Raw genomic sequence first — 52,365 nt, 5'->3', positions numbered from 1 at the left:
TCCAACTCTTTGATTATCAAGGAGTTTTCCGTTTCGTCTGCGCCGGAAGTGGGGCGAATTATAGACAGATCCAGAGGAGCGTCAACCCCTAATTTAATGAAACTGTCATATCGGTCAAAAATAGCTGACGGGGTGGGCAACTTTGGGGACTTGCCCGCCCTGAGCTTTAAAGACTTGGGAACGCGAACTGCGAAGCTTCATGGCTGGCACGTTGCGGCCACCGCTGTGTAATGGCTTTGCGACGGGTATAGAAGCGAACACCATCCGGGCCGTAAGCGTGCAGGTCGCCAAACAGCGATCGCTTCCAGCCGCCAAAGCTGTGATAAGCCACAGGTACAGGCAGTGGAACGTTTACCCCAACCATACCCACCTCGATTTCGTCGCAGAACAGCCGGGCTGCCTCGCCATCGCGGGTGAAGATGCAGGTGCCATTGCCGTATTCATGATCGTTGATCAACTGCATGGCGTGCTCGAGGCTATCCACACGAACGATGCACAGCACCGGACCGAATATCTCTTCTTTATAGATACGCATCTCGGCCGTGACGTGGTCGAACAGGCATCCACCCAGGAAGAACCCCTCTTCGTGTCCGGGAACCGTGAGTCCACGACCGTCCACCACCAGCTTCGCCCCCGCACCTACACCGCCTTCTATATAGCTGCTGACTTTGTCACGATGCTGCCCGGTGACCAGAGGTCCCATATCGAGACCGTTGGAAGTCCCGGCGCCGATCTTCAATCCGTTGATTTGCGGCACCAGCCTGGCCACCAGCGCATCGGCGACCTGGTCGCCCACGCACACCGCAACCGAAATCGCCATGCAGCGCTCGCCGCACGAACCATAGGCCGCCCCCATCAGTGCGCTTACGGCGTTATCCAGGTCCGCGTCGGGCATGAGCACTGCGTGATTCTTCGCGCCACCCAATGCCTGTACCCGCTTACCCCGGGCGGTGGCTTCCTTATAGATGTACTCAGCGATCGGGGTTGAGCCGACGAAACTCAACGCTTTGACTTCAGGGGCTTCGATCAGCGCATCAACCGCTACCTTGTCGCCGTGCACGACATTAAGTACACCCTTCGGCAATCCGGCTTCATGGAGCAACTCTGCTATCAACAGCGTTGAGCTTGGATCGCGCTCGGAAGGTTTGAGTATGAAACAGTTGCCACAGGCGATCGCCAACGGATACATCCACAGCGGAACCATGGCGGGGAAGTTGAACGGGGTGATGCCCGCCACTACGCCGAGCGGCTGAAAGTCAGACCACGCATCGATGTTCGGTCCGACGTTGCGGCTGTACTCGCCCTTGAGAATTTCCGGCGCCGCACAGGCATATTCGACGTTTTCGATACCGCGCTTGAGTTCTCCCGCCGCATCTTCAAGGGTTTTGCCGTGCTCTTCGCTGATCAGCCGGGCAATACGTCCTTCGTTCTGTTCCAGCAACTGCTTGAAGCGGAACATGACCTGCGCGCGTTTGGCAGGCGGTGTACTGCGCCATGCGGGGAAAGCGGTCTTGGCAGAGTCAATCGCTTGTTGAACAGTTTCGCGACTGGCGAGGGGTACTTTACGAATCACTTGGCCGGTTGACGGATTGAACACATCGGCAGTGCGGCCATTTTCACTGACCAGCTCGCCATGAATCAGGTGCTGAATGTTGCTCATGCATAACTCCGGAAAACGCTAGCTCACAGGCGCAGCCGGACTGCGCCTGTGAGCAAATAAAAGATGATCAGTCGATTTGATTGAGGGCCTGACCCACTGCATCAAACATGCGACCAAGGTCCTCGGCCTTGCTATTGAAGGTCGGTCCGAATTGCAGAGTGTCGCCGCCGAAGCGTACGTAGAAACCGGCCTTCCACAGCTTCATGGCCGTTTCAAAGGGACGCACGATGGCGTCGCCGTCGCGCGGCGCAATCTGAATGGCGCCGGCAAGACCGTAATTGCGAATATCGACGACATTCTTGCTGCCCTTCAACGCGTGCAAATAGCCTTCGAAATGCGGCGCGGTTTCGGCGACCTGCTGCACCAGGTTCTCGCGCTGAATGATTTCCAGCGCGGCAAGGCCGGCGGCGCAGGCAACGGGATGTGCTGAATAGGTGTAGCCATGGGGAAACTCCACAGCGTACTCGGGCGTCGGCTGATTCATGAACGTCTGGTAAATCTCGGTGCTGGCTATCACGGCCCCCATCGGGATCGCGCCGTTGGTGATTTGCTTGGCGATGCACATCAGGTCCGGCGTCACGCCGAAGCTGTCGGCGCCGAACATTGAGCCGGTACGGCCGAAGCCGGTGATGACCTCATCGAAGATCAGCAGAATATTGTGCTGATCACAGATTTCGCGAAGACGCTTGAGATACCCCTGCGGCGGAACAATCACGCCAGCAGAGCCTGCCATGGGCTCGACGATGACTGCTGCAATGTTCGAAGCGTCGTGCAATTCGATCAGCTTGAGCATCTCGTCGGCCAGCGTAATGCCGCCCTGCTCCGGCATGCCCCGTGAATAGGCGTTGCTGGCAAGCAAGGTATGAGGGAGATGATCGACGTCCATCAGTTGCCCGAACATCTTGCGGTTGCCGTTGACGCCACCCAGGCTGGTGCCCGCGATGTTGACGCCGTGATAACCACGGGCGCGGCCGATCATCTTGGTTTTGGTGGCCTGACCTTTCAAACGCCAGTAAGCCCGCACCATCTTGACCGCAGTGTCAGCACACTCCGATCCAGAGTCGGTATAGAAGACGTGATTCAGCTTGCCTGGGGTCAGATCGGTGATCTTTTCAGCCAGCTGAAAGGAAAGCGGGTGTCCGAACTGGAACCCGGGCGAGTAGTCCAGCGTACCCAACTGCCGGGAAACCGCTTCCTGGATCTCCTTGCGCGTATGCCCCGCGCCACAGGTCCAAAGCCCCGACAGACCGTCATATATCTTGCGGCCCTTGTCGTCCGTGAGATAGCTGCCTTCCGCAGCGACGATCAGCCGTGGATCACGATGGAAGTTTCGGTTCGCCGTGTAAGGCATCCAGTGGGCGTCTAGTTTGAGCTGGCTCGCCAGAGACATGTCGGACGATTCGGGCATATTCATCGGAATTAACCTCACTGGGCTTGGGTGGCCTGATTTCCTGGCGAATGTACGAGCAGGAGCAGGGCCGGTTGCAGCTAAAGTGCCACGGGCATAAAGTCCGAAAAACCCTGCTTTTACGATCTTCAGTTGATTGGTTACTAAACTATGAGCACCCGCCGTAATGATCCTCTGGCGCAAGTCAGCGATTTTGATATCCGTCTGTTGCGCATTTTTCGCAGCGTCGTCGAGTCCGGGGGCTTTTCGGCAGCAGAAAGCGCGCTGGGTATTGGTCGCTCCGCCATCAGCCAGCAGATGAGCGATCTGGAGCAGCGCCTTGGACTGCGTCTTTGCCAACGGGGTCGTGCGGGGTTTTCGCTTACAGAGGAAGGTCGCGAGGTCTACCAGTCCTCGCTACAGTTATTGAGCGCCCTCGAGAGTTTTCGTACGGAAGTAAATGGTCTTCACCGCCACCTGCGCGGCGAGCTGAACATAGGACTGACGGACAATCTGGTCACCCTCCCCCACATGCGGATCACCCACGCGCTTTCCCAACTGAAAGAACGCGGCCCGGACGTGCACATCAATATCCGCATGATTGCGCCAAACGAAGTCGAGCAGGGCGTGCTCGACGGCAGCTTGCACGTCGGCGTCGTACCCCAGGCCAGCGCCTTGTCGGGACTGGAATATCAGCCGCTGTATAGCGAACGTTCCCTGCTGTACTGCGCCGTCGGCCATCCGTTGTTTTACGTCGAAGATGCGCAGCTGGATGACGATCGACTGTCCGCGCAGGAGACCATCGCACCGACGTTTCGTCTGCCGAGTGAAATCCAGGCCCACTATCAGGCGCTGAAATGCACCGCGAGCGCCTCGGACCGGGAGGGTATGGCGTTTCTGATTCTGACGGGGCGTTACATCGGCTATCTGCCCGACCATTACGCCAGCCTCTGGGTGCAACAGGGTCGGCTGCGCGCGCTGAAACCCAAGACGCGGTTTTACGACGTGAGCCTTGTAACCGTCACGCGCAAAGGGCGCCGCCCCCATTTGGTGCTGGAAAGTTTTCTGGAGAGTCTGGCTGCCACACGATGAGGCCGGCCGAGTACGTCGGCACCTCACTAGCACGCAGTCAAACGTCCGCCATATTCGTCCAGCCCCTTGATAAACGGGCATGTACAGCGAATCGGTAAACAGGTATCTGATCAGTTGGACAGGTTTTTGCAGTAAGGCTGGATGTCGAAGCCCACACAAAAATCGAGAGCCAGCATGCAGCCTGAAGCGCCAGACAATAACGACCTCATCTACGGCCTCAATGACCGGCCGCGCCCCGGACCGGCGGTCCTGGCTGCAATCCAGCATGTCCTCGCCGCATTCGTCGGCATTATCACGCCGCCACTGATTATCGGATCGGCGCTCGGGCTCGGCGCGTACATGCCTTATCTGATCAGCATGGCGTTGATGGTGTCGGGGGTGGGTACGTTCATTCAGGCGCGACGACCGTTCGGTATCGGTGCCGGCATGATTTGCCTGCAAGGCACAAGTTTCGCGTTTCTCGGGGCAGTGCTGTCGGCAGGCTTCATGGTCAAGCAGCGCGGTGGCAGCCCGGAGGACATCATGGCCATGGTGTTCGGTGTGTGTTTCTTCGGCGCCGTCGTGCAGATTGTGCTCAGCCGTTTCATCGGCCAGTTGCGTCGAGTGATCACGCCACTGGTAACCGGCATCGTCATCACGCTGATCGGCGTCAGCTTAATCAAGGTCGGGGTGACCGATCTAGGTGGCGGCTTTAACGCTCCGGACTTCGGCGAGCCGGTCAATCTGGCCCTCGGCGTATTCGTGTTGGCAGTGATCATTGTGCTCAACCGTTCGAGCGCGCCCTGGTTGCGCCTCTCGGCCATCATCATCGGGCTCGCGGTCGGCAGCATCGCAGCGTGGTTCAGTGGAAAACTCGTACCTCACTCCATTGCCGACGTTGCGCTGGTCAGCATCCCTGTGCCCTTCCGGTTCGGATTCAGTTTCGACTGGGCCGCTTTCCTACCAGTCGCGCTGATTTATCTGATCAGCAGCATCGAAACCGTCGGCGACCTTACCGCCAACTGCATGCTCTCCCGCGAACCCATCAAAGGCCCAAGCTATATTGCCCGGCTGAAGGGCGGTGTGTTGGGCGACGGCGTCAGTTGCATGATCGCGGCGACGTTCAGCGCATTCCCGAACACCACATTCGCGCAGAATAACGGTGTGATTCAGCTCACTGGCGTGGCCAGCCGTTATGTCGGTCTCTACATCGGAGCAATCCTGTTTCTGCTCGGACTGTTCCCGGTGATCGGTGCGATTCTTCAGCAGATTCCGAAACCTGTGCTTGGCGGTGCGACATTGGTGATGTTCGGCAGCGTGGCGGCGGCGGGGGTGCGGATTCTTGCCCAAGCGCCGCTGGACCGCCGCAGCATGTTGATCATCGCTACCTCTTTCGGAGTAGGGCTGGGTATCGCGGCGCAACCGACGCTGCTGCATCATTTGCCTCAATTGGTACAGAGCCTGTTTGACTCGGCAATCACCAGCGGCGGACTGACGGCCATCGTAATGTGCCTGCTACTCCCGGAAGGCAAGCAAACAAGCGAGACGAACGAAGCCAAAGAACAGACAACGGAATCATTTGAGCACTGATTTACGAGGGCAACGCTTGTCGGATCCTCGCGGGTGCGCTATCTGTTCACCGCGTCGCACCCAATGATCCGTCTGGAACCGCACATGACCCTCGAAGTCCCCGCTCACAGCCCCAGCGCCACCAAACCGGCCAGCCGTATTCGTCAGAAAAACGAAGAAGCGATCTTGAAGGCGGCCGAAGACGAGTTCGCTCGCCATGGCTTCAAAGGCACCAGCATGAACACGATCGCGCAAAATGCCGGGCTGCCTAAAGCCAACTTGCACTATTACTTCACCAACAAGCTGGGTCTGTACATCGCGGTGCTGAGCAACATTATAGAGTTGTGGGACAGCACGTTTAACAACCTGAGCGCAGAGGACGACCCGGCACAGGCGCTGACGCACTACATCCGCGCGAAGATGGAATTCTCGCGGCGCCAGCCACAAGCCTCGCGCATCTTTGCCATGGAGATCATCAGTGGCGGCGAATGCCTGAACCAGTATTTCAGTCAGGACTATCGCGAATGGTTTCAGGGGCGTGCCGCGGTCTTCCAGGCCTGGATCGATGCAGGAAAGATGGACCCGGTCGATCCGGTGCATCTTATCTTTCTGCTGTGGGGCAGCACTCAGCATTACGCTGACTTCGCCACGCAGATCTGCCAGGTGACCGGCCGTTCGCGGCTGACCAAGCAAGACATGGAAGTCGCCGGGGATAACCTGGTCCGGATCATTCTCAAAGGGTGCGGACTCACCCCCACGTTATAACTCCCTGAAAGCCAAACGCAGTCTGGAACTTCAATGCCTTCTACGCTCACCGGCCCCTGCGAGTTTCGAGAAGAGATTCGCAAGAGCCGCTTTATAACTCTCGCAGCGCCCATCGACACGCCTGCCGATGCTCAAGCGTTTATCGAGCAACACAGTGATCTCGACGCCACGCACAATTGCTGGGCCTGGAAGCTGGGCGCGCAGTACCGCAGCAACGACGACGGCGAACCAGGCGGCACCGCGGGACGACCGATACTCGCAGCCATTGATGCCCAGGATTTTGATCGGGTCGTCGTGCTCGTCATTCGCTGGTATGGCGGGATTCAACTGGGCACCGGCGGGCTGGCGAGGGCCTATGGCGGAGGCGCCAACAAATGCCTGCAGCAGGCCGATCGAGTGCCGCTGATCAATCGCGTGTCGCTGCAATTCGACTGCAGCTTCAGCGAGCTGGTGCTGATAAAGCTGCGAGTGGCCGAGCTAAACGGTCTTGTGGAGGAAGAGCGCTTCAACGCCAACGGTGTCACGCTCTCGATTGCCCTGGCTCCCGAGCAGATTGAAACCCTTCAGCGCCAGCTTTCCGACATCAGTCGCGGACGAATCGTGTTGCAGCCGCCGCAGTAATCAACCCACGGACAGATCGACGCCTTCCCCGCTAAAGCCGGTCCTGCGAGCGAACGCGACGGCTGTAACCGGCTGTGGCGTTTGCCCACATCTACTGTGCATCCGCCTGTGGACAAGCTGAGCATACCCCGTCGCAGGCCTTGATCCATATGGCTTTGCGAAGGTTGATCACTTTTTAGCCAAAACACTGTGCTGTGGGTAAATCCAGCGATAAAACAGGACGTTAGCGCCATTTATGCCAACGTGGCACTCCTTTCGAGCGGCTTCCATTACCAATCCACAACTACCCACATTAGCTGTGGAGCATTCTGTGGATAACCCGTGCAAGCCTTCGCGGGCTGCTGAATCCACGGAGTGTTGGGTGAGCTGGATGTTTTTTATACAGACACACATCGTGGCAGGATTGAGCGTGCGCCATCCTATTTGCCTGACATTCATATCGGAAACGTCCCCTCACATATGTCGTCAGCCTCTGTCATCCTCTGCCGCTAACTTATGCGCCTCACGGCAAAACAGCGCTTCAGGAAACAAAATTCTCGACACGTGGCGATGTCCACCCATTGAGTGAAATTTTTCGTTTGTCTGTACAGGAGTCATTTCAATGTCCACCCCTAAAACAGCCCTGATCATCGGCGCTTCGCGCGGCCTTGGCCTTGGACTGGTGAAACGTCTCGCGGAACTCGGCTGGGAAGTCACCGCCACTGTCCGCGATGCCCAGAAGGCCGACGAGCTGAAAGCACTGCCGAATGTCCAGTTGCAGACACTGGACATCGATGAGCAATCGTCCCTCGAAGTGCTCACCCACAACCTCAAGGGCCAGACGTATGACCTGCTGTTCGTCAACGCCGGCGTGATGGGCCCGATGCATCCGAACCCCACCGACGCCACCGCTGGCGAACTGGGTCAGCTGTTTCTCACCAACTCCGTCGCGCCGATCCGCCTGGCCAAACGCTTCGTCGACCAGATCCGTTCCGAGACTGGCGTGATCGCGTTCATGAGCTCGGTGCTCGGCAGCGTCACCATGCCGGACGCGCCGGAGATGGCGTTGTACAAAGCCAGCAAAGCCGCGCTGAACTCAATGACCAATACTTTCGTGACGCAGCTGGGCGAGAACAAACCCACCGTGCTGTCGATGCATCCGGGTTGGGTCCGTACGGCGATGGGCGGTGAAGGCGCTGACATTGACGTCGAAACCAGCGTGCGCGGGATTGTCGAGCAGCTTGAGCGATTTGCAGGGAAAGGTGGTCACCACTTTGTAAACTACAAGGGTGAGACGATTCCCTGGTGATCGCGATGCAAGTCGCGGCAGTATGAGCTGTCGTGACTTGCCCACACCCGCCGCAACACTCTAGAATCCGCCCTCGCCTCGCAGCGCGTTCGATGCTGCGGCGACCCTGGATCAGCAGACAGGGCAACACTGAGCTGGCGACCTGAACCCACTTTCAGAGGAGCCGGCCAATGCCCGCGATCCGTACCTGGTTGAAAAATCCCCTTGCCGTTTTCACGGCCAATGATCTCGATGCTCGCGGCGGCCTGGTGGTCGAAGGCGGGGTTATCGTTGAGATGCTCCCGCTGGGACAACAGCCTACACAGCCTTGCGATCACGTATTCGATGCACGCGGGCATGTCCTGCTCCCTGGCCTGATCAACACGCACCACCACTTCTATCAAACCCTGACCCGCGCCTGGGGCCCGGTGGTCAATCAGCCGTTGTTCCCCTGGCTGAAAACCCTGTACCCGGTGTGGGCGCGGCTAACGCCGGAAAAACTCGCACTGGCCAGTAAGGTCGCCCTGACCGAGTTGCTGCTGTCGGGCTGCACCACCGCCGCCGACCACCATTATTTGTTCCCGCAGGGTCTAGAAGACGCCATCGATGTGCAGGTGGAAAGTGTTCGCGAGCTGGGCATGCGCGCAATGCTGACGCGGGGTTCGATGACCCTGGGCGAGGCAGACGGCGGCCTGCCACCCCAGCAAACCGTCCAGCAGGGCCAGGTGATTCTCGATGACAGCGTGCGGCTGATCGAGACCTATCATGAGCGGGGTGACGGCGCCCAGATTCAGATCGCGCTGGCGCCGTGCTCGCCGTTTTCGGTGACGACCGAGATCATGGCCGAAAGCGCGGCCCTTGCCGAAAAACACGACGTGCGTCTGCACACGCATCTGGCTGAGACTCTCGACGAAGAGGACTTCTGCCTGCAGCGCTTCGGCCTGCGCACGGTGGATTATCTGGACAGCGTCGGCTGGCTCGGCCCTCGCACCTGGCTGGCCCACGGCATTCATTTCAACAGCGAAGAGATCACGCGCCTCGGCCGGGCGGGCGCCGGGGTCTGTCATTGTCCGAGTTCGAACATGCGCCTCGCGTCAGGCATCTGCCCCACGCTGGACCTGCTTGCCGCAGGCGCGCCGATCGGTCTGGGGGTCGACGGTTCTGCGTCAAATGACGCCTCGAACATGATGCTTGAAGCCAAGCAGGCGTTGTACCTGCAGCGGTTGCGCTACGGGGCGGAAAAAATCACGCCGGAGCTGGCGTTAGGCTGGGCGACCAAGGGCTCGGCGCAATTGCTGGGCCGGCATGACATCGGCGAGTTGGCCGTGGGTAAACAGGCTGATCTGGCGCTGTTCAAGCTGGACGAGTTGCGCTTCTCCGGCAGTCACGATCCGATTTCAGCGTTGCTGCTGTGCGGCGCTGATCGCGCAGATCAGGTGATGATCGGCGGCAAATGGCGGGTGATTGACGGTCAGGTCGAAGGGCTCGATCTGAAGGGGCTGATTGCAGATCATCGCCAAGCGGCTGCGGAATTGATCAGGGGCTGATGGGCCATTACAGCAGTGGGGAAGTAAAACTGCCGACTCCCCCGCTGCCGGGTTAAAGCGAACCCAGGTTATAGCCCCATCAACGACAGCATGATGAAGGTGGCAAACAGCACGAAATGCGTCATGCCTTCGATGGCGTTGGTCTCGCCGTCGTTGAGGTTGATGGCGCAGACCAGCAGGGTGACGAAAATCATCACGGTCTGCACCGGCGTCATCGCCATCTGGAACGCCTGGCCGCTGTATAGCGCCATGCCTTCCATGACAGGTACGGTCAGGATCACCGTCGACAACGAGGCACCGAGGGCGATGTTGACCACCGACTGCATGCGGTTGGCCAGCGCGGCTCGCAGTGCGGTCAGGATCTCCGGCGCTGCCGAAATGGCCGCCACCAGAATCGCCGTCATGACAGGCGGCGCGCCGCTGCCTTCAAGACCCAGATCAACGGTTTTCGACATGACCTCGGCCAACGCGCCAATAACCACCACACCGAAGACCAGCGTCGCGATCGAGCGCGTCAGGTTGACTGGCTCGTGCGCTTCCTCGGCCTCACCCTTGCGGCGCTTCTTGTCCGGGTAGCTGTAGCTGAAGAAGTAGCTGTGCGGCCCGACCTGCATTCGCAGGAACAGTGCATAAAGCAGAATCATCGCGCCGATGGTGAAAGCCGAATACAGCTTCCACTTCCCTTCCGGAATGAATTCAGGCACCACCATCGACACCGCCATGGCAGTCAGAATCATCACGCTGTAAGACCGCGCGGAGTCATCGTTGTAGGACTGTTCACCGTGCTTGAGGCCGCCCATCAATGCGGCGAGACCCAGAATCCCGTTGATGTCGAGCATCACAGCCGAGTAGATGGTGTCCCGTACCAGCGTAGGTGAAGGTTCGTTGCTCATCATGATCGCCAGAATCACGACCTCGACCAGCACCGCTGACAGCGTCAGAATCATCGTGCCGTAGGGATCACCGACCTTCTCCGCCAACAGTTCGGCGTGGTGAGCCACCCGCAGCGAGGCGCAGATGATGAAGCCCACCAGGGCGATACCCGCTATCAGCGCGACGGTGTTTCCGTTGCTGAGCAATTGGTGCTCGTAGAAGTACGCGAAAAAGGTCGCAATGACCGCCAGTAGTAGAAACTTTTCCTGCTTGAGAATCGTGCCCATCGCTGCCTTTTAGCCCCTTGCGACCCTGGCCGCACATCCATGAAGTGAAATTTACTGAAGCGCTTGAGAGTATCGATGTAAACAAAGGTTTCAAGACAGGGTAGCAGCGGGTCGCGACACATCGTCGCGCCACCGCAACAAATTGCCATTTACCGGTCTGTGTTCCGGATATTCAGACACCGAAAACGCCTGCGACTGCTGGGCCTCGCTGCCAGGACCGGTGGCAATGCAAGCCAAAGCAGCGTGTGAACCGTCCGGTCAGGTTTTATTCAGCCCGCGCGTCTGACTCTGTAGAATGCCCGCCATTGCACCTTACGAGACAAAGCCCATGTACGACTGGTTGAACGCCCTGCCCAAGGCAGAACTGCACCTGCATCTGGAGGGCTCGCTAGAGCCGGAACTGTTGTTCGCTCTGGCTGAGCGCAACAAGATCGCCCTGCCCTGGGCGGACGTCGAAACCCTGCGCAAGGCCTACGCGTTCAATAATCTGCAGGAGTTTCTCGACCTGTATTACCGCGGCGCCGACGTGCTGCGTACCGAGCAGGACTTTTACGACCTGACCTGGGCTTACCTGGAGCGCTGCAAGGCGCAGAACGTCATTCACACCGAACCGTTCTTCGACCCTCAGACCCACACCGACCGCGGTATTCCTTTTGAAGTCGTGCTTAACGGCATCGCCGGCGCCTTGAAAGACGGCAAGGAAAAACTCGGCATCGGCAGTGGCCTGATCCTGAGCTTCCTGCGCCATTTGAGCGAAGACGAAGCGCAGAAGACCCTCGACATGGCCCTGCCCTACCGCGACACCTTCGTCGCCGTCGGCCTGGACAGCTCGGAAATGGGCCATCCGCCGAGCAAGTTCAAGCGCGTCTTCGACCGTGCTCGCGGTGAGGGCTTCCTGACCGTTGCCCACGCAGGTGAAGAAGGTCCGCCGGAGTACATCTGGGAAGCACTGGATTTGCTGAAGATCCAGCGTATCGATCACGGCGTGCGCGCCATCGAGGACGAGCGCCTGATGCAGCGCATCATCGATGAGCAAATCCCCCTGACGGTCTGCCCGCTTTCCAACACCAAGCTCTGCGTTTTCGAGCACATGGGTCAGCACAACATTCTCGACATGCTTGAGCGCGGCGTGAAAGTGACCGTCAACTCCGATGACCCGGCGTACTTCGGTGGCTACGTGACCGAGAACTTCCACGCGCTGCACACCCATCTGGGCATGACCCAGGATCAGGCCAGACGTCTGGCGCAAAACAGCCTCGATGCCCGTCTGATCAAGCCCTGATCAAACACGCCCCTTGACCAGCAACCGCGTGTGGATGCTCTGCTCCACACGCCCAGCTCCCTCTGGGAGCATCACGCCGCCGAGGCGATTTTGCTGATTTCTCGCTGACCATTGGATGAGACCTGCAACGTGGACGCCTCCTCGGTCGTCCTCAGCCAACCCAGCTGCATAAACAACTGCAAAAGCCCGGCCCCCAATGCGCCGCCGAGGTGTGGGCTGCTTTCATGACAGTCAACACAGGCGCACACGGCTTCGCGTCGTCTGTGGGCCAGCGCGGGAATGAAAATCCCCCGTTCGGCAAAGCGCGAGATGCCGACGCTGGTGACTTCCAGCCGGTGTTCGGATTGTTCGATCCAGCCCGCGCCCAGCATCCTCAAATACAGCTCCGCACCCATTTCGCCGCCAAGATGATCCGCGCAGACACTGGCGCGGCACAACGGAAGGGGCGGCAACGGTTGCGCCATGCTGCGGCTGATCAGATCCGCGCTGACCATGGACGCACTGACCAGCGCCTGGACCGCAGTCCGGACTTCCGGAGCGGCCAGCCTGAAATACCGTTTGCGGGCGCGGACTTCATGGCGCAGCAATCCGCCAGCGGCAAGGCGCGCCAAGTGTGCACCGGCAGAAGAAGTGGAAAGACCCACTAGCGAGGCTACCTCATTGGCCGCCCGCGATGTTCCGTCCATCAGCGCCCACACGATCGCGCTGCGTTTAGGGTCGGCGAGCAATGCAGCGATCTGGCTGATGCAAGGTACATATTCCATGTCTTCACTCCCTGTTGAACATTATCTAAGCGGCCCGGCACCGGTGCGCAGGTCGAAGCGTTGGCTTGGCCTGGTGTGGCTTGGCGCGTAATCACGGGCGTAATCAATTGAAAGCGCCGGGCCATTGCTGTGGTGAACCATCATCGGTGTTTACGGCGAAAGCAGACATTGATTTAAATCACGTCATACAAACTCTGATTACTGGAACTTGCAGGTCATACAGATAGTTTCGCCCGAGCAATACAGATAGATGACAAGAATTAAATCGGATCCATGACGGCGCTTAGTATAAGACCTGCGGCCGATCGGCGGATCAACTTGTCCATTGCTTAGCCCTTTGTTTGTGGGCCGTATTGGCAAATGTTCAGCACAATCCGGCAGACCCCATGCTACGCAGACTCAGCCGGATAGCCGTAGCCCCTTGAAGGACGGGCATTTGCGCGGACAGTAGCCGTTCGTGAATTCGGCGCCAGGGCGATTGCCTACACTGAAAACTCCTGAGGACTTCAAGAAAATAAGCTGCTCAAGGGACGTGCCAGAAGTGAAGTTCTCTCGATCCAGCACGAGACCAAGTTAAGAGTTTTTAACCGCTGTAAGAAGTTTCCAATTCCGAAGTAGTAAACGGCTGTATATAACACGCTCTTTTCAACAGGCTGAACATGCTTGTACAGGTACGCCTTAAACCCGGTGAATATCGGCAACGCGTTAACGTTGCCGACGTCGATTAGATCCGCACATCCGCGTGGGGAGTCGGCGCATCTCGCTTCTGCTGCGCCCGGCGTGTAACAACCGAAAGCGTCACAGCCAGAACGCCGCACAGCGTAATAACGGTCGCCATTGGCACGGCCGTTCCGTCATGCAGTACGCCCACCAGCGCTGCCGCGCCCGCAGCGACACTGAACTGCAAGCACCCCAACAAGGCCGACGCGCTGCCCGCACGTTTGCCCTGCCCACTCATCGCGCACGCCGAAGCGTTGGGAATGATGCAGCCGAGGCTGGCGATATAGATGAACAGCGGAATCAGCAGCGGCCACAGCTTTTCGGTGTGCAGGGAGGCGATGGTCAGCAGCACAAGGGCGGCAGCGAGATAGATCCAGACAGTCCGCGACAGCAACCATGCCGGACCATAGCGCCCGACGAGTCGAGCGTTCACCTGGGCGATGAGGATGAACCCGGCAGCGTTGATGCCGAACAACCAGCCGTAGTGTTCCGCCGGGACGCCGTAGAGCTTGATGAAAACGAAGGGAGAACCTGCGATGTAGGAAAACATCCCGGCCATCGCGATGCCGCCAGTGAGCGCGTGGCCCAGAAAGATCCGGTCGCCCAGCAGGTTCCAGTACGACCCGAGCGCGCCCGAGAGGGGCAGTCGCGGATGGCCGGCCGGCATGCTTTCCGGCAAGCCCCTGAAAACCGCCACTGCAGTGAGTGCGCTGAACACCGTCAAGGTCAGGAAGATGGCCTGCCAACCCACGACGTTGACCAACAGCCCGCCGAGCATCGGGGCCAGAATCGGCGCCAGGCCCATGACCAGCATCAATTGCGAGAACACCTTGGCCGAGTCAACCGGTGAGCATTTGTCGCTGACGATCGCCCGCGACAGCACCATACCGGCACATCCCCCCAACGCCTGTACAAAGCGGGCAGCAATCAGCCATTCAAGAGAAGGCGCCAGGGCGCACGCCAGCGATGCGAGGGTGAACAAGCCGACGCCAAACAACAGCGGGATCCGACGGCCGAAGCGATCGGCAATCGGGCCGTAGGCGAGTTGGCCGATGCTCAGGCCGAGGAAATAAGAGGCCAGGGTCAGCTGAACGTGTTTCTCGTCCGTGCCGAATGCCAAAGCGATAGCCGGGAAACCTGGCAGGTAAAAGTCGATGGCCAACGGGCCAAAGGCGCTGAGTGCGCCGAGGATCAGAATCGTTCTGAGGTTCATCAATCTTCCTAAACGGTTTTGCGCAGCGCGACAGTTTAACAACCTTGAATCAGCGCGGCCCGCTCACAGAAAAATTACCGGACGTTTTTTCAATACGTCGTCGCGGGGTGAAAAAGGGGGAACTTATTGCACGTCACCGAGCATCGGTTAATGGATTTCCTACAGCGTTTTTACCAATAACTCACAGAAGCGCTTCTAAACTTTTCTCAAGCAGTGAGGAAATCAAAATGAATGCGCGATGGGTTGTGCTGTGGTGCGTTGTCGTTGTCGCCGGATGTCAGTCTACCCACGACCAGCTATTGGCCGAAGGTTACCCACCGGCATTCGCTGACGGTTTTCAGGATGGGTGCGGAAGCGGGCGGCAGTCCATCGACGTGATCAAAGGGCAATTCAAAAAGGACGTGCCTCGCTATCTGCGTGACACCTTGTACGCACAAGGCTGGTCAGACGGATTTCGTCAGTGCCAGGCCCAACTTGCCAACAGCAATGTTCAGGATCAGGGCCGCGACAGCATCTGGAATGACCGCGACCGCGACTGGGACCATCAAAGGACCCAGGACGCCGCCAAAGCCTACCGCTCTCATTGAACGCCAGTTGCGTCTGCATAACGGGTGAAACTATCGGGCACCCACCATGGCCCAATGTGACTAAGCCATGAACAGGAGCCCCGCCATGAGTCGCGCCTTCGTCAACAAAGACAACGCCGCCGCGCAAATCGACCCGCCGGTTGAACGGCAGATCAGCGTCCAGACCAATTACGTCACCCAGCGCGGCCTCGATCAATTGCATGATCAGGTTGAGCAACTGCAAGCGCAATACAGCGAACAGAACGCCCGGGGTGATGAGGCAGACAAGCAGCGCATGGCCGAAATCGAGCGCGACTTGCGTTATTTCAACCAGCGCCTGCAGAGCGCCCAAGTGGTCAGCAGCGCGTCAGATGACAAGGTTCAGATTGGCAGTTGGGTAACTTTTGCCGACGAGGACAATGTCGAACAACGCGTGCAGTTGGTCGGCGAGGATCAGGCCGATGCGGGCAGTCAACTGATCAACTGGGCGTCGCCGCTAGGCAAGGCATTGCTGGGCGCCAAGGTCGGAGACGAAGTCACCTGGCAGCGGCCGGTCGGCGATGCAGTCATTGAGGTCATACGCATTGAGGCTGGCGACTGACTCACTCGACTGACAATCAGTCAGACACAAAAAACGGAGCCCGAAGGCTCCGTTTTTTTATGCCACCAACCCGAATCAGGCCAGTTTCTTGTGACGCACGCGGTGCGGCTGCGCGGCTGCATCGCCGAGGCGTTTCTTGCGATCGGCTTCGTATTCGGTGTAGTTGCCTTCGAAGAACACGGCTTGGGAATCGTCTTCGTACGCGAGGATGTGAGTCGCCACGCGGTCAAGGAACCACCGATCGTGAGAGATCACAATGGCGGCGCCCGGGAAGTCCAACAGGGCTTCTTCGAGGGAACGCAGGGTTTCAACGTCGAGGTCGTTTGACGGTTCGTCGAGCAGCAGGACGTTGCCACCCTCCTTCAACGTCAGCGCCAGGTGCAGACGACCGCGCTCACCGCCAGACAGGTCCTTCACGAACTTCTGCTGATCGCCGCCCTTGAAGTTGAAACGGCCGACATAGGTGCGCGAAGGGATTTCGTAGTTGCCGATCTTGATCTGATCGGAGCCGTCGGCAATCTGCGCGAACACGGTCTTGCTGCCGTCCAGATCGTCGCGGCTCTGATCGACGCACGCCAGTTGCACGGTCTCGCCGACTTCGATGGAGCCAGAGTCGGGTTGCTCCTTACCCATCAGCATGCGGAACAATGTCGACTTACCGGCGCCGTTACCGCCGATCACACCCACGATGGCGCCTTTAGGCATGGAGAACGACAGGTTGTCGATCAGCACGCGATCGCCGTAGCCCTTGGTGACGTTTTTGAATTCGATGACCTTGTCGCCCAGACGCGGACCGGCCGGGATGTAGATCTCGTTGGTTTCGCTGCGCTTCTGGAATTCCTGAGACTGAAGCTCTTCGAAGCGTTGCAGACGGGCCTTGGATTTCGACTGGCGCGCCTTGGCACCTTTACGGACCCACTCGAGCTCTTCTTTCATGGCCTTTTCATGGGCCGACTGCTGCTTGGATTCGGCCGCCAGACGGTCGGACTTGGCTTCAAGCCAGCCGGAATAGTTGCCTTCGTACGGAATGCCGGCGCCGCGGTCGAGTTCCAGAATCCAGCCGGCGACGTTGTCGAGGAAGTACCGGTCGTGCGTGATCGCAACCACGGTGCCCGGGAAATCGTGCAGGAAATGCTCGAGCCAGGCGACGGAATCGGCGTCCAGGTGGTTGGTCGGTTCGTCGAGCAGCAGCATGTCGGGGGCGGACAGCAACAGGCGGCACAGAGCCACGCGGCGTTTCTCACCACCGGACAGGTGTTCGACCTTGGCATCCCAGGCTGGCAGACGCAGCGCATCGGCGGCGACTTCCAGCTGGCGCTCAAGATTGTGGCCATCGCTGGCCTGCAGGATCGACTCGAGCTTTGCCTGTTCGGCCGCCAGCTTGTCGAAATCAGCGTCCGGCTCGGCGTAAGCGGCATAGACTTCGTCCAGACGCGTTTGAGCGTCCTTAATGACGCTGACCGCTTCTTCGACCACTTCACGTACGGTCTTGGTTGGGTCGAGCTGCGGCTCCTGCGGCAAGTAGCCGATGTTTAGCTCAGGCATCGGGCGCGCTTCGCCGTCAAACTCGGTGTCGACGCCGGCCATGATTTTCAGCAGTGTGGATTTACCCGAACCGTTGAGGCCGAGGACGCCGATCTTGGCGCCGGGGAAAAACGAGAGGGAGATGTTTTTCAGGATTTCCCGCTTCGGCGGAACAACTTTGCTCAGCCGATGCATGGTAAAAACGTATTGAGCCATGGAATGAAAACCTGGAGTGAGACTGTGAATAAAGGCGCGAGCTTGGTGCTGCGTCGCAAAAAATGCGTTTATCTTCGCGCCGCAACTTGCCGTAGCGCGATTCCGGGCCTTGAATTGATCAGAGCCAGACCGGCGCGGCAGGGACAAACTTCCGAGGGCCGGCACTAAAGCTGGAGCAATGCTTGCAGGCCTTTTGAATCATGCAAGCATGCCGTGCAGAAACCGGCGCGTCGCGCGTGGCGCAAAGCTACCCGAATGCACGCAACAGGGCAAACCGTCCGGCCCATTAGCGCTGGCACTTAGCCACAGCTCGGTGGCATGCTAGCCGCCTTTTGCGCACCGGGCTTATAGTGCGTTTCGCACATGCTGATTCAGTCCAGTAGTCAGGATCACAGTTTGCTCAAACCGACCCCCATCTCACCCCTGCGCCCATCCGATAGCGCAACGACCGTGCCTTTGCGAGGCGTGCTCAGAGGTGCGCTCGCGGTCCTGGTCCTGATGATGTTGATGCTGTTGTTATGGCAGATGATCGAACAGTTCCAGCAGTCTCAGGAACGTCAGCACAAGCGCAGCATCGACTACAGCGTGCAGCTCGCCGACCGGTTGAGCCTGAACATGGCCCTCAACGCGCAGGTCGCGCTGAATGTGCTGGACGGAGCACGCGACCCTTCGCAATCCGCAGACGAATCAGCGGCAGTGCTGGCGAGTCTGCGTCAGTCCATGCCAGCAGTGAAAAGCCTGGTCTGGCTCGACAGCGATGGGAATGTCACCGCCGACAGCGATGGCGAGACCCGTGACGTAGGCTTTTTGACCCAGATGCATTCGGTCATTCAGGGTCACCCACACTTTTATGCCAACGACCCGGGGGCAGCGACGTTCTATCTGTTCATCCGTCAGCCCGGCGCCGGCAATGAACGCTACTGGGCGCTGCGGCTTAGACCTGAACTACTGAAATCCCTGACCCGCCAGAGCGATCTGGATTACCAGCCCGTCTGGCTGTTGGAAGACATCAGCAATCGCCGCCCCCTCTACAAAAACCTGCTTGATGCCGATCAGTCCACCGAGCGTCAATTGCAGACAGTGCTGCTGCAACCCCTGGCCCACAGCGACTGGCAACTGCGCGGCTTGTTCGACCCGCAGAAAGCCCGCCAGACGCTGCTCTTCCCGCTGATCGGGAAATGCCTGCTCGCCCTGTTCTGTTCCATCATTCCGTTGTTTGCGCTGCGCAGCCTGCGCCGCCGGCAACTTCAGTTGCATCAAAGCCGTCGCCGCTACAAAGACATATTTGAAGGCACCGGCGTTGCGCTATGCGTACTGGACCTCTCCGGTCTGCCGGCTCATCTCAGGCACCTGCAAGTGAACAGCGGCGAAGAACTGAACGCGCGCCTGATCAGCCAGCCCGAGCAAATCAGCGGCCTGCTTCAGCAGTTGCGCATCACCGAGGTCAATCAGGTCGCCGCTCAACTGTTGCGCGCAGAATCGGCACAGCATGTCTGGCAGCAACTGATCGAAGGCTGCCCTCGCGCCCGAAACGGCATCGGTCTGCAGATACTCCAGGCCGTCCTCGACGGGCAACGTCAGCTGGAGCTCGAAATTCTGCTCCCTGGTGCGCAGGGCGGTGACCAACACGTGTGGCTGGTCATGCGCCTGCCCGAGCAGCTCGAAGACTTGAATGCCGTCATTCTCAGCATCAGCGATTTCACCAACCGCAAGCAGGCCGAGCTGTCGCTGCAGGAGCGGGAGCAGTTCTGGTCGGATGTCGTGCGTACCGTCCCGGATTATCTTTGCGTTCTGGATGCGGTGACGCGGCGGATCATTTACAGCAACCATAACCTGGGCCTCGCCCTGGGCTATGAGGCGGCCGAGCTGGATGAGATGGGCGAGCTTTTCTGGGAAACGCTGCTGCACCCGGACGATATCGGTGCGTATGAGCAGTTGCGCCTTGTACGCACCGAGCATGGCCGCAGCGACCTGATCCAGTGCCAGCTGCGGTTCCGCACCCGACGCGGCGACTGGCGTCGTTTCGAGATCCGTGAACAGGCGCTGGCGGCGGACAGTGACGGTCAGATCCGACGCATTGTCGGCGTCGCCAAGGACATCACCGATCAAGTGGACGCCAGCCAGTCCCTGCGCGAAAGCGAGCAGCGTTACCGGATGCTGGCAGAGAGCATCAGCGACGTCATTTTCTCGACCGATCGCCTTTTGCTAGCCAACTACATCAGCCCCTCGGTCAATACGGTGCTGGGTTACAGCGCCGAGTGGATTCTGCAGAATGGCTGGAAGGCGATCATCGCCAACCCGCAGCAGCTCAGCGGCTTTTATGCGCTGCTGCAGCGGATCAGTAAAGCGCTGAAAAAGCCCGAAGCGCTGGCGGACCTGCGCAGCGAGATCCCTACGCAATTGTTCCTGTTCGATTGCCTGCGCGCGGATGGCCGCAAGATTCCTGTGGAGCTGCGTCTGGTTCTGGTGTGGGATGAATCCGGAACTTTTGAAGGCGTTCTGGGCGTAGCACGTGATGTCAGTCAGCAGCGGCGCGCCGAAAAAGACCTGCGCATGGCGGCCACGGTATTCGAACACTCGACGTCGGCCATTCTGATCACTGACCCTGCGGGTTATATCGTGCAGGCCAACGACGCCTTTACGCGGGTCAGTGGCTACGCCATGTCGCAGGTGCTGGATCAACTGCCGATGATGCTGACCGTCGAAAATCAGCAGGCAGCGCACCTGGGTTACATCCTCAAACAGCTGAGCCAGCGCGGCAGTTGGGAGGGTGAATTGTGGCTCAAGCGTCGCGACGGCGAGCACTACCCGGCATGGGTCGGGATTACCGCCGTGCTCGACGATGAAGGCGACTTGGCCAGCTACGTGTGCTTCTTCAGCGACATCAGCGAACGCAAGGCGAGCGAGCAGCGCATCCATCGGCTGGCTTATTACGACGCACTGACGCATCTACCCAACCGCACGCTGTTTCAGGACCGTTTGCACAGCGCGTTGCAACATGCCGAGCGTCAACACACGTGGGTGGTGTTGATGTTCCTCGACCTCGATCGCTTCAAGCCGATCAACGACTCGTTGGGCCACGCCGCCGGCGACCGCATGCTCAAGGAAATGGCCTTGCGCCTGCTTGGATGCGTCGACGAAGACGACACTGTTGCGCGCATGGGCGGCGACGAATTCACCCTGCTGCTGCAACCTCGCCCCACCCAACAGGCCGCGCTGAACCGGGCGATTCATGTGGCCGAACAGATTCTTGCCAGCCTGGTGAAACCCTTCGTGCTGGAGGGCCGCGAGTTCTTCGTCACGGCCAGTATCGGCATCGCGCTGAGCCCGCAGGATGGTAACGAACTCAGCCAGTTGATGAAGAACGCCGACACGGCGATGTACCACGCCAAGGAACGCGGCAAGAACAACTTCCAGTTTTATCAGGCCGACATGAACGCCACCGCCCTTGAGCGTCTGGAGCTGGAAAGTGACCTGCGCCATGCCCTGGAGCAGGGCGAGTTCACGCTGTATTACCAACCGCAGTTCAGTGGCGACGGCAAACGTCTGACCGGCGCCGAGGCCTTGCTGCGATGGCGTCACCCGCGTCGCGGCCTGGTGCCGCCGGTGGAATTCATCCCGGTGCTCGAGGAGCTCGGGCTGGTGGTCGAGGTCGGCGAGTGGGTGCTCAAGGAGGCGTGCCGCCAGTTGCGCGAGTGGCATCTGGCGCGTGTCCGCGTGCCGAAGGTGTCGGTCAACATTTCTGCACGGCAGTTTTCGGACGGCCAGTTGGGCACGCGCATCGCCGGTATTCTGCAGGAAATCGGCCTGCCGCCCGCCTGCCTCGAGCTGGAATTGACCGAGAGCATCCTGATGCGTGAGGTGAGCGAAGCCATGCAGATTCTGGCCGGGCTCAAGCGGCTGGGCCTGAGCATCGCAGTCGATGACTTCGGCACCGGCTACTCGTCGCTGAATTACCTGAAGCAGTTCCCCATCGACGTGTTGAAGATTGATCGCACGTTCGTCGATGGCCTGCCGTCCGGCGAACAGGACGCGCAAATCGCCCGGGCAATCATCGCCATGGCCCATAGCCTCAATCTGTCGGTGATTGCCGAGGGCGTGGAAACCCACGAGCAGCTGGAGTTTCTGCGTGAACACGACTGCGATGAAGTGCAGGGCTACCTGTTCGGCCGCCCCATGCCGGCGACGCGGTTCGAAGCGCAGTTCAGCAACGATGCGCTGTTTATGCTTGATTAGCAGCGGCAAGCTTCAAGCAGCAAGCTACAAGCAAAGCCCCGGCGCATTCAGCTTGCGGCTTGAGGCTAGCCTTGCACAGCGCTCATCACGCACATGACCCGCTTTCATATGCCAGATAAAACCTGATGGGTTAGAATGCCCCCCTTTTCTACTGCCCGATCCCCGAGGACCGCCATGTTCAGCCGCAATTTGACCATCGCCAAGTACGACGCCGACCTGTACGCCGCCATGGAACAGGAAGCCAAGCGTCAGGAAGATCACATCGAGCTGATCGCCTCGGAGAACTACACCAGCCCGGCAGTCATGGAAGCCCAGGGCTCGGTTCTCACCAACAAATACGCTGAAGGCTACCCAGGCAAGCGTTACTACGGTGGCTGCGAATACGTCGACATCGTCGAGCAACTGGCCATTGATCGCGCCAAGCAACTGTTCGGCGCCGATTACGCCAACGTCCAGCCACACGCAGGCTCCCAAGCCAACAGCGCGGTATATCTGGCGCTGCTCAATGCTGGCGACACCATCCTGGGCATGAGCCTGGCCCACGGCGGTCACCTGACCCACGGCGCCAGCGTTTCTTCGTCGGGCAAGCTGTATAACGCCGTTCAGTACGGCATCGACGGCAACGGCCTGATCGATTACGACGAAGTCGAGCGTCTGGCCGTCGAGCACAAACCGAAGATGATTGTCGCCGGTTTCTCTGCCTACTCGCAGATCCTCGACTTCCCGCGTTTTCGCGCAATCGCTGACAAAGTCGGCGCCTACCTGTTCGTCGACATGGCGCACGTAGCCGGTCTGGTCGCTGCAGGCGTTTACCCGAACCCGGTCCCCTTCGCTGACGTCGTTACCACCACCACCCACAAAACCCTGCGCGGCCCGCGCGGTGGCCTGATCCTGGCGCGCGCCAACGCCGACATCGAGAAGAAGCTGAACTCCGCTGTCTTCCCGGGTGGCCAGGGCGGTCCTCTGGAGCACGTCATCGCGGCCAAGGCAATCTGCTTCAAGGAAGCACTGCAGCCTGAGTTCAAGACCTACCAGGAACAAGTGGTGAAAAATGCCAAGGCCATGGCCGGCGTGTTCATCGAGCGCGGTTTCGACGTGGTCTCCGGCGGTACTGAAAACCACCTGTTCCTGCTGTCGCTGATCAAGCAGGACATCTCCGGCAAAGACGCCGATGCCGCACTGGGTAAAGCGTTTATCACCGTGAACAAGAACTCGGTGCCCAACGATCCACGCTCCCCGTTCGTCACCTCCGGCCTGCGCTTCGGCACCCCGGCCGTGACCACTCGCGGCTTCAAGGAAGCAGAGTGCAAGGAATTGGCCGGCTGGATCTGCGACATCCTGGCAGACCTGAACAACGAAGCGGTGATCAACGCCTTACGTGAGAAGGTCCAGGCCATCTGCGCCAAGCTGCCGGTTTACGGCGCTTGATAGCGGTTGGTTGATGTGAAAAGCCCGGCTTGTTAGCCGGGCTTTTTGTTGGGGCTGTCTCCTCGTATCTGCTTCTTGTCTACGTCGAAGAGGCGCAAGTCATCAGGAGTTAGGGCTGAGATTTCGATGGTCTTTCAATCAAGAACTGGCTACACGCTTCCCTGCTTTAGACGCAGGTAGAGCACGGTCATTGCAGAAAGAAGAACTATCGCGGAATAAAAGAAAAATTTGATCCAGAACCGAAAGTGGCCAGGAAGCTTCTGAAGCTTGTACGGTGGAATGACTTCCTGCTTTTTAAATGCACCCGGCATGATCAAGATCATCGTAATGAACGACTCGCGCATTCTTCGGCCCAGCCAAGTATCACCGTAATAGTCTGCATGTAAGCCGATCATCTCGATGTCGGAAAGATAATCTTCAATGCGCTCCATGTATTTCAAGAAAAAGATATGAGACGAGACCAAGTGGATGAAGATCAAAACGAATTCTATCAGCGTCAACCAAATAGCCGCGTCGTATGAAATCAGGGTGTCCATTCGTAGAGCTTCTCCCCAAGAAGTTCGCCACCTGCTTCGCCCATTGTGCCGCTTGCATAGGCTAAAGCCCCGCCGGCAATAATTCCGCAACCTAAAGCAGCTAGCCCCAAGGTAGGCGCACCAAACACAGCCAGACACACCACCGGCCCGGCTACTGCCCCCACTTCCCCCCCGGCAAGTCCGAGTAGCACGCCCCCCACTAACTTTGAGCCTTCAACATAATGAGCCCGTCGACATACTTCCTCCCGCCCGGTCGAGCAAGCTTCCTTAATCTCAAGCGCGGTTGATGCGATATTCAACCCAATCCCAACCGCCGTCCCATGCTTCAGCAACTTCGCCACCTTGGCGATCTTCGCAATTCGCGCGGCGTAGCCCTGTATCTCCCCGGTGCGCAGATAACTTTTGGTCGATAGCCCCAGCATCTTTTTCAGTGGGCCTATTTTAGTCAACCCGGTCCCCCAGCGGGCGATACCTTCCAGCTGAACATCCAGCCTGGCAAATAGCACTCGCCGTTGATTGATGAATTCCTGCCGGGCAATGGGCGTCCCGCGGGACAGCGACAGCTTGTACAGCCGCTCGATTTCTTCGAGGGTTTTCTGCACGCCGTTAAGGTGTTTACTCCAACTGCCTGTGGCGGCGCCGACGCCCAGCGATCCGTAATTGAGCATGTTCTGCATCAGGTCGTAGTTCTTGATCAGTTCGCTGCCCGAGCCTTTAACCTGTCGATGGACGTTCCGCGCCAGGTTCATCAGCTCGGTTTCTTCTGCCGTGAGGCTGCCCATCGAACCGTCGCTGACAATCACCAGCTGGCCCGGCATAACCACCACATTGCGAATATGCACATTCAGCACATCAAACTTTGCGCTACCGCCGACCCGAGCCTTGAGCGTGAAATAGGTTTGTATGCGGTCATTGATGAACACGTAGGGCTTGGACATGAGGCTGCCCGTCCTTGCTTGACTTCAGATCCAGCAAGGATAGGGACGGGATGTAGGGTTTAGAAGCGTAGGGAGGGGGGCTGAAAGTACGATTCGGAACGGTCCTACGCAGGCGGCATAGCTCGTCTTACGGACCATTCCCGCACGCGATATCTAATCTGCAGCAACGCTTGCAAACCCCGCCCGGATCTTCTCTCCCGGCAGTTCATCGGCAATGAACACGATCACGCTTTCGCGCTTTTCGCCATCCGCCCACTCCACATCGAAATCAAACCCGTACAGCTTCAACACCCCCTGAAAGACCAATTTGCGGTCTTCGCCGGCGATATTCAGCACGCCTTTGTAGCGCAGCAGTTGTTTGCCGTGCTCTTCCAGCAGCTCGTTCATGAAGGTGCTGAGCTTGTCGATATCCAGCGGCTGGTCACTGCGCAGGACCAGGCTGCTGATGCGGTCGATGGAGCGGCCTGCCGGAGCCGCCGGGCGTAGGGTCATCCCGCCGATGTCAGCGTTCAGGTTGAAGCCGCGCACATCCAGCAACTCGGCCAGATCAATCTTGCCGTGCTCGACCACACGGATCGGCGCACGTCGGTTGATGCGGGTCAGTCGCTCGCTTAGTGCGTTGAAGGCCGCCTCATCCACCAGATCGGTCTTGCTCACCAGCAGACGATCTGCAAAGCCGATCTGCGCCTGGGCGATGGTCTGCTCCAGGTGCGTGTCGGCGTGGGCCGCGTCAACCAGCGTGATGATGCCGTCGAGGATGTAGCGCTCGCGCAGCTCCTCGTCGATGAAGAAGGTCTGCGCCACCGGTGCGGGGTCTGCCAGGCCGGTGCATTCGATGACCAGCCGATCGAAGGCGATCTCGCCACTGTCGAGGCGTTCCAGCAGCAGATACAGCGCTTTGGTGAGGTCGGTGTGAATGGTGCAGCAGACGCAGCCGTTGGACAGGGTCATCACCTGCACGGGCTCGTCGCCCAGCAACTGGGTGTCGACGCCGGCGTCACTGAATTCGTTCTCGATCACGGCGATCTTCAGGCCGTGCTCTTCTTTGAGCAGATGGCGCAGCAGAGTGGTTTTGCCGGCGCCGAGAAAGCCGCTGAGGATCGTGACGGGGATAGGTGTGAACAAAAAAAAGACCTCGATTCGCTGAAAAAAAACAGGAGTGAAGTTGCTGGCGATTCGAAATGTCAGTCAGTACAGCGGCGACTGAATCAGCGCATCGCGAGCAAGCTCACTCCATATGACCAAAGGTCACATCATTAGCAACACTTGGGCCCGCCCTTTCCGCCGTAACGTGCGTCTTGGCGTTCCCGAAAGAACGCCTCGTAGGACATCACCGGCTTGTCCGGGTGAGTCTTCTGCATATGCTCAACGTAGTTGTCGTAATCCGGCATGCCCACCATGAGGCGAGCGGCCTGACCGAGATACTTACCCAGGCGACTCAGATCGTTGAACATAGGCAGCTCCTCGCGTTACAGCGCACTCAGTGGGTTTCCGGGAAAGCCTGGAACGGCGATTCCTTGTCGGTACGCTCTTTCTTGACCCACGCCGCCCGACCGACCTTCAACGCATAAAACAGAATGCTCAGGACCACGAACAGGAACAGCGTGGTCAGGGTGGCGTTGGTGTACGCGTTGAAGATCACATGCTGCATCTGATCCATGGTCTTGGCCGGGGCCAGCACCTGACCGGCGTCTGCCGCCGCGCTGTATTTCTTCGCCAGCGCCAGGAAGCCTACCGCAGGGCTCGGGTCGAACAGCTTGATGAAGCCTGCGGTCACGGTGCAGATCAGCAGCCATGAAGCCGGCAGGATGGTGACCCAGACGTACTGCTGACGCTTCATTTTGATCAGCACAACCGTCGCCAGCATCAGCGCGATACCCGCGAGCATCTGGTTGGAGATACCGAACAGTGGCCACAACGTGTTGATCCCGCCCAGCGGATCGATCACGCCCTGATACAGCAGATACCCCCACAGCGCGACGCAACCACCGGTACCGATGGCGTTGGCGGTCCAGGACTCGGTGCGTTTCAGCGCAGGCACGAAACTGCCCAGCAGGTCCTGCAGCATGAAGCGGCCGGCACGGGTACCGGCATCGACTGCCGTCAGGATGAACAGCGCTTCAAACAGAATCGCGAAGTGGTACCAGAACGCCATAGTGTTCTGACCCGGGAAGGCCTGGTGCAGGATCTGCGCGATACCCACCGCCAGAGTCGGTGCCCCACCGGCACGGGCCAGCACGGTGTTTTCGCCGATGTCCTTCGCCACAGCGGTCAATTGATCCGGGGTGATGAGGAAACCCCAACTGCTGACCATCTGCGCGACCGAAGCGACGTCGGAGCCGACGATGGCCGCCGGGCTGTTCATCGCGAAGTACACGCCTGGCTCGATGACCGAGGCCGCAACCATGGCCATGATCGCCACGAACGATTCCATGAGCATGCCGCCGTAACCGATGTAACGGGCGTTGACTTCGTTATCCAGCAGCTTCGGCGTGGTGCCCGAAGAAATCAGCGCGTGGAAACCGGAGACGGCGCCACAGGCAATGGTGATGAACAGGAACGGGAACAGGGTGCCTTTCCAGACCGGACCGGTGCCGTCGGTGAACTGCGTCAGCGCAGGCATTTTCAGCTCAGGCGCAAGAATCAGGATGCCGATCGCCAGCGCGATGATGGTGCCGATTTTGAGGAACGTGGACAGGTAGTCGCGAGGCGCCAACACCAGCCAGACCGGCAGCATGGCTGCGACAAAACCGTAACCGACCAGCATCCAGGTGATCTGCACGCCGGTGAAGGTGAACATCGGCGCCCACTCAGGACTCGCTGCCACAAGACCACCGACCCAGATCGACAGCAGCAACAGCACGACGCCCACCACCGAGATCTCGCCGATACGGCCCGGGCGGATGAAGCGCATGTAGATGCCCATGAACATCGCGATCGGAATCGTCGCCATGACCGTGAACATGCCCCATGGGCTCTCGGCCAGCGCCTTGACGACGATCAGCGCCAGCACCGCGAGGATGATGATCATGATCAGGAAACAGCCGAACAACGCGATGGTGCCGGGTATGCGGCCCATTTCTTCGCGCACCATGTCGCCCAGGGAGCGACCGTTACGGCGCGTGGACAGGAACAGGATCATGAAGTCCTGAACCGCACCCGCCAGCACGACGCCGGCGATCAGCCACAGCGTGCCGGGCAGATAGCCCATCTGCGCGGCGAGCACCGGACCGACCAACGGACCGGCGCCGGCAATGGCAGCGAAGTGGTGACCGAAGAGAATGTGTTTATTGGTGGGAACGTAGTCGAGCCCGTCGTTCTTGAGCACCGCGGGGGTGGCCCGGGTCGGGTCGAGTTGCATGACCTTGGTTGCGATGAACAGGCTGTAATAGCGATAAGCGACCAGATAAATGGCCACTGCGGCGACCACAATCCAGAGTGCATTGATCGCCTCCCCGCGACGCAATGCAACCACTCCCAGAGCCCAGGCCCCAAGGATCGCAACAATCAGCCAGGGCACGTGGCGCAGCAGACCATTATTGTTTTTCATTTTTTTTGTTTCCAACTGAGTGGACTTATTGTTGTTCAGCAAGCGGAGTTTAGCGCCGCCGGAGCGAAAGGCTACCCCCACGATGGTCTAGCGCGATATTTGTCCTATAGTCAACGCAGCGGGCGCTTCAGGCGCTGAAGGAGTAGTAGCGTAATGACCGAGAACCACAATGAACGTCGTCGCTTCAAACGTGTTGCATTCGACGCGAAAACGAAACTCACACAAGGCGGCAAAACCTGGACGGTTCAGCTGATCGACCTCTCGCTCAAGGGGCTGCTGATCGAAAAGCCGTCACCCTGGGAGGGTGATCCCGATGAACGCTTCATGGTCGACATTGAGTTGCAGGACGGTATTGATGTCGTGATGGAAGTGCAGCTGACCCACGATGATCACAATCACCTGGGGTTTGTCTGCAAGCACATCGAGCTCGATTCAGTGACGCACCTGCGTCGACTGATCGAACTCAATATTGCCGATCACGATGAACTGGAGCGTGAGCTGGGCGCACTCATACATCTATAGAACGCGCTGTCCTTACTCGAACAACGCGTCCAGTGCTTGATCCAGGCGAGTCACGCCAATCACCGTCAGGCCCGGCGGCGACTCTTTCGGGGCGTTGCCCTTGGGCACGATGGCGCGTTTGAAGCCGTGCTTGGCCGCTTCCTTGAGTCGCTCCTGACCGCTCGGCACAGGGCGCACTTCGCCGGACAAGCCTACTTCGCCAAACACCAGCAAGTCTCCCGGCAGCGCCCGGTTGCGCAGGCTGGACATGACGGCGGCCATCAAGGCCAGGTCGGAAGCGGTTTCCAGCACTTTCACCCCGCCCACGACGTTGAGAAACACATCCTGGTCATGGGTAGGGATGCCGCCGTGGCGGTGCAGTACCGCCAGCAGCATGGCCAGCCGGTTTTGATCCAGCCCCAAGGTCACGCGACGCGGGTTGGAAAGGTGGCTGTCATCGACCAGCGCCTGCACTTCGACCAGCATCGGCCGGGTGCCCTCCCATGTGGCCATGACCACGCTGCCCGCGACTTCTTCCTGCGCACGTGTGAGAAAGATCGCCGAGGGGTTCGAGACTTCTTTCAGGCCTTTGTCGGTCATGCCGAAGACGCCCAATTCGTTGACGGCGCCGAAGCGATTTTTGACCGCACGCAGCAAACGCAGGCGGCCATCGGACTCGCCTTCGAAATACAGCACGGTATCGACCATGTGCTCCAGCACCCGAGGCCCGGCCAGCGCGCCTTCTTTGGTGACGTGGCCGACCAGAAAGATCGCGGTGCCGCTCTGCTTGGCGTATCGCACCAGCAACGCGGCACTCTCGCGAACCTGGGATACGCCGCCGGGCGCTGATTGCAGTTGTTCGGTGAAGATAGTCTGAATCGAATCGATCACCATGACCTTCGGCTGCTCGATGCGCGCCGTGGCAATGATGGTTTCGATGCAGGTCTCGGTCATGACCCGCAGTTTGTCCTGGGGCAAGCCAAGCCGACGGGCGCGCATCGCGACCTGCTGCTGCGACTCTTCGCCAGTGACGTACAGCGCCGGCATGCGCTCGGCGATGGCGCAGAGGGTCTGCAACAGAATGGTCGATTTGCCGATGCCGGGGTCGCCGCCAATCAACACCACAGAGCCATCCACCAGGCCGCCGCCGAGAACGCGGTCCAGCTCAGTGGAGTTGGTGGAAAAACGCGGGATTTCTTCAACACTGACTTCCGCCAAGGTTTTGATCTGCGCCTGCTGGCCGGTCCAGCCGGAACGACCGCTGGGCGCAGCCGCCGTACTGTTGTCGATCACGGTTTCAACGAGGGTATTCCAGGCACCGCATTCGCTGCACTGGCCGGCCCATTTGGGAAACGTCGAACCGCACTCGGTGCAGCCGTACATGCGTTTGGCCTTGGCCATGACACCCCCGATGTAAAAAGAGGGCAATCATACCCGATGCGTCAAACCGTCGGTGGCAGCGCCATCGGGCACGCACGCTTTTGGAGGATTAAATAAAACTAACCGGGACGGACCCGGTCGATTGCATGGATTAAGCGAGATGCAGGTAGCTGACTTACACTGCATTTACCACTCTCATCTGTAACAAAGGAATACACCCATGAGCGTACTAAGCGAGTTCAAAGCCTTTGCCGTAAAAGGAAACGTCGTCGACATGGCCGTCGGTATCATCATCGGCGCGGCATTCGGCAAGATCGTTTCGTCGTTCGTCGGCGATGTAATCATGCCGCCCCTCGGGTTGCTGATCGGCGGCGTGGACTTCAGTGATTTGGCCATCATGCTGCGGCCTGCTGAAGGGACTGCACCTGCGGTGGTGCTGGCCTACGGCAAGTTCATTCAGACCGTGATCGACTTCATCATTGTCGCGTTCGCCATCTTCATGGGCGTCAAGGCGATCAACCGCCTGAAACGCGAAGAGGCCAAAGCACCGACCCTGCCGCCAACCCCGTCCAAGGAAGAGCTGCTGCTGGGCGAAATCCGCGACCTGCTGAAAGAGCAAAACAACAAGCCGGCTGCGCCACTGCCAGTGACGCCTGACCGGTTCGTTTAACGCCGGTCATAACATGTGGGAGTGAGCTTGCTCGTTCCCACATGTGTCTTACGATCACACCGCAGTATCAACTTACCAGTAATTCTCCACCGCGATCTGTCCCGGCTTGCGCGTCAACGCCAGGCGCATGTCACGGGTTTTCAGTACCGCGCGGGTGTCCTCGATCATCTGCGGATTGCCGCAGATCATCACCCGTGAGTGCTCGGGTGTCAGCGCGACGCCGGCCGCCTTCTCCAACTCACCGTTTTCGATCAGCGTGGTAATCCGTCCGTTGAGCGCACCGGGATGCGGCTCCCGCGTCACCGTTGCGATGAATCTGAACTTGTGCGCGTACTCGACCAGGTATTCGCGCTGGGTCAGCTCGGCGATGAGCTGCTGGTAGGCCAGTTCCCGGGACTCGCGGACGCTGTACACCAGAATGATGCGCTCGAATTTTTCCCAGACCTCGAAGTCCTGCAGGATCGACAGGAACGGCGCAACGCCGGTCCCTGTGGATAACATCCAGAGGTCGCGACCATCGGTGAAGCGATCAAGGGTCAGGTAACCCACCGCCTGTTTTTCCACCATCAGCGTGTCGCCCTGACGAAGCCGGCTCAGCTCGCTGGTGAATTCGCCGTTGGGCACCACAATGGAGAAGAACTCGAGGAATTCATCGAAGGGCGAAGACACCACCGAGTACGCCCGCCACACCGTCGTACCATCGGGCTTGGTCACGCCCAGACGGGCGAACTGTCCTGCCGTGAAGCGGAAACCGGGATCGCGGGTGGTGCGAAAGGTAAAGAGACTGGGAGTCAGCGGCGTAACGTCCAGCAGCGTTTGCCGGGTGAATTTCTCTGCACTGGCAGTCATGGGGCGCTCCTGGCTCCTGTCTCACAAAAAGGGTGATCAGTGTCCCGCAAACCCGCCGTGATAAACACCACCGGTTTGTAGTGATATCCGCAACGACTGATGCGATTTTTAGAGCATTTCGCTATCGGCGTTATCGCCAGGTGATTCATGCAGACGTACACAATCGTCCTAAACTTATGATTCCCTTAGCTTTTCCAGATCGTGTCTGCAGCTAATCGGGGCGGTACTTCGACGCGACCACGAACCGCGCTCCATCCCGGGCCGTAATTGTTTCCTAGACTTCGATCAGGACGATCAAGACTGAGCATGGAGGCACACGATGGGTATTCGGAAGCTGGGGGAAGACTGCACGACGAACGCGGAGACGCTCGCCTACAAGGGCCTGACGATCAGAGAGGTAGAGGTACTGAAGTGGTCCGCGACTGGCAAGACGGCGGCAGAAGTCGCGTTGATCCTGGATGTCACAGCGCGCACCGTTAACTTCCACGTTGGCAAAGCCATCCAGAAGATCGGCGCCTGCAACAAGATGTCGGCAGTGGTCCAGGCAACGAAAGATGGGGTGATCTAGGCACAAGGTGAGGCGGGGGAGAAAAGCCCGGTGCGCGCGGGCAAAAACACGTAAAATCGCCGGCTTTGCGAACCTGGACACGCCGGCGCAGGTGTAACTGCCGCCGATACGCCGGTCGCGCCATCAACGACTGGAACTGCTCCGCCCATGCCGCTGCTTACCACCCCGTTTGCCCAGCTCGACCTGATCCGCCAGCCGGAGCAGTCGGATGAGCCCTTGCAGGCCTTCGATGCTGCCGACGAGTACCTGCTCAACCATGTCGCTGAACAGGGCGTGACGCTGCAAACGCGGGTGCTGGTGCTCAACGACAGTTTCGGCGCGCTCGCAGCGAGCCTTGCGCCCCATGCCACGGTGGTCAGCAGCACGGATTCGTACCTCAGCGCTCAGGCCCTGGAAAAGAACCTGGTGCGCAATGGCCTGACCTACGACGCGGTGCCGGTGATGCCGGCGAGCGCGCCGTTGACCGGTCCCTTCGACTGGGTGCTGATTCGCGTACCCAAAACCCTCGCCTTGCTGGAAGAGCAGCTGATTCGTTTGCAGGGCCAATTGGCCCCGAACGCCAGAGTCGTCGCTGCCGGCATGATCAAGCACCTGCCACGCTCCGCCGGGGAGCTGATGGAAGAGTACATCGGCCCGGTGCAGGCATCGCTAGCGGTAAAAAAGGCGCGGCTGCTGTTTTGCACGCCTGAAGCCAAAACCGTGCAGCCCTCGCCCTACCCCACCCATTACACGCTGGACGAGCCGAAGATCGAGTTGATCAACCACGCCAACGTGTTCTGCCGCGACAGTCTGGACATCGGCACCCGCGCCTTCCTGCCGTACTTGCCCAAGGGCCTGGGCTCAGCGCGGGTCGCCGATCTGGGTTGCGGCAATGGCGTGCTCGCCATCGCCAGCGCGCTGGAAAACCCCGACGCCCATTACACGCTGGTGGACGAGTCATTCATGGCGGTGCAGTCGGCGCAGGAGAACTGGGCGTTGGCCTTCGGCGAGCGCCCGGCGGTGATTCACGCAGGTGACGGGCTGGCGGCGCAGGAGCCCGATTCGCTGGACGTCATCCTGTGCAATCCGCCGTTTCACCAGCAGCAAGTGGTCGGCGATTTCCTCGCCTGGCGGATGTTCCAGCAGGCGCGCTCGGCACTGGTCACCGGCGGCGCGCTGTATATCGTCGGCAACCGGCACTTGGGCTATCACAGCAAACTGGCACGGTTGTTCAGGGGCGTGGAGCAAGTGGCGGCGACGCCGAAATTCGTGATCCTCAAGGCGCGTAAGTAGAAACCTCTTCGCGAGCAAACTCGCTCCCACAGTGTTGCAGCAACGCCAACATGACCGCACAAAAAACCCCGCCGAAGCGGGTTTTTTATTGAGCGAGCATCACTCAGTGGGACTTCATGCCTGCCGCTGTCATGAACATGCGCAGCAGCATGGCGACCACGAAGAGGGCCAGCACGCTGCCGGTCCAGATGACCACTAGCCAGCCGATGCGCTGCCACAGTGGCTTGCCCTGCGCTGGATCAACCTCGCGCCTGTGCTCATCCTGATTCCGGGCTTCGTGCTGAACAGATTCTTTAACCGACATCGCTAAACCCTCTTCTCCCGCAGTGGGGCCCCGAGGAGAAACCGGGGCCATTACCTGCTAGTGATAGCCGTGTTCGTGGGTGACTTTGCCGCGGAATACGTAGTAACTCCAGAACGTGTAACCCAGGATCAGCGGAATGATGAACAGCGTACCGACCAGCATGAAACCCTGACTCTGTGGCGGCGATGCCGCTGCCCAGATCGACACAGTCGGCGGAATGATGTTCGGCCACAGGCTGATGCCCAGCCCGCTGTAGCCGAGGAAGATCAACACCAGCGTCAGCAGGAACGGTGCGTAGTTGGCATTGCGCGCCACCGCTTTGAACAGGCCGTACATCGTCAGCATGACCAGCGCCGGCACCGGCATGAACCACAACAGGTTAGGCAGGCTGAACCAGCGATCGGCAATGGCTTGGTGGGCCAGCGGCGTCCACAGGCTGACGATGGCCATGACCACCAGCGTGGCCAGGGCCAAAGGGCGTGCCAGATCGTGCATGGCTTTCTGCAGCGGCCCCTCGGTTTTCATGATCAGCCAGGTGCAGCCGAGCAAGGCATAGGCCACGATCAGCGCCAGACCACAGAAGATCGAGAACGGCGTCAGCCAGTCCAGCCCGCCTCCGGCATAGGCACGGTCGACCACGGAAATGCCGTCGATGTACGCGCCCAGTGCCACGCCCTGGAAGAACGTCGCCACCAGCGAACCGCCGATGAACGCCTTGTCCCACAGGTGCCGCTTGACGTCGGTGGCCTTGAAGCGGAACTCGAATGCAACGCCGCGGAAGATCAGCCCGAACAGCATGAAGATCAGCGGCAGATACAGCGCCTCAAGCACGACCGAGTAGGCCAGCGGGAAGGCGCCGAACAAGCCGGCCCCGCCCAGCACCAGCCAGGTCTCGTTGCCGTCCCAGACCGGCGCGACGGTGTTCATCATCACGTCGCGGTCGGTCTTGTCCTTCATGAACGGGAACAGTATCCCGATGCCCAGATCGAAGCCGTCCATGATGACGTACATCATGACGCCGAAGATGATGATCACGGCCCAGATCAGTGGAAGATCGATACCCATGGCTCAGTTCCCCTCAGTCAGGCTGTCTTTGCGGTGGTCCGTGCTGCTTTCATCAGCAGCAGAGAGAGGACGCGCCGGAGTGCGTTTCTGCCCAGGTCCGCCATGTGCCGGAGTATCCCCTTCGTGGGTTTTAGGCCCTTTGCGTACCAGACGCATCATGTAGCCGAAGCCTGTGCCGAACAGCAGGAAATACACCACGACGAACAACACCAGCGTGATGCTCAGCTGCTCAACGCTGTGGCGGGACGCCGCATTGGCAGTACGCATCAGCCCATAGACCACCCACGGCTGACGCCCGATTTCGGTGGTGAACCAGCCCGCCAGCATGGCGATCAGACCGGCCGGCCCCATGCACATGACCAGACGCAAGAACCAGCGATTGGTGTACAGCCCGCCGCGCCAGCGCAGCCAGGCGCTCCACAGACCGACCGCGATCATCAGCATGCCCAGCGCCACCATGACGCGGAACGACCAGAACACGATCAGCGAATTCGGACGGTCCTCCGGCGGGAAGGACTTCAGCGCCGGAATCTGCTTGTCCAGGCTGTGGGTCAGGATCAGGCTGCCCAGGTACGGAATCTCGACGGCGTACTTGGTGCGCTCCTCCTTCATGTCCGGGATGCCGAAGAGGATCAGCGGGGTCGGCTCGTCGCCGACGTTTTCCCAGTGACCTTCGATGGCGGCGATCTTGGCCGGCTGGTGCTCCAGGGTGTTCAAGCCGTGAGCGTCGCCCACCATTGCCTGAATCGGCGCAACGATCAACGCCATCCACATGGCCATGGACAGCATTCTGCGAATCGCCGGGTTGTCGCGGCCACGCAGCAGATGCCAGGCCGCCGAGGCGCCGACGAAGAACGCCGTTGCGACAAAGGCAGCGATTGCCATGTGCGTCAGTCGATACGGGAACGACGGGTTGAAGATCACCGCGAACCAGTCCACCGGAATCACCCGGCCATCGACGATCTCGAAGCCCTGGGGGGTTTGCATCCAGCTGTTGGAAGCCAGAATCCAGAAGGTCGAAATCAGTGTGCCGACGGCCACCATCGAAGTGGCGAAGAAGTGCAGGCCGCGACCGACGCGGTTCCAGCCGAACAGCATGACGCCGAGAAAACCCGCTTCGAGGAAGAATGCGGTGAGCACTTCATAGGTCAGCAGCGGCCCGGTGACCGCGCCGGCGAAATCGGAGAAGCGGCTCCAGTTGGTACCGAACTCATACGCCATGACCAGACCCGAAACCACACCCATGCCGAAGTTGACGGCAAAGATCTTCGACCAGAAGTGATAAAGGTCGCGGTAGGTGTTGTCATGGGTTTTCAGCCACAAGCCTTCGAGCACCGCAAGGAAGCTCGCCAGACCAATGGTGATGGCAGGGAAAAGAATGTGAAATGAAACGGTGAACGCAAACTGGATTCGGGCGAGATCGAGCGCCTCTAAGCCGAACATAGGTCTTCCTCTATCAGGTGGAACTGGCTTCAGACTCAGGGCCTTCAGCGACTGCCCCCGGTGTATTGAGTACGAGGTGTGGCGTTTGTTCTCTTGGATTCGTGCTCAGGTCGGCGACCGGGGGATGCGTCAGGCGGCCAGTTCGATCAATACAGTTCAGAGCATTGATCCAGGTCAGCTGACAGTGAAAGAGTAGTCCCATTTCGGCACTTGCTCTGCGTGGTCTTTTGTCGCGTGGCGAGTTGACTCACCCGCCAGGGCGGTGCAGTTGGCGGGAAGCAGAACAGGGTGCGTGGAATTGCAGCGCAGCACTGAAAAAGCCCGAGTAGAAGGTCCTACAACGGATCGCGAATAAAGCCCATCAGCGCAGAAATCAGTCGCTGATAAAGCGCGTCGACTTCCGGCACTTGGCCTTTGGCCCTGAGGCTACCGTGAAGCAGCCCGAGACCGGGATCGAACTCGGTGCGCACGCCCGCTTCACGCAGCGCGCGCTCGTAGGCAACACCGTCGTCACGCAACGGGTCGAACTGCGCGACGGCAATAAACGCAGGCGCCAGGTCATGGAAATCAGCTGCGTGGAGCGGACGGGCGTAGGCCGATTGTTCGTCCGGCGCCATGTACAACTGCTGGTAGAACCCCAGCTCATCGGTGGAAAGAAGCGGTGCATCCGCGCATTCACGGCGCGAGGGCAGATCGTTGTCGCCCCCGAGTTCGGGGTAGATCAGCGCCTGCCCGACCGGCTGACGCTCACCGGAATCGCGCAGCGCCAGACACACCGCAGCGGCGAGATTGCCACCGGCGCTGTCCCCGGCAATGGCGATGCGACGCGGGTCGATGTCCAGCCGCTGCGCCTGAATCTGCAAGGCGTGCCAGACCGCCAGGCAGTCACCGAATCCTGCGGGAAACGGGTGTTCGGGCGCCAGCCGGTAATCCACGGCGACGACCACGGCGTTGAGGTCGGCCGCCAGGGCTGCGGTCAGAAAGTCATGGGAATCCAGATCGCCGACCACCCAGCCGCCGCCGTGGATATACATCACGCACGGCGCCGGGTGTTCGAGGGACAGCCGCCGAGGTCGGTAACTGCGCACCGCCACCCCGCCGAGGGCAAAATCCCTGACATCGAGATTCGCCGGACGGGCGGGTGTGAACGCTTCGCTCATCCGCGCATACGCACGGCGCTGCTCGTTGATATCCTCCGACGCGCTGCTGAAGCTCAGCGTTTTGGTCACGAACGCCGACATCTCGGGTGACAACGGGTAAGACGTGGGCATTGGCTGCTCCAGCCCGAGCCCTTGGCCAGGCCTGTTGATTTACTTGTTCACCGCCACTTGCACGGCGGCCGCTGCATCCTTGCCATCGAAGGTGGTCACGCCATCCAGCCAGCGCTTCATGTCTTCAGGATGATCCTTGAGCCACTGGCGGGCAACGTCGTTCGGCGCCTTGCGGTCCATGATCGGCACCATCATCTGGCTTTCCTGAGCGGCGGTGAACTTCAGGTTGCTCATCAGCTTGCTGACGTTCGGGCAACGAGCCGCGTAATCGGGCGCCGTCACCACTGAAACGGTCGCCGCGCCTTCGCCCGGGCCGAACACGTCTTCGCTGCCGGTCAGGTAGGCGATCTTCATATTGATGTTCATCGGGTGCGGGGTCCAGCCGACGAATACCACCCATTCGTTACGCTTGATCGCGCGCTGCACCGCCGCGAGCATGCCGGCTTCGCCCGACTCGACCAACTGGAAGCCGCCGAGGCCGAACTGGTTCTTCTCGATCATGCCCTTGATGTTGGCGTTGGCACCGGTGCCGGGCTCGATGCCGTAGATCTTGCCGCCGAGCTTGTCCTTGAATCTGGCGATATCGCCGAAGGTTTTCAGCCCGCCCGACGCCACATAGTCTGGCACCGCCAGCGTTGCCTGGGCATCGCTCATGCTGGGCACGTCGAGCACCTTGACCTGATTGGCCGCCACAAAGGGCGCGATGTTCTTGTCCATCGCCGGTTTCCAGTAACCCATGAAGACGTCGAGTCGATCGTCACGCAGACCTCCGAAGACGATTTGCTGGGCGGCGCTGGTCTGTTTCACGTCGTACCCCATGTTCTGCAGCAGCACTTCGGCGACAGCGCTGGTGGCGACGACGTCCGTCCAGTTGACCACACCCATGCGCACGTTCTGGCATTTGGCGGGTTCCGCCGCCAGCAGGACGGTGCTGCTCAGCATCAACACAGCGCAACTGAAATGACGAATAAATGACTTCATGGGTGCTCCTCGGGTCGGCTCGTTATTTTATTCAGCTCTTTTCGGCAGTTTTTCAAGGCTTGAAGACCCGCGGCAATTCGATGGCTGCCGCGTCGATGCAAGGTACGCAGCAGGCCTGAGCATCAAGCGCACCAGCGCGACCTGTGCTTGCACTGGGGCGACATTGAATGAAGGGGGTTCAGCAGCAGATGACCGTTCCCACGCAGCGCGTGGGAACGGTCAGGCTACAAGGTCCGGCGTGGGTTAAAGCACTTTATCCAGCGTAATCGGGAATTCCCGAACACGCTTGCCCGTGGCGTGGAAGATGGCATTGGCGATGGCAGAAGCCACGCCGACGATGCCGATCTCGCCTACACCCTTGGAGCCCAGATCATTGACGATGTCGTCGTTCTCTTCCACGAACAACACGTCGATCTCACCGATGTCGGCGTTCACCGGGATGTGGTACTCGGCCAGGCTATGGTTCATGAAGCGCCCGAGATGGTGGTCGGTCTGGCTCTCTTCCTGCAACGCCTGACCAATGCCCCAGACCACGCCGCCGAGGATCTGGCTGCGCGCGGTTTTCGGGTTGACCACGCGGCCCGCCGCGACTGCGTCCACCACACGATTAACGCGAATGGTGCCCAGGTCTTCGTCCACCAACACTTCGACGAACACCGCCGAGTGAGTCGCCGTCGAATAGCCTTCGCGCTTGTCGTCAGGCTTGGCGTCGATTTGCACTTCCAGCGTCTCGTGGGACGACTCGCGGACGATGTCGGCATAGGCAAAACGCTGATCGTCGATGAGCAGATAACCGTCGCCGTAACCGACGTCGGCCATGTCCACCACCGCGTATTGCGGATGCGCCATTCGCACGGCGTCGAGCAACTTGGCGCGCAAAGCACGGCAGGCCTGCTGCACGGCAGTACCCACGGACGACACGGTGAACGAGCCACCCTGCAACGGCGACGTCGGCAGCGAAGAATCACCCAGCACGAAGGTAACGTCGTCCGGATTCACACCGGCGGCTTCGGCGGCGATCTGAGTCATGACCGTGTACGTGCCGGTGCCGATGTCAGTGGTGGCACTGCTGACGGTGATCTTGCCGCTGCTGTCGATACTGGCTTTGGCGCTGGCCGGCATTTGCATGGCTTCCCACACACCGCCGGCCATGCCCCAACCTACCAGCTGACGGCCCTGACGCATGCTGCGCGGCTCGGGGTTACGCTTGTTCCAGCCGAAGCGCTCGGCGCCCTGCTCGTAACAGGCCAGCAGTTCCTTGCTTGAATACGGCTTGCCTTCGTTGCCGTTGCTGTCGGCAAAGTTGACGATCCGCAGCTGCACCGGGTCGATGCCGGCCGCAATGGCCAGCTCGTCCATGGCGCATTCCAGCGCGACCATGCCGGAAGCGGCGCCCGGTGCGCGCATGTCCAGCGGCGTGTAAACGTCCAGCGGCGCCAGCTTGTAGCTCAACTGCACGTTGTCGCACTGATAGAGCATGCCGCTCCATTCAACGACGTGCTCGGTGAAGTCTTCGAAACGCGAGGTCTGGCCGATCGCGTCGTGGGCAATCGCTGTCAGCTTGCCGTCTTTGGCAGCGCCCAGGCGCATGTGCTGAAGGGTCTGGGGGCGATAGCCGAACGTGAACATCTGCTGGCGGGTCAGCGTCAGGCGTACCGAGCGCTGAAGTTTCAGCGCTGCCATCACGGCCAGTGGCAACTGGTATTGCGGGCGCAGGCCGGAGCCGAACGCGCCACCGACGAAGGCCGCGAGGACGCGAATCTTCTCTTTCTCCAGGCCGAATACGCTGTGCAGGTAGTCCTGGCAGTTCTGCGTGCCCTGGGTTTTATCGTGAATCTCCAGGCTGCCGTCGGCCTTGTAAAACACCGTCGACGCGTGGGGCTCCATCGGGTTGTGGTGCTCGTTGGGCGTGCTGTAGTGGGTGTCGACAGTCACTGTGGCCTGGGCGAATGCGCCTGAAAAATCCCCGCGCGGCTTTGGCGTTTCCGCCGGCGCGGTGTGGGCGTCACTCTGGCCGACGCTGAGGTCGGTCTGGTGCGAATCGGTTTCGTATTCGATGCGCACGAGGGAACCGGCATGCCGCGCCAGCTCAAGGGTGTCCGCCACCACCAGCGCCAGGGGCTGGCCGCTGTAGAGCACGCGGTCGTTGTAGAACGGCCGAAACGGTGAGCCTTCCGCAGAGTCGGCGTCCTGATAGTCCTCGTCATAACTGGCGATGTGCGGGCGGTTGGTGTGATCGATGACCGCCACCACGCCGGGCACCGCCAGCGCCTGGGAGGCATCAATGCTGACAACCCGGCCGGAGGCGATAGTGCTGGAAACCACGCTGCCGTGCAGCAACCCGGCCTCTGGGTACTCACCGGCATACCGGGCCTGGCCGGTGACTTTCAGGCGTCCGTCGACGCGGTCCATCGGTTGGCCCAGCGCGGAGCTTCCCTGGATTGGTGTGTTGGCGTTCATTAAACAGTCCCTCCCAAGGTGGCGTCGCTCAAGGCGCGAACGATCGCGCGGCGGGCCAGCTTGATCTTGAAAGCGTTGTGCGCCAGCGGCTGAGCGTCGCGCAGCATCGCGTCGGCAGCAGCAACGAAGTTTTCCCGCGAGACCGGCTGACCCTTGAGCGACTGCTCGACGGCCGTGTCGCGCCAAGGCTTGTGTGCCACGCCACCCAAGGCGATGCGCACATCACGAATGACGTCGCCATCGAGTTCGACGGCAGCGGCCACCGAGATCAGGGCAAAGGCGTAAGACGCGCGGTCACGGATCTTCAAATAGTGGCTGTGCTGCTGGAAACGCGGCGCAGGCAGTTCGACAGCCGTAATCAGTTCATCGTCGGCCAGCTGGTTGTCGCGCTGGGGCGCATCCCCCGGCAAGCGGTGGAAGTCGGCAAACTCGATGACCCGCGCACCGGCACGCCCTTGAACGTGCACGCGGGCTTCGAGCGCAGCCAAGGCCACGCACATGTCCGACGGGTGCGTCGCGACGCAGGCATCACTGGCACCAAGGATCGCGTGGATGCGGTTCAGACCTTCTTTAGCCGGGCAACCCGTGCCAGGCTCGCGCTTGTTGCACGGCACGGTTGAGTCGTAGAAGTAGTAGCAGCGGGTACGCTGCAACAGGTTGCCGCCGGTGCTCGCCATGTTACGCAATTGCGGCGAGGCGCCCGCCAGAATGGCTTGAGACAACAATGGGTAGTCACGTTCGATCAGCGGGTGCCACGCCAGATCAGCGTTGCTCACCAGCGCGCCGATCATCAGGCCGCCGCTGTCGGTTGCGCGAACGTCTTTGAGCGGCAGCCCAGTGATGTCGATCAAGTGCTCGGGACGGGCGATGTTTTCTTTCATCAAATCCAGCAGGTTCGTACCGCCAGCGATGAAACGGCTGGCAGGGCCTGCAAGATTGACCGCCTGTGCGATGTCGGACGGTTTGCTGTAGCTGAAGGGATTCATTGGCCGCGCCCTCCCTGATCCGGTGCGGCATTCATTGATGGCAAGACTTCAACCACTGCCGCACGGATGTTGCTGTAGGCGCCGCAACGGCACAGGTTGCCGCTCATCAGTTCTTTCACTTCGTCATCGGTGCTGGCGCGGCCTTCGTTGGCCAGGCCCACTGCCGAGCAGATCTGCCCGGGCGTGCAGTAGCCGCACTGAAACGCGTCGTGTTTGATGAACGCTTGTTGCATCGGGTGCAGGGTGTCGCCGTTGGCCAGCCCTTCGATCGTGGTCAGCTCGGCGCCGTCACACATGATCGCCAGGGTCAGGCACGCATTGATGCGTTTGCCGTCACGCAGCACGGTGCATGCACCGCATTGGCCGTGGTCACAGCCCTTTTTGGTGCCGACCAGATCGAGCTGCTCGCGCAGCAGATCCAGCAGCGTGGTCCAGGGCTGTACGTCCACTTGTCGGGTCTGGCCGTTCAACGTCAGGGCGATGGAATGCCCTGCGAACGCCTGTTCATTGGTTGCACTCATGGGAAGCCTCACGGTAGGTACTCGATCAGCGCAGTGATCTGCGTCTTAAGGGGTACGACTTGTGTGGTTTCGGAAACGTTCAGGGTTTATGACGGGCGTTTTGACGCAGCGCAGCGCCGGCTTGGCGCAAGGCCGATCCGGACATTTGCAATCCGGCGACAAGCGCCAGGCCCCATCGCCCGGAGCTGCTGGTATGATGCGCGGCTTTTTGCAACTGGCAGAATTTGTGCAAGCCGTTTCGGTGAGCAGTGCTTTGCTGTTTCAGTCGACTACATAAATGACGCGGAGCGTCACCGGGGAGCCTTAAATGCTGGAGCGGTTGTTTCAACTCAGGGCACATAACACCAATGTGCGCACCGAAATTCTGGCCGGGGTCACGACCTTTCTGGCCATGGCCTACATCCTGTTCGTGAACCCGAGCATCCTTGGCGAGACCGGCATGGACAAGGGCGCGATCTTCGTCGCCACCTGTCTGGCCGCGGCCATCGGTTCCACCGTAATGGGCCTTATCGCCAACTACCCGATCGCCCTCGCGCCGGGCATGGGCCTGAACGCCTTCTTCACCTACACCGTCGTGCTGCACATGGGCCACACCTGGCAAGTGGCGCTGGGCGCGGTGTTCATTTCGGCAGTGATGTTTTTCCTGCTGTCGATCTTCCGCATCCGCGAATGGATCATCAACAGCATCCCGCTGCCGTTGCGCTCGGCCATCGCCGCGGGTATCGGTCTGTTCCTGGCGCTGATTGCGCTGCACAACGCCGGTATCGTGGTCAGCAACCCTGCCACGATGGTCGGCCTGGGCGATCTGGCCAAACCGGCACCGATCCTCGCCGCCCTGGGCTTCGCGCTGATCGTGGCGCTGGAAGCTTTGAAAGTGCGGGGCGCCGTGCTGATAGGCATTCTGGCCGTGACCATCATCTCGATCGTAATGGGCTTCTCGCCGTTTGGCGGCGTGGTGTCGATGCCGCCTTCACTGGCGCCGACCTTCCTGCAGCTGGATATTCCGGGCGCACTGAACATCGGTCTGGTCAGCGTGATTTTCTCCTTCCTGTTCGTCGACCTGTTCGACAACTCCGGCACTCTGATCGGCGTCGCCAAGCGCGCGGGCCTGATGGGCAAGGACGGCCACATGCCGAAAATGGGCCGTGCGCTGATCGCCGACAGCACCGCCGCGATGGCGGGCTCTCTGCTGGGCACGTCGACCACCACCAGTTACATCGAATCGGCGGCGGGCGTGAGCGCCGGTGGCCGGACCGGTCTGACGGCCATCGTGGTTGCCGTGCTGTTTCTGCTGGCGCTGTTTTTCGCTCCGCTGGCCGGCAGCGTTCCGGCATTCGCCACCGCCCCGGCCCTGCTGTTCGTGGCCGTGTTGATGACCTCCGGCCTTGCCGAAATCAACTGGGACGACATCACTGAAGCGGCACCGGTGGTGATCACCGCGCTGGCCATGCCGTTCACCTATTCGATCGCCAACGGCATCGCCTTTGGCTTCATTTCCTGGACCGTGATCAAGCTGTTGTCGGGCCGGGGCCGCGAGCTGAATTCGGCACTGGTCGTGCTGTCGATTCTGTTCGTGATCAAGCTGGGCTTTTATCCATGAGTTCTACGTTCGACCCTGCAAACTACACCGCTCAGCTCGATGAAAAGGCCGCGCGCCTGCGCGAGCTGCTGGCGCCTTTCGAGGCGCCGGAACCTCAGGTTTTCGACTCGCCGCGCGAGCACTACCGCCTGCGCGCCGAGTTCCGCCTATGGCGCGACGATGGCAAGCGTCACTACGCCATGTTCGCGCCGGGCGACAAACACACGCCGATTCTGATCAACGACTTCCCCATCGCCAGCCAGCAGATCAACACGCTGATGCCGGTGCTGCGGGAGCGTTGGGAAGCCAGCAAGCCGCTCAATCACAAGCTGTTTCAGGTGGATTTTCTGACCACGCTGGCCGGCGACGGCATGATCACGCTGTGCTATCACCGCCCGCTGGATGAAGCCTGGCAAGTCGAGGCCGAGCAATTGGCGGCTGATCTGAAGGTCAGCGTGATCGGCCGTTCGAAGGGGCAGCGTCTGGTGATCGGTCGCGATTACGTGACCGAACACCTGGAAGTCGCCGGCCGGACCTTCAGTTATCGCCAGCCGGAGGGCGCGTTCACCCAGCCCAACGGCACGGTGAACCAGAAAATGCTGAGCTGGGCGTATGACGCGCTGGGCGACCGCGACGATGATTTGCTGGAGCTGTATTGCGGCAACGGCAACTTCACGCTGCCGTTGGCGACCCGCGTGCGCAAGGTGCTGGCGACCGAGATCAGCAAGACCTCGGTCAACGCGGCGCTGAGTAACCTGGCTGACAACGCGGTGGATAACGTGTCGCTGGTGCGCCTTTCGGCGGAAGAGCTGACCGAAGCGCTGAATGAGGTGCGCCCGTTCCGTCGTCTGTCCGGCGTCGATCTGAAGAGCTACGACTTCGGCAGCGTGTTCGTCGACCCACCCCGCGCCGGCATAGACCCGGACACCTGCGAGCTGACGCGACGTTTCGAACGCATTCTGTACATCTCGTGCAACCCGGAAACCCTGGCCGCAAACATCGCCCAACTGCACGACACCCACCGGGTCGAGCGCTGCGCGCTGTTTGATCAGTTCCCGTATACCCATCACATGGAGTCGGGGGTTTTGCTGGTTCGCCGGTAAACCTTAGGTACTTTAAGATATGCCCGGTCGTCCAGATCCCGCGATGTCGGGCATTTAATAAAGTCCCTGTGGGAGTGAGCTTGCTCACGAAGACGGCGTGCGGTCCGCTGAAGATTTGACGGATGTACCGACCTATTCGCGAGCAAGCTCGCTCCCACAGTTCATTTGGCAGTGGTTAAGAATGGGCCGGATGAACAAAAGTGATCTTCCCAATGGGGCTTGGACCCAGCGCACTCCTACTCGATCCGCCGCCGCTTTCTCATGCGCACGCAGCATATCCCTCACCACCCATCATTAAATTCCTGACAGCTAGCGGCGAACTGCGTCAGACCGGTGTATAACTCTCGGCCGTCTCTCGCTTCGATGGATGCCTAGCCTTGAGCTCCGAATCGCCCGCCCCGTCCTCTGAATCCTCCGCTAAAAGCGCCCTGCGACTGCCCGGCTTTTTCGCCTTCCTGACCGCGCGTCTCGCTGCCGTTTTCGCCATGCAAATTCAGGCGGTCGTGGTCGCCTGGCAGGTCTACGACATGACCCGCAGCCCGATCTCCCTGGCGTATGTGGGCCTGGCGCAGTTCATTCCCATGCTGCTGTTGTTGATGCCGGCCGGCGATCTGATCGACCGCTACGATCGCAAGATGATCCTGACCATCAGTTGGTCCGTGCAAGCGGTGTGCAGCCTGATACTGATGCTGTTCTCGGTCACGCACCATCAGGATACGCGGCTTATTTACGCCACTCTGGCGCTTTTCGGTTGCGCGCGGGCGTTCACCGGGCCGGCGTTGCAGAGCCTGCTGCCGCAAGTCGTCCCCCGCGAAAAACTCGCCTCGGCCATCGCCACCAACAGCATGATCATGCGCATTGCCACCATCGCCGGGCCTCTGGTCGGCGGCGGTTTATATGCAGCGGGCGGCGGCGGATTGACCTACTCGGTGTGCATGGCCAGCTTCATCGCTGGCGTGCTGTTACTGATCCGTGTGCCGGTGCTCTATGCCGGCAAGAAGCAGATCCTCGAGTCCACGGCCTGGAAGCGCTTCACCGCCGGCATCGCGTTCATTCGATCGCGGCCGATCATCCTCGGCACCATTTCCCTCGACCTGTTCGCCGTGCTGCTCGGTGGCGTCGTGGCGCTGCTGCCGATTTATGCCCACGAAGTGCTGCACCTGGGCCCCCAAGGCCTAGGCGCGCTGCGCAGCGCGATGAGTCTGGGGGAGGTCAGCACCGGTCTGTACCTGAGCTTCCGGCCTTTTGATCGACACGTCGGTCTGGTCATGTTCATCGCCGTCGCGGTGTTCGGTATCGCCAATCTGGTGTTCGCCCTGTCGACGCTGTTCTGGCTGTCGCTGCTGGCGTTGATGATCGCCGGTGCGGCGGACATGGTCAGCGTCTACATTCGCTCCACATTGGTGCAGTTCTCAACGCCAGACGACATGCGCGGGCGGGTAAACGCCGTGAATATGTTGTTCATTGGCTCGTCCAACGAACTGGGCGAATTCCGCGCCGGCAGCAGCGCAGCGCTCTGGGGTGCCGTGCCCGCCGCGATCATCGGCGGCCTGTGCACACTGGGTGTCGTGGGCGCCTGGATGGTGGGTTTCAAGGCCTTGCGCCAGGTCAACCACTTTGCCGACGCCTCGCCGGTCGAAACCACCGAGAAGCAGACGGCGCGGGTTTGATGTAAGCCGTCATGAGTATGTGCTGCTGGCGCGTACCCTCTGCGCGCCACGCGAATACGGCGATTTCCAGCCCCTTTTGAACAACTACTGCGACGAACATCACCCGTTACGGAATCTTCCGTAAGACGGGCTATGGCTCCAGCGTAGGACCGATCCGAATCGTACTTTTGCCCCCCCTCTTGACGCTTCAAAGCCAGGAATACGCTCCCTATCCTTGCTGCATCTGAACTCAGCAAGGACATGCAGCATGGCATTTGACGGATTCATCAAGCTGGACGGGATAGACGGCGAGTCGCTGGATGAGCGCAACAAGGGCTGGATCGAAATCGTGGCCTACGACTTCGGCGTCAGCCAAAGCACTTCGGCCACCGCCAGCTCGAACGGTGGCGCAGGCTCGGGTCGGGCCAGCCTCAGCGACTTCAGCTTCAGCAAGCGCCTGGACAAATCCAGCGCTTCGTTGTTTGAAGCGAGTTGCGCGGGTACGCACATAAAGGACCTGACCTTGTGTCTGTACCGGGCCGGTGGAGACAAGTTGAAGTACTACGAAGTGCGCCTCGAAGAAGTGATCATTTCTGACTTCAGCCAAAGCGGTGAAAGCGGCGAGCCCCTGGAACACGTGCAAATCAACTTCGGCCGCGTTCGCATTCTGTACACCCAGCAGAAACGCAGCGACGGGGCGGCAGCCGGCAACGTCACCGGCGGCTGGGACCGCATCGCTAACAAGCGCTTTAGCTGAGGACTGCGAATGTCCAAGCCCTACGCTTTTATCAATGACCGCATACAGACCTACTTCACACTCAAGAACCGGGTGGGCGGGGGTGCGAAGTTCGACGTGCTGAACGCGCACATTCGAAACGTTGTGGTGATGCCGGGCCAGCTGGTGATTGTCAGCGACGGTTCCAACGGCACTCTCACGGCGGAAGAGACAGAGCTGATGAACCTCGCTCGGAACGTCCATCGGCAAGTGAAAGGCGCAGGCAGCCAGCTCATCGAGAACTATGACCTGCTGCAGAACATGCTCAGTTATGGATCGCTGGGTATTGGCGCTGCCACCGGGAGTTGGGGCAAGCACCTGGAGGGGGTGAAGAAAACTCTGGAAGAGATCGAGCGGCTTTACAAACTGTCGCTGGCGCGCGGAACACCCATTGCCCGGCAGGAGTTCATCAACCAGCGGCGAGCGCTGTTCGCCACGCTTGATAAGCAACTGGAAGGCATTGCTCGCTGGGGTACCGGGCTACGGAAAAAGGGCCCGCTTAAGAAGATGCTGGGGTTGTCGACCAAGAGTTATCTGCACACAGGTGAGATCCAGGGATATGCGGCGCGGGTCGGGAAGATCGCCAAGGTGGCGAAGTTGTTGAAGCATGGGACAGCAATTGGGATCGGGCTGAACTTAGCATCTACCGCGCTTGAGATTAAGGAAGCCTGCTCGACCGGAAGGGAGGATATTTGCACGCGAGCGAAATTCGTCGAAGGCGTGAAACTGGTGGGTAATGTCAGCGGCGGCTCCTTAGGCGGAACGCTAGGTGGCACAGCGGCGGCTACTGCATGCTTCGCGGTATTGGGTCCAACAAGCGGCCCGGTGGCACTTGCCTGTTTGATCGTGGGCGCAGTTGCTGGAGGGTATGGAGGTGGGTTGGCAGGTGAGAAAAGCGGAGAGTTCATAGGAACCAAACTTTATGAATGGAGCCCGCACACTAATGATGATTGAGAAAGTCTGGTGGGTGATGGCGGTGTTTGGAAGCATATTCGTCAATATCATCATAATGATTTACTTCCAGCTAAATAAGTTAACCGCCATGGAGGAACTGCTATCAGACGTAAAACTCGTGCAGTGGAACAAAAGCGTGTGGGGCGGGGGCCTCATTGGCAGGCAGATGAGGCTGAATGGATTAGCGATGATTATCATCATGCATAAGCTTATGTGCAGGCGGGGTGAGATACCTCCCGATGCAGATAAGCGGTTGTCTTCGGCGCTCAGGCTTCAACTTCAGGCGCTCTATTTTTTCTCGTATGCAAACGGCGCCGCTTTAGCTTGGGTTTATTTCTCCCTAGACTGAACAAGCTTGACAGTGCTCTGCGAGACCTTTTGACCCTCATTAGGTAAGAAATTTGGAGCTGCTTCACCAATGCACTACTTAATCGGCCTACTTTCACTGGCAATGTCCTTTTGGATGTTTGCGACCATCTTGACGATGACAATTTTTTGCTGCAGAAAGATAGTAATAATTGAAAGCTATCTGAATGACTGCAGATGCATATCTGATGCTCGAAGGATGTGGGGCGACGGCATTATCGGAAGACAGATGCGTATGAACATGGTGACTGTCGTCCTTACTTTTCCGAATTTGATGTACCTCCGTGGAGATATTTCAAAAGATGCAAACTTAAGAGTGCCACCAGATTTAAGGGTCTGGATACTCTGGCTCTACATCAATCTAAATACAGTATTTGCATGCATGATCGGGCTTTATGCCTTTATCACAGCACAGTGAGAGAAGTGAAAGAAATGACCGACGAATATCTCTATGAATGGGCGCAGTAATGGTAGATATCCCTACCGGACTACTGGCACTCATTTTGACAGTGATCACGGCCTTGCATCTCGCCGGCTACTACATCTTCTTCTACATCAACTTGGAAAAAATCGAAAACTACCTATGCGATATTGAAATGTTTTCATTGAACAGAGATTTCTACGGAGACAGCCTTTTCGGACGAAGAATGAGGGAAACCTTTGTAATGCTGGTCGCAGTCGCACCTGAAATCTTCTGGAGGCAGGAGCGCATTCCCAGGAAAAAACTTCTCAAACTGCCTCCCTTACTGCTGTGGGGAGTGCGGATAATTTATGGCTCGATGATTCTTATCGGCGTGAGTAGCGGACTGCTCTACTATTTTCGCGCGCCTCATTAACGCACTCACAGGGCGCTGCCTTGGCATGGGTCTACTTCTGCGCAGGTTGAAAAACACAAATAAGGTTCCAAGCTGCCACCCCCCACCAAGCAGCTCTGCAGGTGAGCAATACGTCTGAAGAACCGATTCGCGAACTATTCCCCCTCCCCTCCTCTCTTAGTCCAGCAGACCAGACGACGCACGCACGCCGTCTACACTTCCCACACGACCAAAAGAGGATTCCCCCATGCTATGGAAAAAAGGACGTCGCAGTGACAACGTCGTGGACGCACGCGGCGATTCCGGGGGTGGCGGTGGCGGCGGGATGCGCATTGGCGGCAAGGGTCTGGGGCTTGGCGGGATCGTGATCATTGTCGCGATCGGTCTGCTGACCGGGCAGGACCCGATGCGAATTCTGGGCGAGATTACCGGCCAGATGGGTTCGGAGCAGACCGCAGCGGTCAATCCGCAAACGCGCCAGGCGCCACCGGCCAATGACGAGCAGGCCGACTTCGTGCGCGCGATCCTGGGCGATACCGAGGACACGTGGCAGCAGGTGTTCCAGCAAATGGGGAGCCAGTACAAGGCGCCGACCCTGATTCTGTTCAGTGGCCGGGTGCAATCGGCGTGCGGCTCGGCGTCTTCGGCGAGCGGCCCGTTCTATTGCCCGGCTGACCAGCGCGTGTACCTGGACATGGAGTTTTTCCGTGAAATGAGTCAGCGCTTCAAGGCGGCGGGAGATTTCGCTCAGGCGTACGTGATTGCTCACGAAGTTGGCCATCATGTGCAGACCTTACTGGGGGTTTCGGCTAAAGTTGACGCCGCCCGCCAACGCGGCATGAAAATGGAAGGTGACAACGGTTTGCTGGTGCGTCAGGAGCTGCAAGCTGACTGCCTGGCAGGCGTTTGGGCCAACAACGCACAAAAGCGTTTGAACTGGCTGGAGCCGGGTGATATTGAAGAGGCGCTGAACGCCGCCAATGCCATTGGCGACGACCGCTTGCAGCAACAGGGTCAGGGCCGGGTCGTGCCGGACTCGTTTACCCACGGCACTTCTGCCCAGCGGGTCCGCTGGTTCAAGACAGGTTTTGCCCAGGGACAAATCAACCAATGCGATACGTTCGCCGCCAAGAGCCTCTGATCACATGATGAAACCGCTTTCGATCCTGTTGTTGGGCACCCTGATGAGCCTCAATGCTCATGCGGCGGATCAGGCGGTTAAAGCCATCAGCCCCGACCGGCTGCAGATCAACGGAACGACCCAGGCCACCCTCGGCCTGAGTCAGAACTGGGTTCGTCCCAGCCCGCAGGTCCAGCGGGTGGTCATTGTTTTCCACGGTCGGCTGCGTAACGCGCAAACCTACCTGCGCAGTGTCGAGCGCGCAGCCAACCAGTCCAGGCAGCGATCGAAAACCCTGCTGATCGCGCCGCAGTTTCTCGACGAAAAGGACATCGCAGAACACCGCCTGCCTGAGTCGGTACTTCGCTGGCACACCAATGACTGGATGGCGGGCGAGAAGTCACTGGGCCCCAAGCCGGTCAGCTCCTTTGTGGTCATCGACCACATCCTCAAGCGTCTGAGCGACAGTAAGCTGTTCCCCAACCTGAAGGAAATCGTAATCGCGGGCCATTCCGGCGGTGCGCAGGTGGTGCAGCGCTACGCGATGATTGGTGGCAAGGAAGATGCCTTGCTGAAGAAGGAAGGCATCAAGCTGCGCTATGTGATCGCCAACCCATCCTCTTATGCCTATTTCGACGCAACGCGGCCTGTGCCGGTTGATGCGGCGAGCTGCCCGACTTTCGACACCTGGAAGTACGGTCTGAACAAGCTGCCCGCTTACGCCGGCAAGGAAACACCCGCCGAGCTTGAGGCCGCATACGTGAAGCGGGACATTACTTATCTGTTGGGCGAGCTGGACACCGATCCGGAGCACCCGGCGCTGGACAAGGATTGTGGCGCGGAAGCTCAGGGGCCTCAGCGCCTGGCCCGGGGTCACAACTATTTCGATTACCTGACCAAGCGCCACCCGGAAGGCTTGAATCAGCGTCTGGTGGAAGTGAAAAACGTCGGGCACAACGGCGATGCGATCTTCACTTCGCCTGAAGGGCAGACGGCGTTGTTCAAGGCGAATTGATATCCGCGCGTTTGGTAGGACTGGTTTCGGCCGGGAAGAGGCCAGCATGTGCAGCGTCAATGTTGCGGTGTAGCGCCAGACGCCTTCCCGGCTGAAG

At 59.6% G+C, this 52,365-nt stretch carries 45 protein-coding genes; 24 read left to right on the top strand and 21 right to left on the bottom strand.

Features of this window, described 5'->3' with window-relative positions:
- Window positions 1-166: 166 nt before the first annotated feature.
- Together AC07RO_RS21070 and aptA are read right to left on the bottom strand one after the other, a co-directional pair.
- The gene (locus AC07RO_RS21070) at window positions 167-1,660 is read right to left on the bottom strand and encodes a CoA-acylating methylmalonate-semialdehyde dehydrogenase (protein ID WP_495086975.1); all 1,494 of its coding nucleotides are present in this window, start codon (window positions 1,658-1,660) and stop codon (window positions 167-169) included.
- A gap of 67 nt (window positions 1,661-1,727) precedes the next feature.
- A complete protein-coding gene (gene aptA / locus AC07RO_RS21065; protein ID WP_495086982.1) occupies window positions 1,728-3,074 on the bottom strand; it encodes an omega-aminotransferase AptA in 1,347 nt (448 codons plus the stop codon).
- Window positions 3,075-3,218: 144 nt separating this feature from the next.
- Here aptA and AC07RO_RS21060 point away from each other — a divergent pair, with 144 nt between their 5' ends.
- The 6 genes from AC07RO_RS21060 (at window position 3,219) to AC07RO_RS21035 (ending at window position 9,887) form a co-directional block, all read left to right on the top strand.
- A complete protein-coding gene (locus tag AC07RO_RS21060; RefSeq protein ID WP_346627978.1) occupies window positions 3,219-4,139 on the top strand; it encodes a LysR family transcriptional regulator in 921 nt (306 codons plus the stop codon).
- A 174-nt stretch (window positions 4,140-4,313) separates the two neighbouring features.
- Complete coding sequence (locus AC07RO_RS21055; protein WP_346627977.1) at window positions 4,314-5,708, top strand: uracil-xanthine permease family protein; 1,395 nt, start codon at window positions 4,314-4,316, stop codon at window positions 5,706-5,708.
- Between the two features lie 84 nt (window positions 5,709-5,792).
- On the top strand, window positions 5,793-6,452 hold the full coding sequence (locus AC07RO_RS21050; RefSeq protein ID WP_192173240.1) for a TetR/AcrR family transcriptional regulator: 660 nt from the start codon (window positions 5,793-5,795) through the stop codon (window positions 6,450-6,452).
- A 33-nt stretch (window positions 6,453-6,485) separates the two neighbouring features.
- Window positions 6,486-7,073 carry an IMPACT family protein gene (locus AC07RO_RS21045; RefSeq protein WP_192173241.1) on the top strand — a complete coding sequence of 196 codons (588 nt, stop codon included), beginning with the start codon at window positions 6,486-6,488 and terminating at the stop codon, window positions 7,071-7,073.
- A gap of 601 nt (window positions 7,074-7,674) precedes the next feature.
- Complete coding sequence (locus tag AC07RO_RS21040; protein ID WP_495086974.1) at window positions 7,675-8,361, top strand: SDR family oxidoreductase; 687 nt, start codon at window positions 7,675-7,677, stop codon at window positions 8,359-8,361.
- Window positions 8,362-8,531: 170 nt separating this feature from the next.
- A complete protein-coding gene (locus AC07RO_RS21035; protein ID WP_495086973.1) occupies window positions 8,532-9,887 on the top strand; it encodes an 8-oxoguanine deaminase in 1,356 nt (451 codons plus the stop codon).
- A 68-nt stretch (window positions 9,888-9,955) separates the two neighbouring features.
- Here the strand turns inward: AC07RO_RS21035 and AC07RO_RS21030 are convergent, their stop codons facing one another.
- The gene (locus AC07RO_RS21030; RefSeq protein WP_282369664.1) at window positions 9,956-11,047 is read right to left on the bottom strand and encodes a calcium:cation antiporter; all 1,092 of its coding nucleotides are present in this window, start codon (window positions 11,045-11,047) and stop codon (window positions 9,956-9,958) included.
- A gap of 328 nt (window positions 11,048-11,375) precedes the next feature.
- On the opposite strand from AC07RO_RS21030, the gene AC07RO_RS21025 reads away from it, so the two are divergent.
- A complete protein-coding gene (locus tag AC07RO_RS21025; RefSeq protein ID WP_192173245.1) occupies window positions 11,376-12,329 on the top strand; it encodes an adenosine deaminase in 954 nt (317 codons plus the stop codon).
- Between the two features lie 71 nt (window positions 12,330-12,400).
- Here AC07RO_RS21025 and AC07RO_RS21020 read toward each other — a convergent pair whose 3' ends face one another.
- Both AC07RO_RS21020 and AC07RO_RS21015 read right to left on the bottom strand, forming a co-directional pair.
- Window positions 12,401-13,093: an ArsR/SmtB family transcription factor gene (locus AC07RO_RS21020; protein WP_192173246.1), complete on the bottom strand. Its 693-nt coding sequence runs from the start codon at window positions 13,091-13,093 to the stop codon at window positions 12,401-12,403.
- Between the two features lie 724 nt (window positions 13,094-13,817).
- A complete protein-coding gene (locus AC07RO_RS21015) occupies window positions 13,818-15,026 on the bottom strand; it encodes a Bcr/CflA family multidrug efflux MFS transporter (RefSeq protein ID WP_495086972.1) in 1,209 nt (402 codons plus the stop codon).
- 227 nt (window positions 15,027-15,253) lie between these two features.
- Here AC07RO_RS21015 and AC07RO_RS21010 point away from each other — a divergent pair, with 227 nt between their 5' ends.
- Window positions 15,254-15,613: a hypothetical protein gene (locus AC07RO_RS21010; protein WP_282369669.1), complete on the top strand. Its 360-nt coding sequence runs from the start codon at window positions 15,254-15,256 to the stop codon at window positions 15,611-15,613.
- A gap of 85 nt (window positions 15,614-15,698) precedes the next feature.
- The gene (locus AC07RO_RS21005) at window positions 15,699-16,193 is read left to right on the top strand and encodes a GreA/GreB family elongation factor (RefSeq protein WP_495086971.1); all 495 of its coding nucleotides are present in this window, start codon (window positions 15,699-15,701) and stop codon (window positions 16,191-16,193) included.
- A 75-nt stretch (window positions 16,194-16,268) separates the two neighbouring features.
- On the opposite strand, the gene ettA is transcribed toward AC07RO_RS21005, so the two are convergent.
- Entirely contained in the window at window positions 16,269-17,933 is a 1,665-nt protein-coding gene (gene ettA, locus AC07RO_RS21000; RefSeq protein ID WP_495086970.1) for an energy-dependent translational throttle protein EttA, read from the bottom strand.
- Window positions 17,934-18,347: 414 nt separating this feature from the next.
- Between ettA and AC07RO_RS20995 the strand changes: the two genes are divergently transcribed.
- Entirely contained in the window at window positions 18,348-22,169 is a 3,822-nt protein-coding gene (locus AC07RO_RS20995) for a sensor domain-containing protein (protein WP_495086981.1), read from the top strand.
- Between the two features lie 174 nt (window positions 22,170-22,343).
- On the top strand, window positions 22,344-23,597 hold the full coding sequence (gene glyA / locus AC07RO_RS20990) for a serine hydroxymethyltransferase (RefSeq protein ID WP_495086969.1): 1,254 nt from the start codon (window positions 22,344-22,346) through the stop codon (window positions 23,595-23,597).
- Window positions 23,598-23,746: 149 nt separating this feature from the next.
- Here the strand turns inward: glyA and AC07RO_RS20985 are convergent, their stop codons facing one another.
- The 5 genes from AC07RO_RS20985 to AC07RO_RS20965 all read right to left on the bottom strand — a co-directional run bounded on the left by AC07RO_RS20985 (window position 23,747) and on the right by AC07RO_RS20965 (window position 28,621).
- The gene (locus AC07RO_RS20985; protein WP_192173252.1) at window positions 23,747-24,133 is read right to left on the bottom strand and encodes a hypothetical protein; all 387 of its coding nucleotides are present in this window, start codon (window positions 24,131-24,133) and stop codon (window positions 23,747-23,749) included.
- Entirely contained in the window at window positions 24,121-25,071 is a 951-nt protein-coding gene (locus AC07RO_RS20980) for a hypothetical protein (protein WP_495086968.1), read from the bottom strand. Before AC07RO_RS20980 ends, AC07RO_RS20985 begins: the two co-directional genes overlap by 13 nt.
- A gap of 153 nt (window positions 25,072-25,224) precedes the next feature.
- Window positions 25,225-26,196 carry a GTPase gene (gene yjiA, locus AC07RO_RS20975; protein WP_495086967.1) on the bottom strand — a complete coding sequence of 324 codons (972 nt, stop codon included), beginning with the start codon at window positions 26,194-26,196 and terminating at the stop codon, window positions 25,225-25,227.
- Window positions 26,197-26,327: 131 nt separating this feature from the next.
- Complete coding sequence (locus AC07RO_RS20970; protein ID WP_065987541.1) at window positions 26,328-26,525, bottom strand: YbdD/YjiX family protein; 198 nt, start codon at window positions 26,523-26,525, stop codon at window positions 26,328-26,330.
- 26 nt (window positions 26,526-26,551) lie between these two features.
- Window positions 26,552-28,621 carry a carbon starvation CstA family protein gene (locus AC07RO_RS20965; RefSeq protein WP_192173254.1) on the bottom strand — a complete coding sequence of 690 codons (2,070 nt, stop codon included), beginning with the start codon at window positions 28,619-28,621 and terminating at the stop codon, window positions 26,552-26,554.
- 153 nt (window positions 28,622-28,774) lie between these two features.
- On the opposite strand from AC07RO_RS20965, the gene AC07RO_RS20960 reads away from it, so the two are divergent.
- Window positions 28,775-29,143, top strand: coding sequence for a PilZ domain-containing protein (locus AC07RO_RS20960; protein ID WP_495086966.1), 369 nt, complete (start codon window positions 28,775-28,777; stop codon window positions 29,141-29,143).
- Window positions 29,144-29,155: 12 nt separating this feature from the next.
- Here the strand turns inward: AC07RO_RS20960 and radA are convergent, their stop codons facing one another.
- A complete protein-coding gene (gene radA, locus AC07RO_RS20955) occupies window positions 29,156-30,523 on the bottom strand; it encodes a DNA repair protein RadA (RefSeq protein WP_074888638.1) in 1,368 nt (455 codons plus the stop codon).
- 199 nt (window positions 30,524-30,722) lie between these two features.
- On the opposite strand from radA, the gene mscL reads away from it, so the two are divergent.
- Window positions 30,723-31,172 carry a large-conductance mechanosensitive channel protein MscL gene (gene mscL, locus AC07RO_RS20950; protein WP_133776875.1) on the top strand — a complete coding sequence of 150 codons (450 nt, stop codon included), beginning with the start codon at window positions 30,723-30,725 and terminating at the stop codon, window positions 31,170-31,172.
- Window positions 31,173-31,244: 72 nt separating this feature from the next.
- Here the strand turns inward: mscL and AC07RO_RS20945 are convergent, their stop codons facing one another.
- Entirely contained in the window at window positions 31,245-32,021 is a 777-nt protein-coding gene (locus AC07RO_RS20945) for a ferredoxin--NADP reductase (RefSeq protein WP_495009270.1), read from the bottom strand.
- Window positions 32,022-32,340: 319 nt separating this feature from the next.
- On the opposite strand from AC07RO_RS20945, the gene AC07RO_RS20940 reads away from it, so the two are divergent.
- Both AC07RO_RS20940 and AC07RO_RS20935 read left to right on the top strand, forming a co-directional pair.
- Window positions 32,341-32,589: a helix-turn-helix transcriptional regulator gene (locus AC07RO_RS20940; RefSeq protein ID WP_495086965.1), complete on the top strand. Its 249-nt coding sequence runs from the start codon at window positions 32,341-32,343 to the stop codon at window positions 32,587-32,589.
- Between the two features lie 147 nt (window positions 32,590-32,736).
- Window positions 32,737-33,861, top strand: a complete 1,125-nt coding sequence (locus tag AC07RO_RS20935; RefSeq protein WP_495086964.1) for a methyltransferase — start codon at window positions 32,737-32,739, stop codon at window positions 33,859-33,861.
- Between the two features lie 103 nt (window positions 33,862-33,964).
- Here AC07RO_RS20935 and AC07RO_RS20930 read toward each other — a convergent pair whose 3' ends face one another.
- From AC07RO_RS20930 to AC07RO_RS20895, 8 genes are all read right to left on the bottom strand, one after another.
- Window positions 33,965-34,165, bottom strand: a complete 201-nt coding sequence (locus AC07RO_RS20930) for a DUF2474 domain-containing protein (RefSeq protein WP_192173261.1) — start codon at window positions 34,163-34,165, stop codon at window positions 33,965-33,967.
- 57 nt (window positions 34,166-34,222) lie between these two features.
- Window positions 34,223-35,230, bottom strand: a complete 1,008-nt coding sequence (gene cydB / locus AC07RO_RS20925) for a cytochrome d ubiquinol oxidase subunit II (RefSeq protein ID WP_346629211.1) — start codon at window positions 35,228-35,230, stop codon at window positions 34,223-34,225.
- Window positions 35,231-35,233: 3 nt separating this feature from the next.
- Complete coding sequence (locus AC07RO_RS20920) at window positions 35,234-36,673, bottom strand: cytochrome ubiquinol oxidase subunit I (protein ID WP_192173262.1); 1,440 nt, start codon at window positions 36,671-36,673, stop codon at window positions 35,234-35,236.
- 335 nt (window positions 36,674-37,008) lie between these two features.
- Entirely contained in the window at window positions 37,009-37,944 is a 936-nt protein-coding gene (locus AC07RO_RS20915) for an alpha/beta hydrolase (protein ID WP_495086963.1), read from the bottom strand.
- A gap of 39 nt (window positions 37,945-37,983) precedes the next feature.
- Complete coding sequence (gene choX, locus AC07RO_RS20910) at window positions 37,984-38,925, bottom strand: choline ABC transporter substrate-binding protein (protein WP_495086962.1); 942 nt, start codon at window positions 38,923-38,925, stop codon at window positions 37,984-37,986.
- 243 nt (window positions 38,926-39,168) lie between these two features.
- Entirely contained in the window at window positions 39,169-41,337 is a 2,169-nt protein-coding gene (locus AC07RO_RS20905; RefSeq protein WP_495086980.1) for a xanthine dehydrogenase family protein molybdopterin-binding subunit, read from the bottom strand.
- 47 nt (window positions 41,338-41,384) lie between these two features.
- Entirely contained in the window at window positions 41,385-42,371 is a 987-nt protein-coding gene (locus AC07RO_RS20900; RefSeq protein WP_065987554.1) for an FAD binding domain-containing protein, read from the bottom strand.
- Window positions 42,368-42,892, bottom strand: coding sequence for a (2Fe-2S)-binding protein (locus AC07RO_RS20895; RefSeq protein ID WP_122536674.1), 525 nt, complete (start codon window positions 42,890-42,892; stop codon window positions 42,368-42,370). Before AC07RO_RS20895 ends, AC07RO_RS20900 begins: the two co-directional genes overlap by 4 nt.
- A gap of 307 nt (window positions 42,893-43,199) precedes the next feature.
- Here AC07RO_RS20895 and AC07RO_RS20890 point away from each other — a divergent pair, with 307 nt between their 5' ends.
- The 9 genes from AC07RO_RS20890 (at window position 43,200) to AC07RO_RS20850 (ending at window position 52,268) form a co-directional block, all read left to right on the top strand.
- On the top strand, window positions 43,200-44,492 hold the full coding sequence (locus AC07RO_RS20890; protein WP_192173268.1) for an NCS2 family permease: 1,293 nt from the start codon (window positions 43,200-43,202) through the stop codon (window positions 44,490-44,492).
- Window positions 44,489-45,574, top strand: coding sequence for a tRNA (uridine(54)-C5)-methyltransferase TrmA (gene trmA / locus AC07RO_RS20885; protein ID WP_495086961.1), 1,086 nt, complete (start codon window positions 44,489-44,491; stop codon window positions 45,572-45,574). Before AC07RO_RS20890 ends, trmA begins: the two co-directional genes overlap by 4 nt.
- Window positions 45,575-45,951: 377 nt before the next feature.
- Window positions 45,952-47,244: an MFS transporter gene (locus tag AC07RO_RS20880; RefSeq protein WP_495086960.1), complete on the top strand. Its 1,293-nt coding sequence runs from the start codon at window positions 45,952-45,954 to the stop codon at window positions 47,242-47,244.
- 247 nt (window positions 47,245-47,491) lie between these two features.
- A complete protein-coding gene (locus tag AC07RO_RS20875; RefSeq protein WP_282369722.1) occupies window positions 47,492-47,980 on the top strand; it encodes an Hcp family type VI secretion system effector in 489 nt (162 codons plus the stop codon).
- A 9-nt stretch (window positions 47,981-47,989) separates the two neighbouring features.
- Window positions 47,990-48,952, top strand: coding sequence for a hypothetical protein (locus AC07RO_RS20870; RefSeq protein WP_495086959.1), 963 nt, complete (start codon window positions 47,990-47,992; stop codon window positions 48,950-48,952).
- Window positions 48,942-49,301 carry a hypothetical protein gene (locus AC07RO_RS20865; RefSeq protein WP_192173273.1) on the top strand — a complete coding sequence of 120 codons (360 nt, stop codon included), beginning with the start codon at window positions 48,942-48,944 and terminating at the stop codon, window positions 49,299-49,301. The genes AC07RO_RS20870 and AC07RO_RS20865 overlap by 11 nt, the downstream gene beginning before the upstream one ends.
- 472 nt (window positions 49,302-49,773) lie before the next feature.
- Window positions 49,774-50,154 (top strand): hypothetical protein, encoded by a 381-nt coding sequence (locus AC07RO_RS20860; RefSeq protein ID WP_495086958.1) that lies wholly within the window; start codon window positions 49,774-49,776, stop codon window positions 50,152-50,154.
- A gap of 226 nt (window positions 50,155-50,380) precedes the next feature.
- The gene (gene ypfJ, locus AC07RO_RS20855) at window positions 50,381-51,274 is read left to right on the top strand and encodes a KPN_02809 family neutral zinc metallopeptidase (RefSeq protein ID WP_282369729.1); all 894 of its coding nucleotides are present in this window, start codon (window positions 50,381-50,383) and stop codon (window positions 51,272-51,274) included.
- 4 nt (window positions 51,275-51,278) lie between these two features.
- Window positions 51,279-52,268, top strand: coding sequence for an alpha/beta hydrolase (locus AC07RO_RS20850; RefSeq protein WP_282369731.1), 990 nt, complete (start codon window positions 51,279-51,281; stop codon window positions 52,266-52,268).
- Window positions 52,269-52,365 lie beyond the last annotated feature (97 nt).

The organism is Pseudomonas sp. GW821-FHT07F05 (genome assembly GCF_059418765.1).
Note: the sequence above shows the minus strand (reverse complement) of the source record. Positions and strands in the feature narration are given on the sequence as shown.

Excerpts from the sequence above, each read along its gene's own strand:
- AC07RO_RS21070 (WP_495086975.1), bottom strand. The coding sequence starts at position 1,660 with ATGAGCAACATTCAGCACCTGATTCATGGCGAGCTGGTCAGTGAAAAT.
- aptA (WP_495086982.1), bottom strand. The coding sequence starts at position 3,074 with ATGAATATGCCCGAATCGTCCGACATGTCTCTGGCGAGCCAGCTCAAA.
- AC07RO_RS21060 (WP_346627978.1), top strand. The coding sequence starts at position 3,219 with ATGAGCACCCGCCGTAATGATCCTCTGGCGCAAGTCAGCGATTTTGAT.
- AC07RO_RS21055 (WP_346627977.1), top strand. The coding sequence starts at position 4,314 with ATGCAGCCTGAAGCGCCAGACAATAACGACCTCATCTACGGCCTCAAT.
- AC07RO_RS21050 (WP_192173240.1), top strand. The coding sequence starts at position 5,793 with ATGACCCTCGAAGTCCCCGCTCACAGCCCCAGCGCCACCAAACCGGCC.
- AC07RO_RS21045 (WP_192173241.1), top strand. The coding sequence starts at position 6,486 with ATGCCTTCTACGCTCACCGGCCCCTGCGAGTTTCGAGAAGAGATTCGC.
- AC07RO_RS21040 (WP_495086974.1), top strand. The coding sequence starts at position 7,675 with ATGTCCACCCCTAAAACAGCCCTGATCATCGGCGCTTCGCGCGGCCTT.
- AC07RO_RS21035 (WP_495086973.1), top strand. The coding sequence starts at position 8,532 with ATGCCCGCGATCCGTACCTGGTTGAAAAATCCCCTTGCCGTTTTCACG.
- AC07RO_RS21030 (WP_282369664.1), bottom strand. The coding sequence starts at position 11,047 with ATGGGCACGATTCTCAAGCAGGAAAAGTTTCTACTACTGGCGGTCATT.
- AC07RO_RS21025 (WP_192173245.1), top strand. The coding sequence starts at position 11,376 with ATGTACGACTGGTTGAACGCCCTGCCCAAGGCAGAACTGCACCTGCAT.
- AC07RO_RS21020 (WP_192173246.1), bottom strand. The coding sequence starts at position 13,093 with ATGGAATATGTACCTTGCATCAGCCAGATCGCTGCATTGCTCGCCGAC.
- AC07RO_RS21015 (WP_495086972.1), bottom strand. The coding sequence starts at position 15,026 with ATGAACCTCAGAACGATTCTGATCCTCGGCGCACTCAGCGCCTTTGGC.
- AC07RO_RS21010 (WP_282369669.1), top strand. The coding sequence starts at position 15,254 with ATGAATGCGCGATGGGTTGTGCTGTGGTGCGTTGTCGTTGTCGCCGGA.
- AC07RO_RS21005 (WP_495086971.1), top strand. The coding sequence starts at position 15,699 with ATGAGTCGCGCCTTCGTCAACAAAGACAACGCCGCCGCGCAAATCGAC.
- ettA (WP_495086970.1), bottom strand. The coding sequence starts at position 17,933 with ATGGCTCAATACGTTTTTACCATGCATCGGCTGAGCAAAGTTGTTCCG.
- glyA (WP_495086969.1), top strand. The coding sequence starts at position 22,344 with ATGTTCAGCCGCAATTTGACCATCGCCAAGTACGACGCCGACCTGTAC.
- AC07RO_RS20985 (WP_192173252.1), bottom strand. The coding sequence starts at position 24,133 with ATGGACACCCTGATTTCATACGACGCGGCTATTTGGTTGACGCTGATA.
- AC07RO_RS20980 (WP_495086968.1), bottom strand. The coding sequence starts at position 25,071 with ATGTCCAAGCCCTACGTGTTCATCAATGACCGCATACAAACCTATTTC.
- AC07RO_RS20970 (WP_065987541.1), bottom strand. The coding sequence starts at position 26,525 with ATGTTCAACGATCTGAGTCGCCTGGGTAAGTATCTCGGTCAGGCCGCT.
- AC07RO_RS20965 (WP_192173254.1), bottom strand. The coding sequence starts at position 28,621 with ATGAAAAACAATAATGGTCTGCTGCGCCACGTGCCCTGGCTGATTGTT.
- AC07RO_RS20960 (WP_495086966.1), top strand. The coding sequence starts at position 28,775 with ATGACCGAGAACCACAATGAACGTCGTCGCTTCAAACGTGTTGCATTC.
- radA (WP_074888638.1), bottom strand. The coding sequence starts at position 30,523 with ATGGCCAAGGCCAAACGCATGTACGGCTGCACCGAGTGCGGTTCGACG.
- mscL (WP_133776875.1), top strand. The coding sequence starts at position 30,723 with ATGAGCGTACTAAGCGAGTTCAAAGCCTTTGCCGTAAAAGGAAACGTC.
- AC07RO_RS20945 (WP_495009270.1), bottom strand. The coding sequence starts at position 32,021 with ATGACTGCCAGTGCAGAGAAATTCACCCGGCAAACGCTGCTGGACGTT.
- AC07RO_RS20940 (WP_495086965.1), top strand. The coding sequence starts at position 32,341 with ATGGGTATTCGGAAGCTGGGGGAAGACTGCACGACGAACGCGGAGACG.
- AC07RO_RS20935 (WP_495086964.1), top strand. The coding sequence starts at position 32,737 with ATGCCGCTGCTTACCACCCCGTTTGCCCAGCTCGACCTGATCCGCCAG.
- AC07RO_RS20930 (WP_192173261.1), bottom strand. The coding sequence starts at position 34,165 with ATGTCGGTTAAAGAATCTGTTCAGCACGAAGCCCGGAATCAGGATGAG.
- cydB (WP_346629211.1), bottom strand. The coding sequence starts at position 35,230 with ATGGGTATCGATCTTCCACTGATCTGGGCCGTGATCATCATCTTCGGC.
- AC07RO_RS20920 (WP_192173262.1), bottom strand. The coding sequence starts at position 36,673 with ATGTTCGGCTTAGAGGCGCTCGATCTCGCCCGAATCCAGTTTGCGTTC.
- AC07RO_RS20915 (WP_495086963.1), bottom strand. The coding sequence starts at position 37,944 with ATGCCCACGTCTTACCCGTTGTCACCCGAGATGTCGGCGTTCGTGACC.
- choX (WP_495086962.1), bottom strand. The coding sequence starts at position 38,925 with ATGAAGTCATTTATTCGTCATTTCAGTTGCGCTGTGTTGATGCTGAGC.
- AC07RO_RS20905 (WP_495086980.1), bottom strand. The coding sequence starts at position 41,337 with ATGGACCGCGTCGACGGACGCCTGAAAGTCACCGGCCAGGCCCGGTAT.
- AC07RO_RS20900 (WP_065987554.1), bottom strand. The coding sequence starts at position 42,371 with ATGAATCCCTTCAGCTACAGCAAACCGTCCGACATCGCACAGGCGGTC.
- AC07RO_RS20895 (WP_122536674.1), bottom strand. The coding sequence starts at position 42,892 with ATGAGTGCAACCAATGAACAGGCGTTCGCAGGGCATTCCATCGCCCTG.
- AC07RO_RS20890 (WP_192173268.1), top strand. The coding sequence starts at position 43,200 with ATGCTGGAGCGGTTGTTTCAACTCAGGGCACATAACACCAATGTGCGC.
- trmA (WP_495086961.1), top strand. The coding sequence starts at position 44,489 with ATGAGTTCTACGTTCGACCCTGCAAACTACACCGCTCAGCTCGATGAA.
- AC07RO_RS20875 (WP_282369722.1), top strand. The coding sequence starts at position 47,492 with ATGGCATTTGACGGATTCATCAAGCTGGACGGGATAGACGGCGAGTCG.
- AC07RO_RS20870 (WP_495086959.1), top strand. The coding sequence starts at position 47,990 with ATGTCCAAGCCCTACGCTTTTATCAATGACCGCATACAGACCTACTTC.
- AC07RO_RS20865 (WP_192173273.1), top strand. The coding sequence starts at position 48,942 with ATGATGATTGAGAAAGTCTGGTGGGTGATGGCGGTGTTTGGAAGCATA.
- AC07RO_RS20860 (WP_495086958.1), top strand. The coding sequence starts at position 49,774 with ATGGGCGCAGTAATGGTAGATATCCCTACCGGACTACTGGCACTCATT.
- ypfJ (WP_282369729.1), top strand. The coding sequence starts at position 50,381 with ATGCTATGGAAAAAAGGACGTCGCAGTGACAACGTCGTGGACGCACGC.
- AC07RO_RS20850 (WP_282369731.1), top strand. The coding sequence starts at position 51,279 with ATGATGAAACCGCTTTCGATCCTGTTGTTGGGCACCCTGATGAGCCTC.